The organism is Leclercia adecarboxylata, assembly GCF_035787115.1.
Taxonomy (GTDB): domain Bacteria; phylum Pseudomonadota; class Gammaproteobacteria; order Enterobacterales; family Enterobacteriaceae; genus Enterobacter; species Enterobacter adecarboxylatus_E.
This window is the reverse complement of the sequence record NZ_JALKTL010000010.1, coordinates 1-57,054: the sequence shown is the minus strand read 5'-3', so window position 1 is coordinate 57,054 and position 57,054 is coordinate 1. Positions and strand designations below refer to the sequence as shown.

Genomic DNA, 57,054 nt, shown 5'->3' with positions numbered 1-57,054 from the left:
AAAATCGTCTTCGTTGATATCCGCCCGGATACCATGAACATCGACGAGACGCTCATCGAAGCGGCTATCACAGACAAAACCCGCGCCATCGTACCGGTGCACTACGCCGGTGTAGCCTGTGAGATGGACACCATCATGGCGATTGCCAAAAAGCATAACCTGTACGTGGTGGAAGATGCCGCACAGGGCGTGATGTCCACCTACAAAGGCCGCGCGCTGGGTACCATCGGGCATATTGGCTGCTTTAGCTTCCACGAAACCAAAAACTACACCGCAGGTGGAGAAGGCGGCGCGACCTTGATTAACGATCGTGCGCTGGTGGAACGTGCAGAAATCATCCGTGAAAAGGGGACCAACCGCAGCCAGTTCTTCCGCGGGCAGGTGGATAAATACACCTGGCGCGATATCGGCTCCAGTTACCTGATGGCGGATCTTCAGGCGGCGTACCTGTGGGCGCAGCTGGAGGCGGCCGATCGCATCAACCAGCAGCGTCTGGCGCTATGGCAGACCTATCACGATGCGCTGGCCCCGCTGGCGCGCAAGGGCCGTATCGAACTGCCGACCATCCCGGCGGATTGTGTGCATAACGCGCATATGTTCTATATCAAGCTGCGGGATAACGACGATCGCAGCAAGCTTATCGCCTGGCTGAAAGAGGCCGAGATCCTGGCGGTGTTCCACTATATTCCGCTGCACTCCAGTCCGGCAGGGGAAGCCTTTGGCGAATTCGTGGGTGAAGATCGCTTTACAACGAAAGAAAGTGAGCGATTACTCCGCTTACCGCTGTTCTACAACCTCGCTGCGGTAAACCAGCGCACGGTCATTAATACCCTTCTGAGTTATTTCGGCTGATATGTCTCTGGCGAAAGCATCGGTGTGGACCGCCGCGTCCACACTCGTCAAGATCGGCGCGGGACTGCTGGTCGTCAAACTGCTGGCCGTCTCCTTTGGCCCGGCGGGCGTCGGGCAGGCGGGTAACTTCCGCCAGCTGGTCACTGTTCTGGGCGTCCTGGCCGGGGCGGGCATCTTCAACGGCGTGACCAAATACGTTGCGCAGTATCATGATGATGCGGCGCAGCTGCGCACCGTAGTCGGCACCTCCTCCGCGATGGTACTGGGTTTTTCCACGCTGCTGGCCGTCATCTTTTTACTGGCGGCCGCGCCAATTAGTCAGGGCTTATTCGGTCACACGGGCTATCAGGGCCTGGTGCGACTGGTGGCGCTGGTACAAATGGGCATCGCCTGGGCTAACCTGCTGCTGGCGCTGATGAAGGGCTTTCGCGATGCCGCAGGCAATGCGCTGGCGCTGATCGTCGGCAGCGTGACTGGGGTTATCGCCTATTACGCCTGCTACCGGCTGGGCGGCTACGAAGGCGCACTGTTGGGGCTGGCGCTAGTGCCAGCGCTGGTGGTCGTTCCGGCGGCGTTTATGCTGATGCGCAGGGGTACCATCCCGCTGGGCTATCTGAAGCCCAAATGGGATCGGCTCCTGGCGGGGCAGTTAGGAAAATTTACCCTGATGGCGCTTATCACCTCCGTCACCCTACCGGTGGCCTATGTGATGATGCGAAACCTGCTGGCGGCACATTACAGCTGGGATGAAGTGGGGATCTGGCAAGGGGTCAGCAGCATCTCGGATGCATACCTGCAGTTTATTACCGCCTCCTTCAGCGTCTATCTGCTGCCCACCCTCTCAAGGCTGACTGCCCGGCAGGAGATCACCCGCGAAATTCTTCGCTCGCTGCGTTTCGTGTTACCGGCGGTGGCTGCCGCGAGTTTTACCGTCTGGCTGCTGCGCGATCTGGCCATCTGGCTGCTGTTCTCCGATAAATTTAACGCGATGCGCGATCTGTTCGCCTGGCAGCTGGTGGGGGATGTACTGAAAGTAGGCGCTTACGTTTTTGGCTATCTGGTGATTGCCAAAGCTTCGCTGCGGCTCTATATCCTGGCGGAAATCAGCCAGTTTGCCCTGCTGACGGCATTTGCTCATTGGTTGATCCCTGCGCACGGCGCGCTGGGGGCGGCCCAGGCCTACATGGCCACCTACATTGTCTATTTTGCTGCCTGTTGCGGCGTCTTTTTACTTTGGCATAAACGCGCATGACTGCACTGATTCACGTCCTGGGATCGGATATCCCACACCATAACCAGACCGTACTGCGGTTCTTTAACGATGAACTGGCACCCGGCAGCGCGCTGGCGCGTGAATTTATGGTGGTGGGTCAGGATACCGGCCTCAGCGCCGCCTGCCCGGCACTACAGCTGTCCTTCTGGCCGGACAAAGCAACACTTGCAAAAGCGGTGATTGCCAAAGCCAAAGCCAACCGCCAGCAGCGTTTCTTTTTCCATGGGCAGTTTAATACCGGTCTGTGGCTGGCGTTGCTGAACGGCGGGATCAAACCCGCGCAGTTTAACTGGCATATCTGGGGGGCCGACCTGTATGAAGTCTCCCGGGGCTGGAAATTCCGCCTTTTCTACCCGCTGCGGCGCATGGCGCAGGGGCGGGCAGGCTGTATCTTTGCCACTCGCGGCGATCTGAATTATTTTGCCAGACAGCATCCGAACGTCCGCGGTGAGCTGCTCTATTTCCCTACCCGCATGGACCCGGCGCTAAACGGTTTAGCCAGGGACGTGAAACGCGAGGGCAAGCTGACGATTCTGGTGGGTAACTCCGGGGATCGCAGTAACGAGCATATTGCGGCGCTGAAGGCAGTGCATCAGCAGTTTGGCGATACGGTCAACGTGATTGTGCCCATGGGCTATCCTGCTAATAACGCGGCGTACATTAATGAGGTCCGTCAGAGCGGGCTGGCGCTGTTCAGCGCTGATAATTTGCAGATCCTGAGCGATAAGCTGGCGTTTGACGACTATCTGGCGTTGCTGCGCCAGTGCGACCTGGGCTATTTCATCTTTGCGCGCCAGCAGGGGATTGGCACGCTGTGTCTGCTGATTCAGGCGGGCGTACCCTGCGTGCTCAATCGCGAAAACCCGTTCTGGCAGGACATGGCTGAGCAGCATATTCCGGTGCTGTTCACGACCGACGATCTGAACGAAGAGGTGGTGCGTGAAGCGCAGCGCCAGCTTGCACAGGTGGATAAAAACGCCATCGACTTCTTCAGCCCGAACTATCTTATGCCGTGGCATCAGGCGCTGCGGATCGCCTCAGGAGAGAATGCATGAGCCAGTTGCAATTTAGCGGCCTGCTGGTCATCTGGCTTCTGAGCACGCTGTTTATCGCCACCCTGACCTGGTTTGAGTTCCGCCGGGTACGCTTTAACTTCAACGTCTTCTTCTCGCTGCTGTTTCTGCTGACCTTTTACTTCGGCTTCCCGCTGACCAGCCTGTTGGTGTTCCGTTTCGATGTGGCCGTGGTACCTCCGGAGATCCTGATGCAGGCGCTGCTGTCGGCCACCTGCTTCTATGGCGTGTACTACGTCGCCTATAAGACGCGGCTTAAACCGGCAGCCAGCACCGCGCCGCGACGGCCATTGTTTACCATGAACCGGGTCGAAACCCACCTGACCTGGGTGATGCTGATGGGGATTGCGCTTGTCACCGTCGGTATCTTCTTTATGCACAACGGCTTCTTGCTCTTTAAGCTGCACTCCTACAGCCAGATCTTCTCCAGCGAAGTTTCCGGGGTGGCGCTCAAGCGCTTCTTCTACTTCTTCATTCCGGCGATGCTGGTTGTCTATTTTCTGCGTCAGGATGCCCGGGCGTGGCTGTTTTTCCTCGTCAGTACCGTGGCCTTTGGTCTGCTGACCTACATGATTGTCGGCGGCACGCGCGCGAACATCATTATCGCTTTCGCGATCTTCCTGTTTATCGGCATCATTCGCGGCTGGATTTCGCTGTGGATGCTGGCTGCAGCAGGCGTTATGGGGATTGTTGGCATGTTCTGGCTGGCGCTGAAACGCTATGGCATGGATGTCAGCGGCGACGAGGCGTTTTATACCTTCCTGTATCTCACCCGTGACACCTTCTCACCGTGGGAAAACCTTGCCCTGCTGCTGCAAAACTACGACAAAATCGACTTCCAGGGGCTGGCGCCCATCGTGCGCGATTTTTATGTCTTTATCCCTACGTGGCTGTGGCCGGACAGGCCGGGCGTGGTCCTGAACACCGCCAACTACTTTACCTGGGAAGTGCTGAACAACCACTCGGGGCTGGCGATCTCACCGACGCTCATCGGCTCGTTGGTGGTGATGGGCGGCGGGTGGTTTATTTTGCCGGGCGCCATCGCCGTTGGTCTGATTATCAAATGGTTCGACTGGCTCTATACGCTGGGCAATCAGGAGACCAACCGCTATAAGGCGGCGATTTTGCACAGTTTCTGTTTCGGTGCCATTTTCAATATGATCGTGCTGGCGCGAGAGGGGCTGGATTCATTCGTCTCACGCGTGGTCTTTTTCATGGTGGTTTTTGGCGCCTGCCTGCTGATGGCGAAACTGCTGTACTGGCTGTTCGACAGCGCCGGGTTAGTGCACAAGCGCGAACCGGCAAATAGCAGGGCGCTTTCGCGAGTCTGAGTAAGGATAATAATGACTGACAATACCTCTGCGCCGCAGTATGACCTGCGGGGCCTGAAGCTGATCGGCTGGCGTGATATGCAGCATGCGCTGGACTATCTGTGCGCCGGGGATGGGATCAAAACCGGTACGCTGGTGGCTATCAATGCAGAAAAAATGCTTACCATTGAGGACAACGCCCAGGTGCGTGAGCTCATCGAAGCGGCTGAGTTCAAATATGCGGACGGAATAAGCGTGGTTCGCTCCGTGCGTAAGAAGTACCCGAAGGCGAATATCTCGCGCGTCGCGGGGGCCGATCTCTGGGAAGCGTTAATGGCGCGGGCAGGGACAGAGGGTACGCCGGTGTTCCTCGTCGGCGGCAAGCCAGACGTGCTGGCGCAAACCGAGCAGAAATTGCGCGCGCAGTGGCAGGTGAATATCGTCGGCAGCCAGGACGGTTATTTCAGCGCTGACGATCGGCAGGCGCTGTTTGCCCGCATTCGTGACAGCGGGGCGAAGATTATCACCGTTGCGATGGGATCGCCGCGCCAGGAGATCCTGATGCGTGACTGCCGCCAGGTGTACCCGGACGCGCTCTATATGGGGATGGGGGGGACTTACGATGTCTTTACCGGTCATGTGAAACGCGCGCCAAAAGGGTGGCAGAACCTGGGGCTGGAGTGGCTGTATCGTCTGTTATCCCAGCCCAGCCGGATCACCCGGCAGCTGCGTCTGCTGCGTTATCTCGGCTGGCACTACACCGGTCGGCTTTAATATCCCATAAGCAGCGCGATATGCTGTTCGCGCTGCGGCCTGCCGCTGAACATGCTGCTTTTCTATGCAATACATTCATTTTTTTAACGCATCGTTTGCCATTTCATAAAATTTAAGAAACCATTCCCTCCTTTATTACCTTATCAGGCTGTTTTTGCATCAACCGTAAACATAAACGGCCCATGATGCACAGCCTGCGATAGCGCATCCGTACCTATAAAAATAACCGGCTCAGGCCGGGAGAGTCGCAAGCACAACCGAGGATTTATGGCAGACAAAAAACCGGAGCTTCAGCGTGGGCTGGAAGCTCGTCATATCGAACTTATCGCCCTGGGTGGGACAATTGGCGTGGGCCTGTTTATGGGCTCCGCCAGTACCCTGAAATGGGCGGGGCCGTCGGTCCTGCTGGCCTATATCATCGCCGGGCTGTTCGTCTTCTTTATCATGCGCTCAATGGGCGAGATGTTGTTCCTTGAGCCGGTGGCCGGCTCCTTTGCCGTCTACGCGCACCGATACATGAGCCCGTTTTTTGGCTATCTCACGGCGTGGTCGTACTGGTTTATGTGGATGGCGGTCGGGATATCGGAGATCACCGCTATCGGCGTGTACGTGCAGTTCTGGTTCCCGGAGATGGCGCAATGGATACCCGCGCTTATCGCTGTGGGGCTGGTGGCGCTGGCAAACCTGGCCGCCGTGCGTCTGTACGGTGAGATCGAATTCTGGTTCGCGATGATTAAAGTGACCACCATCATCGTAATGATTGTTATCGGTATCGGGGTGATCTTCTTCGGCCTGGGTAACGGAGGACAGGCGATTGGCTTTGGCAACCTGACCGAACACGGCGGCTTCTTTGCCGGCGGCTGGAAAGGCTTCCTGACGGCGCTCTGTATCGTAGTGGCATCCTATCAGGGTGTTGAGCTTATCGGCATCACCGCCGGGGAAGCGAAAAATCCGCAGGTCACGCTGCGCAGCGCGGTGGGCAAGGTGCTGTGGCGTATCCTGATCTTCTATGTCGGCGCGATTTTCGTGATCGTCACTATCTTCCCGTGGAATGAGATTGGCAGTAACGGTAGCCCGTTCGTGCTGACCTTTGCCAAAATCGGCATTACCGCGGCGGCGGCAATTATCAACTTTGTGGTGCTGACGGCGGCGCTGTCCGGCTGTAACAGCGGCATGTACAGCTGCGGACGTATGCTTTATGCCCTGGCGAACAACCGCCAGCTGCCAGCGGCGGTGGGGAAGGTCTCCCGTGCGGGGGTGCCGGTGGTGGGCGTTGCTGTCTCGATTATCGTCCTGCTGGTGGGATCATGCCTGAATTACATTATCCCGAATCCGCAGCGTGTCTTCGTCTATGTCTACAGCGCCAGCGTTCTGCCAGGGATGGTGCCGTGGTTTGTGATCCTGATAAGCCAGCTGCGTTTTCGTCAGGCGCATAAAAAAGCGATTGCCAGCCATCCGTTCCGCTCCATTCTGTTTCCCTGGGCGAACTACGTTACGATGGCGTTCCTGATCTGCGTGCTGATCGGCATGTATTTCAATGAAGATACCCGCATGTCGCTGTATGTCGGCATGATCTTCCTGGCTGCCGTCAGCGCGGGATATAAGCTTTTTGGCCTGGGTCGACACGTTGAAAGGACAAAAACGCAGTAATATGCGGCAAAGTGCGCAAAGTCTAAGCAAACGCGCATTTATTTTAAAAAAGCACTAGACAGCAGACCGAGACCTCCGTAATATCCAGCCCCGCAACGGCGCTAAGCGCCCGTAGCTCAGCTGGATAGAGCGCTGCCCTCCGGAGGCAGAGGTCTCAGGTTCGAATCCTGTCGGGCGCACCATTCACCCGGTGCTGGAGCTGCGGTGGTCTGTTAAGTAGGCAGAACCGCGTGATAGAGTAAAGAATCAAGTAGTGGTGGCTATAGCTCAGTTGGTAGAGCCCTGGATTGTGATTCCAGTTGTCGTGGGTTCGAATCCCATTAGCCACCCCATTATTTAAAGAGTTGTGAATTGCGAAGGTGGCGGAATTGGTAGACGCGCTAGCTTCAGGTGTTAGTGTCCTTAGGATGTGGGGGTTCGAGTCCCCCCCCTCGCACCACGACTTTTAATGAATTGAACTAAAAATTCAAAAAAGCAGTATATCGGCGAGTAGCGCAGCTTGGTAGCGCAACTGGTTTGGGACCAGTGGGTCGGAGGTTCGAATCCTCTCTCGCCGACCAATTTTGAACCCCGCTTCGGCGGGGTTTTTTGTTTTCTGCAATTCCTGCCCCTGTTGCTAATTGCCGACAGCGAGATCCCGGCCTGTCGTGAATAAGTGACACTTAACTAATTGAAAAATAAAAACATATCGCTTTGTGTGTACGGGCGTCGCTTCCTGGCGACACCTTACCCGTTAAGCCGGTAAATTCTGCAGCATGTAGCCTGCCTGCCTGAGGACAATAATTTCCTTTTGTCTTAAAAAGTTGGAGATCGGACAACTTCCCTGTGCAACTTTGGCACGTTGCGTGCAATAATATACCTGTAGATGCTCATTCCACCTCTTATGTTCGCCTTAGCGCCTCATAAACTCCGGAATGATGCAGAGCCATTTACGGTGCTTATCGTCCACTGACAGATGTCGCTTCGGCCTCATCAAACACCCTGGGCACAACGTTGAGTGAAGCACCACAAGTTGTCAAACAGACCTGTTTAACGCCTGCTTTTTAGCAGGCGTTTTTTTATGCCTTATCTGCGGTATCGCATCATGATCGCCCCCACAATCAGCAGCGCACCCGTCGAGACGCTGTACAGCGCCTGCACCGGTCCCACAGCATCAGCAGCCAGGGCAGTGAGGCTGGTAAAGAAGGAAGCGCTGATAGTTTGCCACCGCCATGCTTTGCCGCTGGCAGACGAAACCTGCGCTGTCTGAAAGCTACTCATTACGCTGTATGTGCCAGCCGCAAAAACGATATTTGAGGCAAGGTGGGCGATAAACACCACGCCCAGTGCCGGCACGCCGGGCAGTAGTGGGATGGTTCCATACGAGAGAAGAAAGAGCCCAAGGCAGGCCAGCAGACGTCGGTTTTGCCTGGCGTAATGGGCCAGGCTCGCTCTTTTCAGCAGCAGCGGGCCGCACAGTTGCCCCATGCTGCGGGCAAAAAGCAGGGGCAGGGCCAGACCGGTGGCATCATCCGGTTCAATTTGCTGTGCCAGAGCAGGAAGCAGCGCCATAGCCGGGGATCCCACCGCGGCAAGTGCCGGTAGCAGTAACAGGCTGCGCTTTTGCTGCGGGACCAGCGTCTGCCAGCGTACAGCCACCGGTTTTTCGGTCTCTGCGGTGTGCTCAGGTGCCAGAGAGGGTAACGCTTTGCCTGTGAGACTCAGCATCAGCAATGAGCCAACAAACGTAAGCGCGTCGATCCCCACCAGCATCAGCGCAGGCAGATGGTGAAACAGCACAATGCCCAGCCCCGTACCGGCTAACACCTGTGAAGCAAAAATCATATTTTCCAGGCAGGTTGCTGCGGGCAGTTCGGCTTCTGACAGGCCGCGTCTGAACAGCAGGGTCAGTGCCGGCCAGCTCATACCAACCAGAAAAGCCTCGGCAGACTGCACCGCCAGTAGCGCCGTCACGCTATGAAACTGAATACCCAGCAGGGGAAACAGCAGGGCAACTAAACCCAGCGCTTCCGACAGGATCAGCAGGTGGATGGGGGAGTAGCGCAGGCAGAGCTTTTCCCCCAGGAGGCTGCCGAGAAACCCCGGGAGCGTGGCAAACAGGTATGCCATTGTCAGTAAGGATGCGGGAGCCTGCCAGTCGAGCAGCAGGCCAAAGATCATTACCTGGGTTAAGCCATTGCCCAGCGAGGTAAAGAGAAAAGCGCAGGCCAGCAGGCGCAGCCAGCGATGGCAGCGCAGCGCGTAAAAAAGCGCATACAAAAGCGTGTTCATGAAACGATCCTTTCAAAAACGATTTAATCCACGCCCTAAAAAGCGTGTACAGAAAAAATGTTCAATGAAAGTCGATCGTTACATTGGCGGAGGCGATCTCTGAAGATAGTGCAAAGAATGTAGCAAATAAAAAAGGAGGCCGTCAGGCCTCCTGTTAAATTATTGTTGCGTGGGATTATTTTGTAGCGTCAGCAGCAGGCCATCACGACGCATGGCGGCAGCCTCTTCCGGCAGATGCATCTTATCCAGCGTATCTGCCAGCCAGGCGTAATCGAACGCATCCGGGCGCTGTTTCAATGCGGCGCGGAAGGCGAGGCTGGCCTCTTTCCATTCGCCATGTCTAACCAGTGACTGACCCAGGGTGCTCCACAGCAGGGGGCGATCGCCCACGGTTTTGATCTGCTGGCGAAGCATTTTCTCGATCTGTTCCGGATTATTGGTTTTCAGACGCGGGATCACCATCACCAGCCGATCGTCATACTGGCGCTTCAGGCCATCAAGGATGATGCTCTGCGCGGTATCGTGATCGTCACACTCAATCAGATGCTCCGCCATGGCAACCTGCAGCGGCACCTGGTGACGGGTTTTGCGGCTCTGATTTTTCCACCAGGCTTTCAGGCCATCGCTGCCCTGATCGGCACGCGCCTGGTCCATCAGCCCGATCCATGCCTGACGTTGCAGGCTGTCGCGCTGTTCTTCGTCTCCCACGTTGGCTTTCGCCATCGACGGGATAATATCCAGCAGTGAGCCCCAGGCGCCGGTGCGGATGTAGGCCTGCTCTGCCAGGCGCAGCACTTCCGGATGACGCGGGGTGATCTCCAGCAGGCGATCGACGCCATGACGGGCGGCATGATTCTCGTTGCGCGCCAGCTGCAGACGCACGCGGGTGATCTCAACCGGGATCGGGTCATTTTCGGCAAGCTCAGAGGCACGTTCCAGATGCTGATTGGCGCGCGCTTCATCGCCGCGCTGCTGTGCGGCCTCCGCAGCCAGCAGATAGTTAACCACCGGCTGTTCTGCATGATCGGCGTTCTTCGACATCAGCTTTTCAACCTGTTGATAGTCGCCTTCTGCCAGCTTCAGCAGCGCCTGTTCGGTCTGCTTACGGGCACGGCGGCGCTTGCGGCCGACAAACCAGCTGCGGGTATGCGCCCCGGTGCGGAAGATGCGGCGCAGGATCCATTCGATCGCCAGAAACGCCACCATCGCCAGGATCAGAATGATCACCAGGCCGGTGACGCTGGTTTCGATATTGTAGTTATCGGTCTGGATCAGCACGTAGCCCTGATGGCCTGCCAGAATAGGGCCGAGAACGATCCCTGCCATCAGCAGTGCAAAGAGTAATAAAACTTTTAACATAATTACTCTCCTTGCGGCGCGCTGTCAGTGGCTGGGGCCGGGGCAGGAGACTGCTCCGCCGCTTCGCCCGGCTGTGCCAGCAGGTTACGCACGCGCGTCTGCATCAGCTTCTCCAGAATAGGCTGGCTCTCCAGCTTATCCGGTACGTTCATGGTGATGTTCTGTTGGCTCAGCTTATCCACATCTTCGAGGAAGGCCGTGGTGGTGGCATCGTCGGTATCGTAGTAAGCCCGTACCCAGGTGGAGACGTTATCCAGCGCCTGCTTGTAGGTCTCTTCCTGATGACGCGGCACGGCCTGCGCGGCTACCAGCAGGCGTGAACGCAGGTTTTCGCGCAGGTAGACGTCCTGATTCGGGGCTAACAGCGGCACGGCGGTCTCATCGCGGCGGCGAACGGTGATAAAGCTGTCCATAAAGTTCTGCCAGCTTTTTTGCAGGTTGATGCGCCATTCGCTGAGCGAGCTTGAAAGTTCGCTGCTGTCGGAATCCATCGGGGAGTCGTCGTCATTATTATCTGCCAGACGCAGATTATCGATCTGGTTCGACAGCTGATTTACTTTCAGGATGATGCCGTCGTAATCCACCTGCGAAACGGTCGACAGGCTGGCGATATCCGCCGTGAGTGCGCGACGCGCGGTGATGAGGCTTGGGTCGTTCATATCACCCAGGCTGGCATCAGCGCTTTTCAGCAGCGCAGCAGCGGTGGTGACATCCTGATCGCTCCATAGCTTGCGTCCGGCCAGTTTGACCAGAAAATCAGCCTGCGCCAGCAGCCAGGTTTTGGCGTCGGTACCTGAAATGGCCGCCACTTTTTGCTGCATCTCATCCAGCTGTTTGACCAGTTCATCCTGCTTTTGGGTCGCCGCTGCCAGACGGTCGGCCTGCTGTTTGATTACCCCATCCAGCTCGGCTTTTTGCGACTGCTGCGCCTTTTGTAAGGCGGTGACTTGCGTCACCAGTTCGTCGTTCGTGGTCGTCTGATTGGTAGCTTGTTTTTTCACCATGCCATACAGGCCGACGCCTGCGGCCAGCGCAATGGCGATCGCAATCGCGCTTAACGCCAGACTGGTTTTATTGCTGCCATGCTTTTTCTCTGTCGTTTCTGGCTGTGGCGTGGTGTCCACAGTCTCCCTGGTCTCTTCAACCACGGCGGAGGATTTTTCTTGTTCCGTCATTATGGCTTCCCATTATGAGAGTTATTGTAATGCGCGCAGCAGCGCATCGTTGTCGGCGTTATCAGCGATCCGAATATCTTGCCAGCCCAGTTCCCGGGCGAGGTTCGCCAGACGCTCACTGACGACCAGAAGCCGACAGCGGAGTAGCCAGTTTTCACGATACCATTGTGGGATGAGTGACCAGAGCTGCTGCAGCATCTCCCCGCTGGTCACCACCAGCGTAGTCACGCCGCGAGCCTGCCAGCGCATCGCCTCTTCCGCACCGTCATAGTGTTTATGACTACGTTGATAACATTCACAAAATGTCACTTCTGCTCCGCGCTCACGCAGCGTGTCGCCCAGCAGTTCTCGTCCACCGTTGCCGCGTAAAATCAGAGCGCGCTTCCCCACAACGGTTTGTAATTCAGGTAATTGTAGCAACACTTCGCTGGTTTCCCGATCTAACGGATAGCGAACCTGCTGACCGCTTTCGGTATGCAGCGCCAGGGCGGTGGTTCTGCCGATGGCGAAATAGCATGGCGCATCAGGCCAGCGCTGACCGTCCTGTTGCAGCCGGGCGTGGGCAAATTCCACGGCATGTTGTGACAGGACAAACAGCAGGTCGTCCTTTTGCAGCGCGCCAAGGTGGCCGGCAAGCCGGGGGAGCTCCCGACCCGGGGAAAACTCAATCAGCGGAAAGCTCCACGCCACCTGCCCGAGTGCGCGCAGACGGCTCACTAACTGATCTCCTGCGGGAGAAGGGCGGGTGACGAGAATACTCATGCCGGGGGTTCTCCATTATAGACGTCCGCGAGGATTTCACGGGCGCCGTTGTTCAACAGCTCTTCCGCCAGTGAAATACCCAGCTGTTCCGCATCCTCTGGTTTGCCGCGACGTTCGCCGCGTACCATCTGCGAACCGTCCGGCGCGCCAACCAGCGCACGCAGCCACAGTTCGCCATCTGTTAATTCAGCATAGCTGCCAATCGGCACCTGGCATCCCCCTTCGAGGCGGGTATTCATGGCGCGCTCTGCCTGAACGCGGATAGCGGTCTCGTCGTGATTGAGTGGCGCCAGCAGCGCATGGGTACGTGTATCGTCGAGGCGGCACTCAATGCCCACCGCGCCCTGACCGACCGCCGGCAGCGACTGTTCCGGCGCCAGGGCCGCCTTAATGCGCGATTCCAGACCCAGACGTTTCAGGCCAGCAACCGCCAGAATGATGGCGTCATATTCACCGTTATCCAGCTTACTCAGGCGGGTGCCAACGTTACCGCGAAGCGAGCGGATGATGAGATCCGGGCGGTACTCGGCCAGCTGGCACTGGCGGCGTAAACTTGACGTGCCAACGATGCTTCCCTGTGGCAGGGCATCCAGTGAATCGTAGTGATTTGAGACAAAGGCGTCGCGCGGATCTTCACGCTCGCAAATGGTGACCAGCCCCAGCCCTTCAGGGAAATCAACCGGGACATCCTTCATGGAGTGGACCGCGATATCGGCGCGATCTTCAAGCAGTGCCAGCTCAAGTTCTTTCACGAACAGGCCTTTCCCGCCTACTTTCGCCAGCGGTGTATCAAGAATGACATCACCGCGCGTGACCATCGGCACCAGCTCTACGCGCAAACCTGCATGGCAGGCCTCAAGGCGCTGCTTAACATAATGTGCCTGCCAGAGCGCAAGGGGGCTTTGGCGTGTGGCAATTCTTAAAACATTGTCTAACATGCTTGTTACCGTCTTAATCGTCTGCTGACCATCCTAACATTGTTGTCTCAGGACTGTCAGGTTTACGGACGTAGAAGGGGTTCAGGACAGGGCTGCGATACAGGTTGCCTGCTGCCGTATTCAGGAATTTACACGTACAGAACGGTGCTACACTTGTATGTAGCGCATCTTTCTTTACGGTCAATCGGCAAGGTGTTAAATTGATCACGTTTTAGACCATTTTTTCGTCTCAGTGACCATAAAGATAAGGGCGAAAAAGGGCGACGGCTACTTTCGAAATACTGTGAACGCATAATCCTCGGTCTGACTGAAGATTAACGCTTTCTGAACATCAGGCGATACGTCTTGTACCTCTATATTGAGACTCTGAAACAGCGACTGGATGCCATCAATCAACTGCGCGTCGATCGTGCGCTTGCTGCCATGGGACCTGCTTTTCAACAGGTTTACAGTCTACTGCCGACATTGCTGCATTTTCACCATCCGCTGATGCCGGGTTACCTTGATGGTAACGTTCCCAAAGGCATCTGCCTTTTCACGCCTGATGAAACCCAACAGCACTACCTGAAAGAGCTGGAACTCTATCGCGGTATGCCGGCGCAGGAGTCCCCGAAAGGCGAACTGCCGATCACCGGCGTCTATACCATGGGCAGCACCTCGTCGGTGGGGCAAAGCTGTTCCTCAGATCTTGATATCTGGGTTTGCCATCAATCCTGGCTTGATAATGAAGAACGTCAGCTGCTGCAGCGTAAATGCAGCCTGCTTGAGAGCTGGGCGGCATCGCTCGGCGTGGAAGTCAGCTTCTTCCTGATTGATGAAAACCGTTTCCGCCATAATGAAAGCGGCAGTCTGGGTGGTGAAGACTGCGGCTCGACCCAGCACATCTTATTGCTGGATGAGTTTTACCGTACCGCCGTGCGCCTGGCCGGAAAGCGTATCCTGTGGAGCATGGTGCCGTGTGACGAAGAAGAGCATTACGACGACTACGTCATGAAGCTCTACGCCCAGGGTGTCCTGACGCCAAACGAGTGGCTGGATCTGGGGGGCTTAAGCTCTCTGTCTGCTGAAGAGTATTTCGGCGCCAGCCTGTGGCAGCTGTATAAAAGTATCGACTCCCCGTATAAAGCGGTGTTGAAAACCCTGCTGCTCGAAGCCTACTCCTGGGAGTACCCGACGCCGCGCCTGCTGGCGAAAGACATTAAACAGCGCCTGCATGACGGCGAGATCGTCTCTTTCGGTCTTGATGCCTACTGCATGATGCTCGAGCGCGTCACCGAATACCTGAAAGCCATCGACGATCCCACCCGTCTGGATCTGGTTCGTCGATGTTTCTACCTCAAAGTGTGCGAGAAGCTCAGCCGCGAACGCGCCTGCGTCGGCTGGCGTCGTGAAGTGGTCAGTCAGCTAGTTAAAGAGTGGGGATGGGACGAAGAGCGTCTGTCGATGCTCGATAACCGCGCCAACTGGAAGATCGATCAGGTGCGTGAAGCCCACAACGAACTGCTCGACGCTATGATGCAGAGCTACCGTAACCTGATCCGTTTCGCACGCCGTAACAACCTCAGCGTGTCCGCCAGCCCGCAGGATATCGGGGTTCTGACCCGTAAACTGTACGCCGCGTTTGAAGCGCTGCCAGGGAAAGTGACGCTGGTGAACCCGCAGATTTCACCTGACCTGTCTGAACCGAACCTGACCTTTATCTATGTTCCACCGGGCCGTGCGAACCGTACCGGCTGGTATCTTTACAACCGTGCGCCAAGCATGGATTCGATCATCAGCCATCAGCCGCTGGAGTATAACCGTTACCTGAACAAGCTGGTGGCCTGGGCCTGGTTTAACGGCCTGCTGACGTCGCGTACCCGGTTGTTTATTAAGGGTAACGAGATTGTCGATCTCGCTAAATTGCAGGAAATGGTCGCCGATGTGTCGCACCACTTCCCGCTGCGTCTGCCTGCGCCGACGCCAAAAGCGCTCTACAGTCCGTGCGAAATTCGCCATCTGGCGATTATCGTCAACCTGGAATACGACCCGACGGCGGCCTTCCGCAATCAGGTAGTCCATTTCGATTTCCGTAAGCTGGATGTGTTCAGCTTTGGCGAGCAGCAAAACTGCCTGGTGGGCAGCGTCGATCTGCTGTACCGCAACTCGTGGAACGAAGTGCGTACCCTGCATTTCAACGGCGAGCAGGCGATGATCGAAGCGCTGAAAACCATCCTCGGCAAGATGCACCAGGATGCCGCCCCGCCGGACAGCGTCGAGGTGTTCTGCTACAGCCAGCATCTGCGCGGCCTGATCCGGACGCGCGTGCAGCAGCTGGTATCTGAGTGTATTGACCTGCGTCTCTCCAGCACCCGTCAGGAAACCGGGCGCTTTAAAGCGCTGCGCGTCTCCGGCCAGACCTGGGGCCTGTTCTTTGAACGTCTTAACGTCTCGGTGCAGAAGCTGGAAAACGCCATTGAGTTCTATGGCGCCATTTCACATAACAAACTGCATGGCCTGTCGGTACAGGTTGAGACCAACCACGTCAAACTGCCGCAGGTAGTGGATGGCTTTGCCAGCGAAGGGATTATTCAATTCTTCTTTGAAGAGACCGGGGACGAGGCCGGGTTTAACATCTATATCCTTGATGAAACTAACCGCGCCGAAGTGTATCACCACTGTGAAGGCAGCAAAGAGGAGCTGGTGCGCGACGTCAGCCGCTTCTACTCCTCTTCACATGACCGCTTCACCTACGGTTCAAGTTTTATCAACTTCAACCTGCCGCAGTTCTATCAGATTGTGAAGGTGGATGGCCGTGCGCAGGTGATCCCGTTCCGCACTCAGGCGATTACGCCGGTCGTACCTGACAGACAGGACGCCAGCACTCCGCTGTTGCAGCAGTATTTCTCCTGAGTCGCTGAGCCAGATGCGCGTTGCTTATCTGGCCTACGAAAGCGCTGCGGCCTGATGCCCTCACCGCGACCCTCTCCCACGGGGAGAGGGTGCAAATACCAAAAAACCTTCTCTTTAAGAGAAGGTTTTTGCGATTAACCTCGGAAGCTAACCTCTTCACCCGACTGCTGCGTTGCAGCCTGCTCCAGCAGATCCCAGAACGTTTCACCGCTGCGATCGCAAATCCAGTCGCTGCCCTTTAGATCGAAATGGTAGCCGCCCTGTTTGGTGGCGAGCCAGACCTGGTGAAGCGGTTCCTGACGGTTAATAATGATTTTGCTGCCATTTTCGAAGCTGATAGTCAGCACGCCGCCGTTGATTTCACAATCGATGTCGCTGTCGCCATCCCAGTCATCAAGGCGTTCTTCAATGGTTTGCCACAGGCTATCGGCAAGGCGATGGAATTCACTGTCATTCATGGTTGTGTTCCTGTTTTTCGTGATGGCGGCAGTATAACGCTAAATAATTCCAGTTGCAGGTTAGCGGCAAACTCTTGCTTTTGCGCCTTCTCCTGCGATGATAGAAAAAGAAAGCACGAACTTACAGGCAACCAATAATGAAAAACGTTTTTCGAACGCTTGCCGTTCTCCTCACGCTGTTCAGCCTGACCGGCTGTGGTCTGAAAGGGCCGCTCTATTTCCCGCCGGCAGATGAAACCGCGCCGCCGCCGACCAAAAAAGTCGAAAGTCCTGTTGAATCCACCATGCCGGATCGTAACGATCGTGGCGATAATAATGGTCCAAGCCAGGTAAATTACTGACACGCGCTCCGCGCAATGGAGTAAAAAATGCAGTTCTCTAAGATGCATGGCCTTGGCAATGACTTTATGGTCGTCGACGCGGTAACGCAGAACGTCTTCTTTTCTCCGGAGCTGATCCGCCGTCTGGCCGATCGGCATCTTGGGGTGGGGTTTGATCAGCTGCTGGTGGTTGAGCCGCCTTATGATCCGGATCTCGATTTTCACTACCGCATATTTAATGCCGACGGCAGCGAAGTCTCCCAGTGCGGCAACGGCGCGCGCTGTTTTGCCCGTTTTGTCCGCCTGAAAGGGCTCACCAACAAGCGCGATATTCGCGTGAGTACCGCCAACGGACGCATGGTGCTCAGCGTGACCGACGACGAGCTGGTGCGGGTCAACATGGGCGAGCCGAACTTCGAGCCGTCACAGGTGCCGTTCCGCGCCAACAAAGCGGAAAAGACCTATATCATGCGCGCGGCGGAACAGACAGTCTTGTGCGGCGTGGTCTCCATGGGGAACCCGCACTGCGTGATTCAGGTTGATGACGCTGCGACGGCGCCCGTCGAGACGCTCGGTCCGGTGCTGGAAAGCCACGAACGTTTCCCGGAACGCGCCAACATTGGATTTATGCAGGTTCTTGCTCGCGAACACATCCGTCTGCGCGTTTTTGAACGTGGCGCCGGAGAAACTCAGGCATGCGGCAGCGGTGCCTGTGCGGCCGTCGCCGTGGGCATTACGCAGGGTTTACTGGCACAAGAGGTTCGCGTGGATTTGCCAGGCGGGCGCCTTGATATCGCCTGGAAAGGCCCGGGCCAGCCGCTCTATATGACCGGCCCGGCGACACACGTTTACGACGGGTTTATCCATCTATGAAACAACCAGGAGAAGAACTGCAGGAGACGCTAACGGCAATGGACGACCGGGCGGTTGTTGATTACCTGCTGCGCCATCCTGATTTCTTTATTCGCAATGCGCGCGTCGTGGAAGAGATGCGCGTTCCGCATCCGGTCCGCGGGACGGTCTCGCTGGTTGAGTGGCATATGGCGCGCGCGCGTAACCATATCAACCATCTCGAAGAGAACATCTCGCTGCTGATGGAGCAAGCCAGCAGCAATGAAGGCCTGTTCTATCGTCTTCTGCACCTGCAGTCGCGGCTGGCATCGGCCAGCAGTCTGGATGAATTTCTTCTCCGTCTGCACCGCTGGGCGCGGGAACTGGGGCTGGCGGGAGCAACGATACGCCTGTTCCCGGATCGCTGGCGTATCGGCGCACCTTCCGGTTTTACCCATCTGGCCTTATCGCGTCAGGCGTTTGAGCCGTTGCGTATCCAGCGTATGGGACAAGAGAGCCACTATCTTGGGCAACTGAATGGCCCTGAGCTGCTGGTGGTACTGCCGGAGGCCAAAGCCATCGGCTCGGTAGCCATGTCGCTGATGGGACGCGACGGCGAGCTGGGTGTAATGCTGTTTACCAGCCGCGATCCGCATCATTACCAGCAGGGGCAAGGTACGCAGCTGCTGCAGGAGATCGCGCAGATGCTGCCCGAGCTGCTGGAGCGCTGGATCGAACGCGTATGACCGACGCTCTGCTGGCCCCTGCCGTCACACGTTTTCTGCGCTATCTGGGCGTTGAGCGGCAGCTCAGCCCGATTACCCTGTTGAACTATCAGCGTCAGCTTGATGCCATCATGCAGTTAGCCGACGAGATCGGCCTGACAAGCTGGCAGCAATGTGATGCCGCCACGGTGCGGACCTTCGCCGTGCGCAGCCGCCGTAAAGGGCTTGGCCCGGCCAGCCTTGCGCTCCGGCTCTCGGCACTGCGCAGCTTTTTCGACTGGCTCGTCAGCCAGGGCGAACTCAACGCCAACCCGGCCAAAGGGATCGCCGCGCCAAAAGCGCCGCGCCATCTGCCAAAAAATATCGATGTTGATGACGTCAACCGGCTGCTGGATATCGATCTTAACGATCCGCTGGCGGTGCGTGACCGCGCCATGCTGGAGGTGATGTACGGCGCCGGGCTGCGTCTTTCCGAGCTGGTTAATCTGGATATCAAACATCTCGATCTGGATACCGGTGAAGTGTGGGTGATGGGCAAAGGCAGCAAAGAGCGTCGCCTGCCCATTGGCCGCAACGCCGTGGTATGGATTGAACACTGGCTCGATCTGCGCGGCCTGTTTGGCACCGACGAAGACGCGCTGTTTCTCTCGAAGCTGGGCAAGCGCATCTCGGCGCGTAACGTGCAAAAACGGTTTGCCGAGTGGGGCATCAGGCAGGGGCTGAACAGCCATGTCCATCCCCATAAGCTGCGCCATTCGTTCGCCACACACATGCTGGAATCCAGCGGTGACTTACGTGGCGTTCAGGAGCTGCTGGGCCACGCCAATTTGTCCACCACACAAATCTATACCCATCTTGATTTTCAACACCTTGCCTCGGTGTACGACGCGGCGCATCCACGCGCCAAACGGGGGAAATAATGCGTTTTTATCGTCCATTAGGCCAAATCTCAGCCCTGACGTTCGACCTTGATGACACCCTTTACGACAACCGCCAGGTGATTCTGCGAACCGAGCAGGAGGCACTGGTGTTTGTACAAAACTACCATCCGGCATTAAAAACGCTGGAAAACACCGAGTTTCACCGCCTGCGCCAGGCGTTACGGCAGACCGAACCGGAAATCTATCATGACGTTACCGAATGGCGTCGTCGTGCCGTTGAGCTGGCGATGCTCAACGCGGGCCTGACCGCTGCCGAGGCGGCGCTTGGCGCAGAGGCCTCAATGACGCACTTCGCGACATGGCGCAGCCGCATCGACGTCCCGCAGGAGACCCACGACACCCTGGCTGCGCTTGCCGAAAAGTGGCCGCTGGTGGCCATCACCAACGGCAATGCCCAGCCGGAGCTGTTCGGCCTTAGCGACTACTTCCAGTTTGTGCTGCGTGCCGGCCCGCACGGACGCGCCAAGCCGTTTAATGATATGTACCACCTGACGGCGGAGAAGCTCGGCCTGCCGCTGGGGAACATTCTTCACGTGGGTGACGACCTGACCACCGATGTCGCAGGGGCGATCCGCTGCGGGATGCAGGCCTGCTGGATCAAGCCTGAAAATGCCGATCTTATGCAGACCTTCGACAGCCGTCTGCTGCCGCACCTGGAAATTTCGCGGTTGGCATCCCTCACCACGCTGATATAATCACCAGCAGTTCTGTATAAATTAACAGTGTATCCGGCGGCTTCTGGTCGCCGGAATACCTTTTTGTGGCGGTGCCCAATGGACGTTTCTTACCTGCTCGACGGCCTTAATGACAAACAGCGTGACGCGGTTGCCGCCTCGCGCACCAACATGCTGGTTCTGGCTGGGGCGGGCAGTGGTAAGACACGCGTGCTGGTGCACCGTATCGCCTGGCTGCAGAGCGTGGAAAACTGCTCGCCATACTCCATTATGGCGGTGACGTTTACTAACAAGGCGGCGGCAGAGATGCGCCACCGTATCGCCCAGCTGATGGGCACCAGCCAGGGCGGCATGTGGGTCGGGACCTTCCACGGGCTGGCGCACCGTCTGCTGCGTGCGCACCATATGGATGCCAGGCTGCCGCAGGACTTTCAGATCCTCGACAGCGAAGACCAGCTGCGCCTGCTGAAACGCCTGATTAAGGCGATGAACCTCGATGAGAAGCAGTGGCCGCCGCGTCAGGCGATGTGGTACATCAATGGCCAGAAAGATGAAGGGCTGCGTCCGCACCACATCCAGAGTTTTGGCAACCCGATTGAGCAGACCTGGCAGAAGGTTTATCAGGCCTATCAGGAAGCCTGCGATCGCGCAGGGCTGGTGGATTTTGCCGAGCTGTTGCTGCGCGCTCACGAGCTGTGGCTCAACAAGCCGCATATCCTGCAGCACTATCGCGAGCGTTTCACCAATATCCTCGTCGACGAGTTCCAGGATACCAACAACATTCAGTACGCCTGGATCCGCCTGCTGGCAGGTGATTCCAGCAAAGTGATGATCGTCGGCGACGACGACCAGTCGATCTACGGCTGGCGCGGCGCGCAGGTTGAGAACATCCAGCGCTTCCTGAAAGATTTCCCGGGCGCAGAGACCATTCGTCTGGAGCAGAACTACCGCTCCACCAGCAACATTCTGAGTGCCGCCAACGCCCTGATTGAAAATAACAACGGACGTCTGGGCAAAAAGCTGTGGACCGACGGCGTCGACGGCGAGCCAATCTCTCTCTACTGCGCCTTCAACGAACTCGACGAAGCCCGCTTCGTGGTGAACCGGATCAAAACCTGGCAGGACAACGGCGGCGCGCTGGAGCAGTGCGCGATCCTCTATCGCAGCAACGCCCAGTCGCGTGTGCTGGAAGAGGCGTTACTGCAGGTGGGGATGCCGTACCGCATTTATGGCGGCATGCGCTTCTTCGAACGTCAGGAGATTAAAGACGCGCTTTCGTATTTGCGCCTGATTGCTAACCGCAACGACGACGCGGCCTTTGAGCGTGTGGTGAATACGCCAACCCGCGGCATCGGCGATCGCACCCTCGACGTGGTACGTCAGACCTCCCGCGATCGCCAGCTGACGCTGTGGCAGGCGTGTCGTGAGCTGTTGCAGGAGCGGGCGCTCGCCGGCCGTGCCGCCAGCGCCTTACAGCGCTTCCTGGAGCTTATCGAAGCCCTGGCGCAGGAGACGGCTGACATGCCGCTGCATGTCCAGACCGACCGGGTGATTAAAGACTCCGGCCTGCGCATGATGTATGAGCAGGAGAAGGGCGAGAAAGGCCAGACGCGTATCGAGAACTTAGAGGAGCTGGTGACCGCCACGCGCCAGTTCAGCTACAACGAAGAAGACGAAGACCTGATGCCGTTGCAGGCATTTCTGTCTCATGCCGCGCTGGAAGCGGGCGAAGGACAGGCCGACACCTGGCAGGATGCGGTTCAGCTGATGACCCTTCACTCGGCCAAAGGGCTGGAGTTCCCGCAGGTGTTTATCGTGGGCATGGAAGAGGGGATGTTCCCGAGCCAGATGTCGCTGGATGAGGGCGGACGACTGGAAGAAGAACGTCGTCTGGCCTATGTCGGCGTGACCCGTGCGATGCAAAAGCTGACCCTGACCTATGCCGAAACCCGGCGTCTGTATGGCAAAGAGGTATATCACCGTCCGTCACGCTTTGTCGGCGAGCTGCCGGAGGAGTGTGTGGAGGAGGTGCGTCTGCGTGCCAGCATCAGCCGCCCGGTGAGCCATCAGCGTCTGGGAACGCCGGTCTCGGAAAGCGATAGCGGCTTTAAGCTGGGTCAGCGCGTTCGCCACGCCAAATTTGGCGAAGGCACCATTGTGAATCTGGAAGGCAGCGGCGAGCACAGCCGCCTGCAGGTGGCATTCCAGGGCCAGGGGATCAAATGGCTGGTGGCCGCTTACGCGAAGCTGGAAACCGTGTAACTTTCAGAAAAATATCACTATTTTGTAACTATCTGCTAGCCTTATATGTATAAGGCTATTTATTACCCTTCAGCGTTCCGTTGCGAGTTGACGCCGCCGTTACTGCTGGCGTAACATGCGCGCACGATTACGCTAAGAGGACATTCGCCTTGGACACACCCAGTAAATACTGGCTCAATTCCCTGTCATCCAGGAACAACTCCTAAGGCTATCTCCTCACGCTGATGGCCTTAGTGGTTGTCAGCGACAATTATTCCCGTCGCGCTGAGTCAGGCTGTTTAATGGTCTGAAACCCAATTTGTTTCTGTGTGCCCACCGAACTGTCCGATATTTTTTGCATTGGGAGTCCCGGTCATGCTGAGCGCATTTCAACTGGAAAAGAACCGACTGATTCGGCTTGAAGCTGAAGAGTCACAACCCCTCATTGATGCCGTTTGGGTGGATCTGGTCGAGCCGGATGACGACGAACGCCTGCGCGTACAATCTGAGCTCGGACAAAGCCTGGCAACCCGCCCGGAACTGGAAGACATCGAAGCGTCCGCCCGTTTCTTCGAAGACGAAGACGGTCTGCACATTCACTCCTTTTTCTTCTTTGAAGATGCAGAAGATCACGCCGGTAACTCCACCGTCGCATTCACCATCCGCGATGGCCGCCTGTTTACCCTGCGTGAGCGTGAACTGCCTGCGTTCCGTCTGTACCGTATGCGCGCCCGTAACCAGGCGATGGTGGACGGCAATGCCTATGAGCTGCTGCTCGACCTGTTTGAAACCAAAATCGAACAGCTGGCGGATGAGATTGAAAACATCTACAGCGATCTGGAAGAGCTGAGCCGGGTGATCATGGAAGGGCATCAGGGCGATGAGTACGACGAAGCGCTTTCGACGCTGGCAGAGCTGGAAGATATCGGCTGGAAAGTGCGTCTGTGTCTGATGGATACCCAGCGGGCGCTGAACTTCCTGGTGCGTAAAGCCCGTCTGCCGGGCGGCCAGCTGGAGCAGGCCCGTGAGATCCTGCGCGATATCGAATCCCTGCTGCCGCACAACGAATCCCTGTTCCAGAAGGTGAACTTCCTGATGCAGGCGGCGATGGGCTTTATCAACATCGAGCAGAACCGCATCATCAAAATCTTCTCGGTTGTATCGGTAGTGTTCCTGCCACCAACGCTTGTCGCATCCAGCTATGGGATGAACTTCGAGTTTATGCCGGAGCTGAAATGGAGCTTTGGCTATCCTGGAGCGATTGTCTTTATGGTGCTTGCGGGACTGGCGCCCTATCTCTACTTTAAGCGCCGTAACTGGCTTTGATTGTTGCGCCCGGTGGCACTCCGCTTACCGGGCCTACAATTGGGTTCCCTCTCCCTGCGGGAGAGAGCAAAAATCACATCCCTTTGCGCGTCCTGCGTTGGGTATAAATCGCGTCCGCAACAAAGACCGCCAGCGCCACCCAGATAAACCCAAACGTCACCATCTTATCCGCGCCCGGCACTTCGCCGTAGAACAGTACCGCCAGCAGGAACATCAGCGTCGGGCCGATGTACTGGAAGAAGCCCAGCGTTGAGAGGCGCAGACGCGTTGCCGCGCCGGTAAAGCACAGCAGCGGGATGGTGGTAACCACACCGGCTGCCATCAGCATCACGTTCAGCGTCCAGGGATTGCTGCCCATGTGGCTGGTGCTACTGTCGGCAATGCCGAACAGATAAATAGCGGCCACCGGCAGCAGCCAGAGGGTTTCAAACAGCATGCCGGTTTGCGCTTCTACGGCGATTTTTTTACGCACCAGGCCATAGAAGGCAAAGCTAAACGCCAGACCGAGGGCGATGACTGGCAGCGAACCAAAGGTCCACAGCTGAACCAGCACACCGCAAAAGGCCAGCAGCACCGCCAGCCACTGCATTCGACGGAAACGCTCGCCAAGGAAAAGCATCCCCAGCACGATATTCACCAGCGGATTAATGAAGTAGCCGAGGCTCGCTTCCAGCATATGCTGGTTGTTCACCGCCCAGATGAATAGCAGCCAGTTACCGCCAATCAGAACCGCAGAGAGCGCCAGCAAGAAAATTTTCTTTGGCGTTTGCAGGAGCGTTTTAACCCCCGACCACTGACGGCTTACGCTCATCAGCGCCACCATAAAGAAGAACGACCAGATCACGCGGTGAGTGAGAATTTCGTCGGCAGGGACGTAGTGAATCAGCTTGAAGTACGCGGGCGCGATACCCCAGATAAAATAAGCGGCGAGCGCGAGTAAAACGCCCTGCCGCGTTTGTTTAGCATCCATCAGGAAAATCCATTACAAAAAAGTAACGCAATTTTACCCGATTTTACTTTTTCAACCCACCATATAAGTGGCGGTTGCGCTGGCGATGTAAACCTGCTCTTCGTTATGCAGCTCCACACGGGCGACGGCAACTTTATTGCCCGCACGCAGCAGGCTGCTGCTGGCGGTGAAGCGATTGCCGCGGCCAGGGCGCAGATAATCGACGCGCAGATCGATTGTGCCCATACGCGACAGACGCTGGCGCAGCTCATCTTCGTTAATGGTGTCGTGGCGGGTCAGGGTGCTGCCGACGCAGACCAGCCCGGCGGCAACGTCGAGGGCAGAAGCGATCACCCCGCCATGCAAGATGCTTTGCGCCCAGTTGCCGACCATCATCGGCTGGTTGTTAAAGCTCAGCTGGGCAAAATCTTTCTCGTAGCGCTCCAGCTCCAGCCCCAGCGCACGGTTGAACGGCATGTGATAGACGAAAATCTCGCCGACAAGCTTCAGCGCTTCGTCAGCAGTTAGCGTGGCAGACATAGCACGTCACATCCTTATTGTTAAAAGGATGTTGATTTTATGCCTCATCAATGTGAATTTCCAGATTAGGAGCGCAGGTGAAGCGACTAATAATTAAATATGTTAAAAGGGATCAAAATAATTCTTCTTTAAAACGCTTTTGCAGGAGAGCATCACCGATGCGGACATATCTGGCCGGGCTACTGGCGGCGGGTGCGCTGCCCCTTACGGCATTTGCACAGGAAACGACAGCACAGGAGATACCTGCCGTGCGGGGCAGCATCATCGCTAACCTGCTGGAGGAGCACGATAACCCCTTCACGCTTTATCCCTATGACAGCAATTATCTGATCTACACCGCCACCAGCGACCTCAACAAAGAGGCGATCAAAACCTATGACTGGGCCGACGATTCGCAAAAGGATGAGGTGAAATTCCAGCTAAGTCTCGCCTTCCCGCTCTGGCGCGGCATTCTGGGGCCGAATTCGATTCTGGGTGGCTCGTATACCCAGAGATCCTGGTGGCAGTTATCCAACAGCGATGAATCCTCGCCGTTTCGCGAGACCAACTATGAGCCCCAGCTGTTCCTCGGGTTTGCTACCGATTACGCGCTGGCTGGCTGGACGCTGCGGGACGTGGAGTTTGGCTATAACCATCAATCTAACGGTCGCGCCGACCCCACCTCGCGCAGCTGGAACCGTCTCTATACCCGCCTGATGGCGCAGAACGGTAACTGGATGGTGGAGGTGAAACCCTGGTATGTGATGGGCAATACCGACGATAACCCGGATATCACCAAATACATGGGCTACTACCAGTTGCGGGTGGGGTATCAGCTGGGCGAGGCGGTGCTCAGTGTGAAAGGACAGTACAACTGGAACACCGGCTATGGCGGTGCAGAGATGGGCGTCAGCTACCCGCTGACGAAGCATGTTCGTCTCTATACCCAGGTTTACAGCGGCTATGGCGAATCGCTGATCGACTACAACTTCAACCAGACCCGCGTAGGTGTGGGCGTGATGCTGAACGATCTTTTCTAGCCTCCTCGAATGTTTTTGTCTTAAACGTTGAAGTTTCTCTCGCAGGCGCTGAAAATAGCGCCTGTTTTTATTTCGGGCAAATGGGGTTGATGTGGTGCAGGCGGAAGTCGTTAATCAGGAGTCGCTGGCTAAACAGGTTTTGCATGAAACCTTTGGCTATCACCAGTTCCGCCCGGGCCAGGAAACCATCATTAACACCGCCCTTGAGGGCCGTGACTGTCTGGTGGTCATGCCGACCGGCGGCGGAAAATCGCTGTGCTATCAGGTTCCCGCGCTGGTTTTGAACGGCCTGACGGTGGTGGTTTCACCGCTCATCTCGCTGATGAAAGACCAGGTCGACCAGCTGCTGGCGAACGGCGTGGCGGCGGCCTGTCTTAACTCCACCCAGACCCGCGAACAGCAGCAGGAGGTGATGGCCGGGTGCCGCACCGGGCAGGTCCGCCTGCTCTATATCGCCCCGGAGCGCCTGATGCTGGATAACTTCCTTGAGCATCTGGCCCACTGGAACCCGGTGCTGCTGGCGGTGGACGAAGCGCACTGTATCTCACAGTGGGGGCATGATTTCCGTCCGGAGTATGCTGCACTCGGTCAGCTGCGTCAGCGTTTCCCCGAGCTGCCCTTTATGGCGCTCACCGCCACCGCCGACGATACTACCCGGCTGGATATTGTCCGCCTGCTGGGGCTCAGGGATCCGCTGATTCAGGTCAGCAGCTTCGACCGCCCGAACATCCGCTACATGCTGATGGAGAAGTTTAAGCCGCTGGATCAGCTGTTGCGCTATGTGCAGGAGCAGCGCGGTAAATCCGGCATTATCTACTGCAACAGCCGGGCGAAGGTAGAAGACACCGCCGCCCGTCTGCAAAGCCGGGGCTTCAGCGCCGCGGCTTACCATGCTGGCCTGGAAAACCACATTCGCGCCGAGGTACAGGAGAAGTTCCAGCGCGACGATCTGCAGATCGTGGTGGCGACCGTTGCCTTTGGCATGGGGATCAACAAGCCGAACGTGCGCTTTGTGGTGCATTTCGACATTCCGCGCAATATCGAATCCTACTATCAGGAGACGGGCCGCGCCGGGCGTGATGGCCTGCCCGCCGAAGCGATGCTGTTCTACGATCCGGCAGACATGGCCTGGCTGCGCCGCTGCCTTGAAGAAAAACCCACCGGGGCGCTGCAGGATATCGAGCGGCATAAGCTCAACGCGATGGGCGCTTTTGCCGAAGCGCAAACCTGCCGCCGCCTGGTGCTGCTTAACTACTTTGGCGAGGGACGTCAGGCGTCGTGCGGCAACTGCGATATCTGTCTCGACCCGCCGAAGAAGTATGACGGGCTGATGGACGCGCGTAAGGCGCTTTCCACCATTGGTCGTGTCAATCAGCGCTTCGGGATGGGCTACGTGGTCGAAGTGCTTCGCGGCGCAAACAATCAGCGTATCCGCGAGATGGGGCACGACAAGCTGCCGGTCTACGGCATTGGCCGCGATCAGAGTCATGAGCACTGGGTCAGCGTGATCCGCCAGCTTATTCACCTGGGATTTGCCACCCAGAACATTGCCCAGCACTCCGCGCTGCAGCTCACCGAAGCCGCCCGGCCAGTACTGCGTGGTGAGGTCGAATTGCAGCTCGCCGTTCCGCGGGTGGTGGCGCTGAAACCGCGGGTGATGCAGAAATCGTACGGCGGTAACTACGATCGCAAGCTGTTCGCCAAGCTGCGTAAATTGCGCAAAGCCATCGCCGATGAAGAGAATATCCCGCCTTATGTGGTGTTCAACGATGCCACGCTGATTGAAATGGCCGAGCAGATGCCGCTCAGCGCCAGCGAAATGCTCAGCGTCAACGGCGTCGGGACGCGCAAACTTGAGCGCTTTGGCAAAGAGTTTATGGCGCTTATTCGTTCCCATGCCGATGGCGATGATGAGGAGTAGTCAACCCGGCAAAAAAGTGCCAGGATGATTACTCCCTGAACTATTTCCCCGCGAGTTAATTATGTTAACCCTGTTTCTGACCGTGGCGCTGGTGCATATTGTGGCGCTGATGAGCCCTGGCCCTGACTTTTTCTTCGTTTCACAAACGGCGGTGAGCCGTTCGCGCAAAGAGGCGATGATGGGCGTGCTGGGCATTACCCTTGGCGTAATGGTCTGGGCTGCCCTGGCTCTGCTGGGCCTGAACCTGATCCTCGCAAAGATGGCCTGGCTGCATAACATCATTATGGTTGGCGGCGGTCTGTATCTGTGCTGGATGGGCTATCAGATGCTGCGCGGGGCGTTCATGAAAGATAACAACGAGGCGCCAGAGCCCAAAATGGAGCTGGCCGCCGGTGGGCGTAGTTTTGTAAAAGGGCTGCTGACGAACCTTGCGAATCCCAAGGCGATTATCTATTTCGGCTCGGTATTTTCATTGTTCGTGGGTGATGACGTCGGCACCGGGGCGCGCTGGGGGATTTTCCTGCTGATCGTGCTGGAGACCTTCGCCTGGTTCACGGTGGTGGCGAGCCTGTTTGCACTACCGTCGATGCGTCGCGGCTATCAACGTCTGGCAAAGTGGATTGACGGCGTTGCCGGCGCGTTATTCGCCGGCTTCGGTATTCACCTCATCCTGTCGCGTTAAGCGTGCCTTGCTGACGCCAGCAGCGCACCTACCAGCATAAACAGCGAACCAAACACTTTATTCAGGGCCTTCACCTGGCGAGGCCCTTTAATCCAGGTCGTAATCCGCGTGGCCAGCGTCGCATAGCCAATCATCACAATAATATCGACCACGATAGTGGTTACGCCGAGCACCACGTACTGCATGATCTGGGGCTGATGCGGCACGATAAACTGTGGAAACAGGGCGGCCAGAAAGACGATGCTTTTCGGGTTGGTGAGATTTACAAACACCGCGCGTTTAAACAGCTTGCCCCGGCTTTGCGTCCGGGCGAGGGTGTTCAGATCGAGGGAGCCTGCAGCGCGCCACTGCTGGATCCCCAGCCAGATAAGATAGGCCGCCCCGGCCCATTTCAGCACCTCGAAGGCCAGCACCGAACGGGAGAACAGCGTGCCGAGCCCTACGCCGACCAGCACAATGTGAATACCCAGCCCGGTCTGCAAGCCGGCAATTGACGCCGCTGCGCCGCGATAGCCGTGGTTCATGGCAGTGGTCATGGTATTGATCGCCCCGGAACCCGGAGAAAGACTAAGGATAATGGATGTCAGCAGGTAGGCGAACCACCACTCGAAGGTCATTTGAAACTCCCGAATCGTCTATTTTTATGCCACAATACGCTAATGTTGCGTCATTTTGCTGCCTGTCACGAAAAAACGATATTCCTTGGCTTACAGGGGCGTAAACCCGATGTTTCAGCTGAATAAGGACTGGGAAACGCGAGAAAAGGCATTTGCTGCTTTCTCCATGGGACCGTTGACCGATTTCTGGCGCCAGCGCGAGGAAGATGAGTTTACGGGGGTTGGGGATATCCCGGTACGCTTCGTTCGTTTCCGTGATGAAAAAAATGACCGGGTGATTGTCGTCTGCCCTGGACGTATCGAAAGCTACATCAAATATGCCGAGCTGGCGTACGATCTGTTCCATCTGGGTTTTGATGTGTTAATAATCGACCATCGCGGGCAGGGGCTTTCCGGTCGGATGTTGCCGGATACTCATCGTGGCCACGTGGAAAACTTCAGCGATTACGTCGACGATCTGGCCGCATTCTGGCAGCAGGAAGTGCAGCCCGGCCCGTGGCGCAAGCGCTATATTCTTGCGCACTCCATGGGCGGCGCCATTTCTACGCTCTTTTTGCAGCGCTACGATCACCAGTGCGATGCCATTGCGCTTACCGCGCCGATGTATGGCATTGTGATACGTTTTCCGGACTGGATGGTGCGCCATCTTCTCGACTGGGCTGAGGGCCATCAGCGCATTCGTGAAGGCTATGCCATTGGAACAGGGCGCTGGCGGGCTTTGCCGTTTGCCATTAACGTCTTAACCCACAGCCAGCAGCGTTATCGCCGCAACCTGCGATTCTATGCCGATGAACCGCGTTTACGCGTCGGCGGGCCCACCTGGCACTGGGTTCGCGAAGGCATCCTGGCGGGTGAACAGGCGCTGGCGGGCGCCGGTCAGGACGACACCCCTATGCTGATCCTTCAGGCTGAAGAGGAGCGGGTGGTGGATAACCGTATGCACGACCGCTTTTGTGAACGGCGAGCCGCAGCCGGACACCCTTGTGAAGGGGGTAAACCGCTGGTCATAAACGGCGCGTACCATGAGATCCTTTTCGAAAAGGACGCCATGCGCTCAGTCGCACTCCACGCCATCGTCGACTTTTTCGGCAGGCATAACTGATATTCACCAGAGGTTAAATTTTTCTATGTACCAGGTTGTTGCGTCTGATTTAGATGGCACGCTGCTCTCCCCCGATCACTCTTTATCGCCCTACGCGAAAGAGACCCTGAAACTCCTCACCGCCCGTGGCGTGAACTTTGTCTTCGCTACTGGCCGCCACCACGTTGATGTGGGGCAGATCCGCGATAATCTGGAGATCAAATCCTACATGATCACCTCCAACGGCGCCCGCGTGCACGATCTGGACGGTAATCTGATCTTCACCCACAACCTCGATCGCGATATCGCCACCGATCTGTTCGGTATCATGCATAGCAACCCCGACATCATCACTAACGTCTATCGCGATGATGAATGGTTTATGAACCGTCATCGCCCGGATGAGATGCGCTTCTTCAAAGAGGCGGTCTTTAACTATTCATTGTATGAACCGGGCCTGCTGGAGCCGGAAGGCATCAGCAAAGTGTTCTTCACTACCGACAGCCACGAAGCGCTGCTGCCGCTTGAGCAGGCGATTAACGCCCGCTGGGGCGATCGCGTGAACGTGAGCTTCTCCACGCTTACCTGCCTGGAAGTGATGGCGGGCGGCGTCTCTAAAGGCCACGCCCTGGAAGCGGTCGCGCAGCGTCTGGGCTTTAATCTGAAGGACTGCATCGCCTTTGGTGACGGCATGAACGACGCCGAGATGCTGTCGATGGCGGGTAAGGGCTGCATTATGGAAAATGCTCACCAGCGCCTGAAAGATCTGCACCCGGAGCTGGAAGTGATCGGCACCAACGCTGACAACGCGGTGCCAAAATATCTGCGTAAACTGTTCCTTGAATAATCTTCACGTGGTTGTTTAACGTTCAGTTGTCAACCAAAGAGTTCGCTACAATGCCTGTCCATCTTTTCAAGAGACAAGCATTGTGGCGCTACTCATTATCACCACTATCCTGTGGGCCTTCTCATTTAGCCTGATCGGCGAATATCTTGCCGGCCATGTCGACAGCTACTTCTCGGTGCTGATGCGCGTAGGGCTGGCGGCGCTGGTTTTCCTGCCGTTCCTGCGTACACGCGGACAAACGCTGAAAACCCTTCTGCTGTATATGCTGGTGGGCGCGATGCAGCTCGGTATCATGTATCTGTTCAGCTTCCGCGCTTACGTCTACCTGTCTGTGTCGGAATTTTTGCTGTTTACCGTACTCACGCCGCTCTATATCACCCTGATCTACGATCTGCTCAGCAAACGTCGCTTGCGCTGGGGATACCTGCTGAGCGCGGCGCTGGCGGTGGTGGGCGCGGCGATCATTCGCTACGACAAAGTGAGCGATCATTTCTGGACCGGACTGATGTTCGTCCAGCTTGCTAACATCAGCTTTGCGATTGGCATGGTGGGCTATAAGCGCCTGATGGAAACCCGTCCGATGCCGCAGCACAACGCGTTTGCCTGGTTCTATATGGGGGCGGCGATCGTGGCGGTGGCGGCGTGGTTCATGTTGGGGAACCCACAAAAACTGCCGACCACGACGCTGCAGTGGAGCGTGCTGGTCTGGTTGGGCGTGGTGGCATCCGGGCTGGGCTACTTCATGTGGAACTATGGCGCCACGCAGGTGGACGCCGGAACGCTCGGGATCATGAACAACGTCCACGTCCCCGCAGGCCTGCTGGTGAACCTCGCCATCTGGCAGGAGCAACCGCACTGGCCAAGCTTCATTATTGGGGGAACGGTGATCCTGGCTTCACTGTGGGTACATCGCCGTTGGGTCGCTCCGCGCTCCGGACAAACGGCAGATGATCGCAAGCGTGATTCCGCGCTGAGCGAATAAAGGCCTCGGTAACCGGTTGACGCTGCTCGCCATCACGCACGGCAGCGTACAACCGGCTCCACAATCCCTCACCCAGGGTTTTGGTTACCACCAGACCCTGGCGCTCAAAGCTCTCCACCACCCAGTGCGGTAACGCGGCGATGCCCATTCTGGCAGCGACCATCTGAATCAACAGCAGGGTGTTGTCCACGCTTTTCAGCTGCGGGCTGATGCCAGCCGGCTGCAGGAAGTGGCGCCAGATATCCAGACGACTGCGCTGTACCGGATAGATGAGCAGCGTTTCGGTCGCCAGATCTTCCGGTGTAATACGCGTTCTGGCGGCCAGCGGATGATCCGGCGCCAGTACCAGACGCACTTCAAAATCAAACATGGGCGAATAGTGCAGCCCGCTGCGCGGCAGAATGTCCGAGGTCATCACCAGATCCAGCTCGCCCTGCTGGAGCGACGGCTGCGGGTCAAAGGTGACGCCGGATTTAAAGTCCATCTCCACCTGCGGCCAACGCTGGCGGAAGTTCTCAAGTGCGGGGGTCAGCCACTGAATGCAGCTGTGACACTCAATGGCGATGCGCAGCCGGGTTTGCTGTGGCTCATGGCAGGCCTGCAACGCGCTGGCGATTTGCGGCAATACCTGATTGGCCAGCTGTAGCAGCACCTCACCCTGAGGCGTGAAGCGCAGCGGCTGACTCTTACGGACAAACAGACGGAAGCCAAGGCGCTGTTCCAGATCGCTGAACTGGTGGGAAAGGGCGGATTGCGTCTGGTGCAGCGCCGCCGCTGCCGCCGCAAGAGAACCGCAGTTCCGCAACGCCTGGAGCGTTTTCAGGTGTTTTATTTCGATCATGAATGTCCTTCACTTCGCCATGAACAATTTGCGCTTGAGGAATATACAGTACTTGCGAAATATAGCGGTGTAAACATCTGGACGTCTAAATCCTGAAAATTCCACAAGGGGCATATCATGACAATCATCAACCATACCCTCGGTTTCCCTCGCGTTGGCCTGCGCCGCGAACTGAAAAAAGCACAAGAGAGCTACTGGGCAGGCAACACCACCCGTGAAGAGCTGCTGGCCACAGGCCGCGAGCTGCGCGCGCGTCACTGGGCGCAACAGAAACAGGCAGGCGTGGATCTGCTGCCGGTGGGCGATTTTGCCTGGTACGACCATGTTCTGACGACCAGCCTGCTGCTTGGCAACGTGCCGGCTCGTCATCAGAACAAAGATGGATCGGTGGATATCGACACCCTGTTCCGCATTGGCCGTGGCCGCGCGCCAACCGGTGAACCCGCGGCGGCAGCGGAAATGACCAAATGGTTTAACACTAACTACCACTACATGGTGCCGGAGTTCGTTAAAAGTCAGCAGTTCAGCCTGACCTGGACCCAGCTGCTGGATGAAGTGGACGAAGCGCTGGCCCTGGGCCACAAGGTGAAACCCGTCCTGCTGGGGCCGGTAACCTATCTGTGGCTGGGTAAAGTGAAGGGCGAACAGTTCGATCGCCTGAGCCTGCTGAATGACATCCTGCCGGTATACCAGCAGGTGCTGGGCGAGCTGGCACAACGCGGCGTAGAGTGGGTGCAGATCGACGAACCCGCGCTGGTGCTGGAGCTGCCGCAGGCGTGGCTGGATACCTTCAAACCGGCTTACGATGCGCTCGCAGGTCAGGTTAAGCTACTGCTCACCACCTATTTTGAAGGGGTAACGCCAAATCTCGACGCTATAACCGCGCTGCCGGTGCAGGGCCTGCATGTGGATCTGGTACATGGTAAAGATGACGTGGCGGAACTGCACGCCCGCCTGCCGTCCGACTGGCTGCTCTCTGCCGGTCTGGTGAACGGCCGTAACGTCTGGCGCGCCGATCTGACAGAAAAATATGCCCAGATTAAAGACATTGTCGGCAAACGTGACCTGTGGGTGGCCTCATCCTGCTCCCTGCTGCACAGCCCGATCGATCTGAGCGTCGAGACCCGTTTGGATGCCGAGGTGAAGAGCTGGTTTGCCTTCGCCCTGCAAAAATGCGAAGAGCTGGCCCTGCTGCGCGATGCGCTGAACAGCGGCGACACCACGGCGATTACAGAGTGGAGCGCCCCGATTCAGGCCCGTCGTCACTCGGCGCGCGTGCACAATGCGGCGGTAGAAAAACGTCTGGCCGCCATTACTGCTAAGGACAGCCAGCGTCAAAATGCCTATGAAGTACGTGCTGAAGCCCAGCGTGCGCGCTTTAAGCTGCCGGCATGGCCGACCACCACTATCGGCTCCTTCCCGCAGACTACCGAGATCCGCGGCCTGCGTCTGGACTTTAAAAAAGGTAACCTGGACGCCAGCAACTACCGCACCGGCATCGCAGAGCACATCAAACAGGCGATTGTGGAGCAGGAGCGCTTAGGACTGGACGTGCTGGTGCACGGCGAAGCCGAGCGTAACGACATGGTGGAGTACTTCGGTGAACATCTGGATGGTTTCGTCTTTACTCAGAACGGCTGGGTGCAGAGCTACGGCTCCCGCTGCGTGAAACCGCCGGTGGTGATCGGTGACGTCAGCCGTCCGGAAGCGATCACCGTCGAGTGGGCGAAGTACGCGCAGTCCCTGACCGACAAGCCGGTGAAAGGCATGCTGACCGGGCCGGTGACCATCCTCTGCTGGTCTTTCCCGCGTGAAGATGTGACCCGTGAGACCATTGCGAAGCAGATCGCGCTGGCGCTGCGTGACGAAGTGGCGGATCTGGAAGCCGCGGGCATTGGTATCATCCAGATTGACGAGCCCGCGCTGCGTGAAGGCCTGCCGCTTAAGCGCAGCGACTGGGATGCATATCTGGCGTGGGGCGTGGAAGCCTTCCGCATTAACGCGGCGGTGGCGAAGGATGATACCCAGATCCACACCCATATGTGTTACTGCGAGTTCAACGACATCATGGACGCCATCGCCGCGCTGGATGCGGACGTGATTACCATCGAAACCTCACGTTCCGATATGGAGCTGCTGGAGTCGTTTGAAGAGTTCGACTACCCGAACGAAATCGGGCCGGGCGTATACGACATCCACTCTCCGAACGTGCCGAGCGTGGAGTGGATTGAAAACCTGCTGCAGAAAGCGGCCCGGCGTATCCCGGCAGAGCGCCTGTGGGTGAACCCGGACTGCGGCCTGAAAACCCGCGGCTGGCCGGAGACCCGAAGCGCGCTGGCGAACATGGTGAAAGCCGCGCAGAACCTGCGCCAGGGTTAACCCGACCCGCGATTGCCGGGCAGCGCTGACGCTTGCCCGGCCTTCCTGAATAATTAAAACTCTCTTGCTATTACCATATAACCATTAAACCTGACTGAGCATTCATCGTCATTTATAAGGCCAGAAGCAATGAATATATCTTCCTTTTTCTCTTTGTTGATGTATGTGTATTTTGCTGTCAGGGATTGAGTGTTATTTTCATAATAACTGTCCAGGTAAGCCCCCTCGGGTATTGTCGCTTTACCCTGTGCTACAGCCATTTCATAATCGATTTTTGCTAATGATTGCGCGTACAGTTTTGATACAGGAGAAAGGTCAATAATTTTAATGGTTGTTTTGTTTCGCTGAATAGTCGACGTATCGATTTGTAAGTCTCGCGAAATGGCATTGAATAAGCTGGTCTCCATTGACGCACCGACAATAGCACATCCATTATTATGCGCGTGCGCAAGAAAAGGATACATAATTAACAGGTAGAGGGATTTTATATTAAGTATTTAATCCTCCACAACCCGTATTTTATCACTGCTTGCGGCAATGATTTTACGACTGGATATGTTCAGAATGATACAGCCATCGGAAGCCTCTCCCGGATGTAATGAACTTTCACCAGGTATCATAAAGCCACCCCGACCACACATGTCATTACCGGCATAAGGTTTTAATCTCATCGTCCATGCTTTGGTTTTAGGGTGATAGAAGGCGGGTCCTGTTGTATATGTTCCTCTTGGTAACGGGCCTTTGTTTTTTACGCATTCATTTGCCGAGTCGTTTTTAAACCCAGGTCTTCCTGCATACTGACCATCAAACTGATAAGTGCCATCCAGATAAAAAGAGTGCGAACTTACTTTATAAACCCACGTCATACTACAGCCTCCTGCTCAGCACCCCATCTGTCTGTATGACTAATATTCCCATCCAGATAGTACCATGTGATTATCTCGTAAGCTAAATAAAAAGCTTCAAGATGATTGTGCCTTTCAAAGGTGGGGTTTTTAATATCGAACATTAGCGGTTCTATTCCATTAACCCTGACATTTTCCATTGTGACACGGAAATATTCCTCTTCCTGACCTTTATGATTTATATGAAAGAATTTAAGCTCTGCTTGCTTAAATTTTTTACCAGCAGATACGCTTTGATAAAGGTAAGGTGACGAACTATCAATTTCTTTAATTAAAGCAAAGTCACCATGGATACGTTTGCCAGTGATTTTACCTGTAAGGTTATCCGTTGGCAGATCGACAGAATGCATAAACTCTATAATCTCAATGCTTCCTTCTCTTCCTCGGATATCAACGGAGCCTTTAACCTGATTTCCTGCGTAGACTGTTAACCAAAGATAGACCGGTATAGCCATCCTGTAATCTCTTGTTTGGCAATTAATATGAATGCCAGCGTACGCCTCACATACAGGAGAAAAAAGCATAACTGTATGGTTAATTTCCTAAAGCGTTTTTATTTTATGATGGCTCACAAAATCAGGGAGACGATCGATATTTAAATAGTAATCCTTTCTGTAGAATATATAAATACAGGTTTATATTGCCAGGATTAATAACCATGGATTGTACGCCCGGCAGTCTTGCCGGGCGTAAAGGTATTATTTTTTGATGTCATACCGCGCAAACCACGCCAGCATCCGCTGCCAGCCATCTTTGGCAGACTCCGCGTGATAGCTCGGACGGTAATCGGCATTAAACGCATGTCCGGCGCCCGGATAGACCACAATCTCCGCCGTTGCATTCGCCGCCCGCAGGGCATGGCGCATGGTCTCGACGGTATCCAGCGGGATGCCGGTGTCTTCGGCGCCATAGAGTCCGAGTACAGGCGCGTTCAAATCGGTGGCAATATCCACCGGATGCTTCGGTGAATTCAGGGTTTTCTCACCGACCAGCTTGCCATACCACGCCACGGCGGCCTTCAACTGCGGATTGTGGGCGGCATAGAGCCAGCTGATTCGCCCGCCCCAGCAGAAGCCGGTGGCCAGCAGACGATGGGGATCGCCGCCATTGCGCGCCGCCCAGTTAGCGACGTGATCGAGATCCGCCAGTACCTGCGCGTCCGGCACTTTGCTCACCAGGTTGCTGAACAGGGTGGGGATGTCGCTGTACTCGTTCGGATCGCCCTGGCGGAAATAGAGCTCAGGCGCCACTGCCAGATACCCTTCCAGCGCCAGGCGGCGGCAGAGATCGCGAATATGTTCATGCACGCCGAAAATTTCCTGAATCACAATGACGATCGGCAAGGGCCCTTCCACATTTTTTGGCCGGGCATGGAACGCGGGCATATTGTCGCCCTGGGTCGGAATGGAGGTCTCTCCGGCGGAAATCTTGTCGTCGGGGGTAGTGACAACGGTTGAAGCTTGTCGATCAGCAGCAGGTGCAAATCCAGTTTTTCCAGTCATGGCATTCTCCGTACCAATTAGCGCAAAGGTAAATATAGTCCGCAGGTTATCAATCCACAGTGCCCGAAACAGGCTATCTTTTGTGCAACCGTGAACGATATAACTTGTTAATGTGATGTTAGTCACTTTTTCATGGTAATTAACTGCAATCAATTTCATTCACGGTGATATCTGTCACGAAATTAAGCTGTTTGCTTCGGTAAAGTACCGTTTTGCTTCTGCTGACAAACTGACCCACAGAGGAGTTTTTTATGTCTAAGTCTGATGTTTTTCATCTCGGCCTCACCAAGAATGATTTACAAGGGGCCCAGCTCGCTATCGTCCCTGGCGATCCAGAGCGTGTGGAAAAGATCGCCGCGCTGATGGAGAAGCCGGTCAAGCTGGCATCTCATCGTGAATTCACGACCTGGCGCGCAGAGCTGGACGGAAAACCGGTGATCGTTTGTTCCACCGGTATTGGTGGGCCTTCTACCTCAATCGCCGTTGAAGAGCTGGCGCAGCTGGGCATCCGTACTTTCCTGCGTATCGGTACTACCGGTGCGATCCAGCCGCATATCAACGTTGGCGACGTGCTGGTCACCACGGCGTCTGTTCGTCTCGATGGCGCGAGCCTGCACTTTGCGCCGATGGAGTTCCCGGCGGTGGCCGATTTCGAATGCACCACCGCGCTGGTGGAAGCGGCGAAATCCGTTGGCGCAACCACCCACGTTGGCGTTACCGCCTCGTCTGATACCTTCTACCCAGGCCAGGAGCGTTATGACACCTTCTCCGGCCGCGTGGTAAGCCGTTTTAAAGGCTCGATGGAAGAGTGGCAGTCCATGGGCGTGATGAACTACGAAATGGAATCCGCCACGCTGTTGACCATGTGCGCAAGCCAGGGTCTGCGTGCCGGTATGGTCGCGGGTGTGATTGTTAACCGTACTCAGCAAGAGATCCCGAACGCAGAGACCATGAAGCAGACCGAAAGCCACGCGGTGAAAATCGTCGTAGAAGCGGCCCGCCGTCTGCTGTAATTTTGCTATTATCTCGACAAAGGCCGACCTGTTCGGCCTTTTTCTTTGCGTAGCCCTTCGCAGAAAACTCTTTTCAAACTGGACGTTTATACAGCACAATTCTATTTTGTGCGGATTACACCTGGATGCAGGGGGGCGTCGTGGATATCTCCATCCTTTTTTATGCCGTTATCGCGCTGGTCAGCATCGGCGTGGGCTGGTTGATCGCCAGCTATCAGCATGCGCAGCAAAAAGCCGATCAGCTTGCCGAGCGTGAGGAGATGGTGGCCGATTTAAGCGCGTTGAAACAACAGGCGACACAAAGCGGCCACTGGCGCGACGAGTGTGAGCTGCTCAACAACGAACTGCGTAACCTGCGGGATATCAACACCTCTCTCGAAGCCGATCTGCGCGAAGTCACCACCCGGCTGGAATCAACCCAGCTGCATGCAGAAGACAAAATCCGTCAGATGATCAACAGCGAGCAGCGCCTGAGTGAACAGTTCGAAAATCTGGCGAACCGCATCTTTGAACAGAGCAATCGACGCGTCGATGAACAAAACCGCCAGAGCCTGAACGGTCTGCTGACGCCGCTGCGCGAACAGCTGGACGGCTTTCGTCGCCAGGTGCAGGACAGCTTTGGCCAGGAGGCGCGGGAGCGGCACACGCTGGCTCATGAAATTCGCAATCTCCAGCAGCTGAATGCTCAGATGGCCCAGGAGGCCATTAACCTCACCAGGGCGTTGAAAGGCGACAATAAAACCCAGGGCAACTGGGGCGAAGTGGTACTGACGCGCGTCCTGGAGGCCTCCGGCTTGCGTGAAGGGCATGAGTATCAGACCCAGGTCAGTATTGAAACAGAGTCCCGCGCGCGAATGCAGCCCGACGTCATTGTCCGCCTGCCGCAGGAGAAAGACGTGGTCATCGACGCGAAAATGACGCTGGTGGCCTATGAACGCTACTTCAATGCGGAGGACGACTACACTCGTGAGGCAGCATTGCAGGAGCATATCGCCTCGGTGCGTAACCATATTCGCCTGCTGGGACGTAAAGATTATCAGCAGTTACCCGGCCTGCGTTCGCTTGACTATGTGCTGATGTTTATCCCGGTGGAGCCAGCCTTTTTACTGGCGCTGGACCGCCAGCCGGAGCTGATCTCCGAAGCGCTGAAAAATAACATTATGCTGGTGAGTCCAACTACGCTGCTGGTGGCGCTGCGCACCATTGCCAACCTGTGGCGATACGAGCACCAGAGCCGCAATGCCCAGCAGATCGCCGATCGCGCCAGCCGGCTGTACGACAAAATGCGTCTGTTCGTTGATGATATGTCGTCAGTTGGGCAGAGCCTCGATCGCGCGCAGGATAACTATCGTCAGGCGATGAAAAAGCTGTCGTCCGGGCGTGGAAACCTGCTGGCACAGGCCGAATCGTTCCGCAGCCTTGGTGTCGAGGTAAAACGCGAGATTAATCCGGATTTGGTTGAGCAAGCTACCGCACAGGATGAAGAGTACCGCCTGCGTGGTGATGAGGCAGTACAAAAGACAAACAACAGGTTAGCGGAAGATCATCCCGCGGCAGACCCCCTGTCGCGTTATTCCCGGGGTGGTTGAATCGTAGGGCAAATGCGCCCAATCTGTTACACTTCTCGTACATTTGACTGATAAGCAGGCTCTGAGATGGTTGAAGATTCACAAGACACAACGCACTTTGGCTTTCAGACTGTCGCTAAAGCGCAGAAAGCTGACATGGTGGCCCACGTATTCCATTCCGTGGCGGCGAAGTACGATGTAATGAATGACCTGATGTCATTCGGCATTCATCGCTTGTGGAAACGCTTCACTATTGATTGTAGCGGCGTACGTCGTGGGCAAACCGTGCTGGATCTGGCAGGCGGTACCGGCGACCTTACCGCAAAATTCTCGCGTCTGGTGGGTGAAACAGGCCGTGTAGTGCTGGCGGATATCAACGACTCAATGCTGAAGATGGGGCGTGAAAAACTGCGCAATCTCGGAGTGGTTGGCAACGTTGAATACGTTCAGGCCAACGCCGAGGCGCTGCCTTTCCCGGATAACACCTTTGACTGCATCACCATCTCGTTCGGTCTGCGTAACGTCACCGATAAAGAGAAAGCGCTGCGTTCCATGTACCGCGTACTGAAACCGGGTGGTCGCCTGCTGGTGCTGGAGTTCTCGAAACCGATTATTGAGCCGCTGAGCAAAGCCTACGATGCCTATTCGTTCCACATTCTGCCGCGCATTGGCGAAGTGGTTGCGAACGACGCTGACAGCTATCGCTATCTGGCCGAATCTATCCGCATGCACCCAAACCAGGACACCTTAAAAGCCATGATGCAGGATGCAGGCTTTGACAATGTTAATTACTTCAACATGACGGCGGGTGTTGTCGCGCTGCATCGCGGGTATAAGTTCTGAGTGGAGGTGGCGAATGCCGTTTAAGCCCTTGATCACAGCCGGTGTCGAAAACGTACTCAATACCTTCCTTTATCGCTCGCCCGCGCTGAAAACGGCACGCCAGCGATTGAACGGTAAAGTGCTTCGCGTGGTGGTAAAAGAGTTTTCGACGCCGCTGGTGCTGGTATTCAGCGAGCGCCAGCTTGACGTGCTGGGGGAGTGGGAAGGCGAGGCTGACTGCTCTGTCCTCACCCATATGAGTACGCTGCCTAAGTTGCGCGATCGCCAGCAGCTCACCGCCCTGATCCGTAGCGGTGAGCTGGAAGTCGAAGGCGATATCCAGGTGGTACAAAACTTTGTCTCGCTGGCCGACCTGGCTGAATTCGATCCGGCAGAGCTGCTGGCTCCCTGGACCGGCGACATTGCCGCCGAGGGGATTGGTAAAGTGCTGCGCGGCGGTGCCTCTTTTCTGAAAAAAGGATTTCAGCGACAGCAGCGCTATGCGGCGGAAGTGCTGACAGAAGAGTGGCGCATGGCGCCCGGGCCGCTGGAGACCGCATGGTTTGCAGAAGAAACCGCCGCGGTTGAGCGTTCGGTTGATGCCCTGACAAAACGGCTTGAAAAACTGGAGGGCAAATGACGCCTGGTGAAATTCGGCGCCTCTATTTTATTATCCGCACCTTTTTGAGCTACGGGCTCGATGAGTTGATCCCTCGAATGCGAATCACATTGCCGCTGCGCCTCTGGCGGCAAACGCTTTTCTGGATGCCTAATCGTCATAAAGACAAGCTGCTTGGCGAGCGGCTGCGACTGGCGCTCCAGGAACTGGGCCCGGTATGGATTAAGTTCGGCCAGATGCTCTCAACCCGCCGCGATCTCTTTCCGCCACAGATTGCCGATCAGCTGGCCCTGTTGCAGGATAAGGTCGCCCCGTTCGACGGTCGGCTGGCAAAACAGCAGATCGAAAAAGCGATGGGCGATATCCCGGTAGAGTCCTGGTTCGATGATTTTGACATTCAACCGCTGGCCTCCGCCTCTATTGCTCAGGTTCATACCGCACGGCTGAAAGAGAATGGCAAAGAAGTGGTCATCAAAGTGATCCGCCCGGATATTCTGCCCATCATCAAAGCCGATATGAAGCTCATCTACCGCCTGGCTCGCTGGGTGCCGCGTCTGCTGCCTGATGGTCGTCGCCTGCGTCCGATGGAAGTGGTGCGTGAATACGAAAAAACGCTAATTGATGAGCTGAACCTGCTGCGCGAATCGGCAAACGCCATTCAGCTGCGCCGCAATTTTGAAAACAGCCCGATGCTCTATGTGCCGGAGGTTTACTCAGACTATTGCAGCCAGGACATGATGGTGATGGAGCGCATCTATGGGATCCCAGTCTCAGACGTCGCGACGCTGGAAAAGCAGGGCACCAACATGAAGCTGTTAGCCGAACGTGGCGTGCAGGTCTTCTTCACCCAGGTGTTCCGCGACAGCTTCTTCCATGCCGACATGCACCCGGGCAATATCTTTGTCAGCTATGAGCATCCCGAAGATCCGCAATACATCGGCATTGACTGCGGTATTGTCGGCTCGCTGAACAAAGAAGATAAGCGCTATCTGGCCGAAAACTTTATCGCCTTCTTTAACCGCGATTACCGCAAAGTGGCAGAACTGCACGTTGACTCCGGCTGGGTGCCACCGGATACCAACGTCGAAGAGTTTGAGTTCGCCATTCGGACGGTGTGTGAGCCCATTTTCGAGAAGCCGCTGGCTGAGATCTCGTTTGGTCATGTACTGTTGAACCTGTTCAATACCGCCCGTCGCTTCAATATGGAAGTGCAGCCACAATTAGTTTTACTGCAGAAAACATTACTTTACGTTGAAGGGGTGGGGAGGCAACTCTATCCTCAGTTAGACTTATGGAAAACGGCAAAACCGTTCCTGGAGTCATGGATCAAAGACCAGGTTGGGCTGCCTGCGCTGGTTCGCTCCCTGAAAGAGAAAGCACCTTTCTGGATTGAAAAAATGCCCGAACTGCCGGAACTGGTGTACGACAGTTTGCGTCAGAGCAAAAACTTGCAACATAGTGTAGATAAAATCGCTCGCGAGCTGCAAACCAACCATGTGCGTCAGGGCCAGTCCCGGTATCTGTTTGGCATTGGCGCCACGCTGCTGTTAAGCGGCACGCTGCTGCTGATCAACCGCCCTGACTGGGAGCTCATGCCAGCCTGGCTGATGGCCGGTGGGGTGGTGGTCTGGCTGGCGGGATGGCGCAAAACGCGCTGAATTGCATCGCTATCACAGGGCCGCATAACGTATAATGCGGCCTGATTAATTTATCATCTACAACTGAGGAAGATGTATGGGTGGTATCAGTATCTGGCAATTGGTGATTATTGCCGTCATCGTCGTGCTGCTGTTCGGTACCAAAAAGCTCGGTTCTATCGGTTCCGATCTTGGTGCCTCCATCAAAGGCTTCAAGAAAGCGATTCGCGATGATGAAGAAAAGCAGGATAAATCCAGCCAGGATGCGGATTTCACTGCTAAATCCATCGCCGATAAACCAGACGACGTCAAAAAGGAAAACGCTAAACGCCACGATAACGAGCAGGTGTAATCCGTGTTTGATATTGGTTTTAGCGAACTGCTGCTGGTATTCGTGATTGGCCTTATTGTTCTGGGGCCACAGCGTTTACCGGTGGCAGTAAAAACAATTGCAGGCTGGGTACGTGCGCTGCGTTCGCTTGCGACGACGGTACAAAATGAGCTGGCGCAGGAGCTTAAGCTGCAGGAGTTTCAGGACAGCCTGAAAAAAGTAGAGAAGGCGAGCATGGATAACCTGACGCCGGAACTTAAAGCCTCGATGGACGAACTGCGCGAAGCGGCAGAATCCATGAAGCGCTCCTACAGCGTCAATGACCCGGAAAAAGCGAGTGATGAAGCCAATACCATTCGTAATCCGCTGGTTAAAGATAACGAAGCGCAGCACGAAGGCGTGACGCCTGCCACTGCAGAACACCAGGCCAGCGCGCCCGAACAGACGCCATCAGAGCCGGTGATCAAAAAACAAGAACCGACGCCAGCGCCTGCAGAGAAAAAACCTGCACCTGCCGCTGAGACGTCCTCCTCGTCGAGTGATAAATCGTAAACATGGCAGTAGATGAAACTCAACCGCTGATTACGCACCTGATCGAGCTGCGTAAGCGCCTGATGAACTGCATTATTGCGGTTTGCCTCATTTTTTTAGGCCTGGTCTATTTTGCCAACGACATCTATCAGGTGGTCTCTGCGCCGCTGATTAAGCAGATGCCGCTGGGCGCAACCATGATTGCGACCGACGTCGCATCGCCCTTCTTCACGCCGATTAAGCTGACCTTCTGGGTGTCGCTAATTGCCTCCGCACCGGTGATTCTCTACCAGGTGTGGGCTTTTATTGCACCTGCGCTGTATAAGCATGAACGTCGTCTGGTGATCCCTCTGCTGGTCTCCAGTTCGCTGCTGTTCTATATCGGTATGGCGTTTGCGTACTTCGTGGTCTTCCCGCTGGCCTTTGGTTTCCTGGCAAATACCGCGCCAGTAGGAGTACAGGTCTCCACCGATATCGCCAGTTATCTGAGCTTCGTCATGGCGCTGTTTATGGCCTTCGGCGTGGCGTTTGAGGTACCGGTTGCCATCGTGCTGCTCTGCTGGGTAGGGATCACCACACCGGAAGACTTACGTAAAAAGCGGCCATACATTCTGGTGGGCGCCTTTGTCGTTGGTATGCTGTTAACGCCGCCGGATGTCTTCTCGCAAACCCTGCTGGCGATCCCGATGTATTGCCTGTTTGAAGTTGGCGTCTTCTTCTCGCGCTTTTATATCGGCAAGCGACGTGAAGATCACGAGGAAGAGTCAGAAGAATAATACCAACCGCCCGCCAGGGCGGTTGTCATATGGGAGTCAGTATGTTTGATATCGGTCTGAACCTGACCAGCCCGCAGTTTACCCAGGATCGCGATGAAGTCGTTGCCAGGGCCTTCGCCGCAGGGGTAAATGGCTTACTGCTTACGGGCACTAACCTCCTTGAAAGTGAGCAGGCGCAGCAGCTGGCGCAAGGTTACGACCGCTGCTGGTCAACGGCGGGTGTGCATCCTCACGACAGCAGCCAGTGGACAACAGAGAGCGCAAGCAAGCTGCGGGCACTGGCCGCCTCGCCTGAGGTGGTGGCTATCGGAGAGTGTGGCCTCGACTTTAATCGCAATTTTTCTACCCCCGCGGAGCAGGAACATGCCTTTAGCGCTCAGCTTGCGCTGGCCGCGGAGCTGGATATGCCCGTGTTTATGCACTGCCGCGATGCCCACGAACGCTTTATGGCACTGCTGGAGCCCTGGCTGGATAAACTGCCCGGCGCGGTGCTGCACTGCTTTACCGGCTCCCGTCAGGAAGCGCTGGCATGTCTGGAGAGAGGTTTATATCTGGGAATAACCGGCTGGGTGTGCGATGAACGCCGTGGTCTGGAGCTGCGCGAGCTGCTGCCGGTTATTCCTGCCGATCGCCTGCTGATTGAGACCGATGCCCCTTATCTGCTGCCACGCGATCTTCGCCCTAAACCGGCCTCACGACGTAATGAGCCCGCTTACCTTGGGCATATCCTTGAACGGGTCGCGCACTGGCGCGGAGAGAATGCGCAGTGGCTGGCTGAGCAGACGGATGACAACGTACGTCGTCTGTTTGGCATCGAATTTTAAACTTTGCGGAAGCTGGTGTTTTTGACGCTCTGCTTCACTTCTTTATTCAGTAAGTTCAGCAGCAGCATGGAGCGGGCTTCGCCATCCGGCTCAGCGAAAATTGCCACCAGCCCCTCGAATGCCCCTTCGGTGATTACGACATCATCGCCGGAGAAGGGCGTATCAGGATCGGTAATGCCTTCTGGCTGTTTATAGACCGAGAGCTGATGGATAACGGAAGAGGGCACCGTGGCTGGATGGATGCCAAAGCGCACGAAGTGGCTGACGCCGCGTGTCGCATTGATGGTGGTGGTGTGGATCAGTTCGGGGTCGAATTCCACAAACAGATAGTTCGGGAACAGCGGCTCACTGACTGTTGTGCGTTTACCGCGAACCATTTTTTCCAGCGTGATCACGGGCGTCAGGCAATTCACTGCCTGGCGTTCCAGGTGTTCCTGAGCACGCTGAAGTTGTCCGCGCTTGCAATACAGTAAATACCAGGCCTGCATAATGACTCTTTTCCGCTTGTTATGCCGGCAAGCATATCAAAACCCTGGCGGGATCGCTAAGCTGATTATAATGGCAGTACGCAGAAGAAGCCGTGAATCTTCACGCTAATTTAACAAAAATACAGCATCACGCAGTCTTACGCCGTATAATGAACCGCTTACAGAGAGAGCTTGACTAACTGCATGAAATACAACGATCTACGCGACTTCCTGGAACTGCTGGAAAAGCAGGGCGAACTCAAACGTATTACCCTGCCTGTTGATCCTTATCTGGAGATGACAGAGATTGCCGACCGCACCCTCCGTGCCGGTGGGCCGGCACTCCTGTTTGAAAACCCGAAAGGCTACACCATGCCGGTGCTGTGTAACCTGTTCGGCACACCAAAACGTGTGGCGATGGGGATGGGGCAGGAGGATGTCAGCGCGTTGCGGGAAGTGGGTAAGCTGCTGGCTTTTCTGAAAGAGCCTGAGCCGCCAAAAGGTTTTCGCGATCTCTTTGATAAGCTGCCACAGTTTAAGCAGGTGTTGAACATGCCAACCAAACGCCTGCGCGGTGCACCCTGCCAGCAGAAAATTGTGGAAGGCGACGCGGTTGATCTGACGCGTATTCCGATCATGCAGTGCTGGCCAGAAGACGCCGCCCCGCTGATCACCTGGGGTCTGACCGTGACGCGCGGTCCGCACAAAGAGCGCCAGAATCTCGGGATCTATCGTCAGCAGCTCATCGGTAAAAACAAACTCATTATGCGCTGGCTGTCGCACCGCGGCGGCGCGCTTGATTTCCAGGAGTGGTGTGCGGCACATCCGGGCGAACGTTTCCCGGTCTCCGTGGCGCTGGGGGCCGATCCGGCCACCATTCTTGGCGCGGTGACGCCGGTGCCAGATACGCTCTCTGAATACGCCTTTGCCGGGTTACTGCGCGGCACCAAAACCGAAGTGGTGAAGTGCATTTCTAACGATCTGGAAGTGCCCGCCAGTGCCGAAATCGTCCTCGAAGGCTATATCGAGCCGGGGGAGATGGCTCCGGAAGGGCCGTATGGCGATCACACTGGCTATTATAATGAAATAGACAGCTTCCCGGTCTTTACCGTGACGCATATTACCCAGCGGGAAGATGCGATTTACCACTCCACTTACACCGGTCGTCCGCCAGATGAACCTGCCGTACTCGGCGTGGCGCTCAACGAAGTGTTCGTGCCTATTTTGCAAAAGCAGTTCCCGGAAATTGTTGATTTTTATCTGCCGCCAGAAGGGTGTTCCTATCGCCTGGCGGTGGTGACCATTAAGAAGCAGTACGCGGGTCACGCTAAACGGGTGATGATGGGCGTATGGTCTTTCCTGCGCCAGTTTATGTATACCAAGTTTGTGATCGTTTGCGATGATGACGTCAATGCCCGTGACTGGAATGACGTGATCTGGGCTATCACCACCCGTATGGATCCGGCGCGCGATACCGTATTAGTAGAAAACACACCAATTGATTACCTGGACTTTGCCTCGCCGGTCTCCGGTCTTGGCTCAAAAATGGGACTGGATGCCACCAATAAATGGCCCGGCGAAACCCAACGTGAATGGGGGCGACCGATCAAAAAGGATCCTGAGGTGACAGCGCGAATTGACGCGATCTGGGATGAACTGGCCATAATGAATAACGGACAAGACGCCTGAGTGCGCCCGTTATGCCCTATAGACTTCCCGACAGAGAGAGCGAATGACAACCTTAAGCTGTAAAGTGACCTCGGTAGACGCTATCACCGACACTGTATATCGCGTCCGTTTAGTACCTGAATCGGCGTTCTCCTTCCGCGCTGGCCAGTATTTAATGGTGGTGATGGATGAACGGGATAAGCGCCCTTTCTCAATGGCCTCTACGCCGGATGAGCAAGAGTTTATCGAGCTGCACATTGGGGCGTCAGAACTCAACCTGTATGCGATGGCGGTGATGGATCGCATTCTGAAAGAAAACGAGATCGAAGTTGATATTCCCCACGGGGAAGCCTGGCTGCGTGATGACGAAGAGCGTCCGCTGATCCTGATCGCGGGCGGCACTGGTTTCTCCTATGTGCGCTCCATTCTGCTGACGGCGCTGAAGCGTAACCCGGATCGGGATATTACCATCTACTGGGGTGGCCGCGAGTCGAAGCACCTCTACGATCTGTCCGAGCTGGAAGCGCTGAGCGTGACCCATCCCAACCTGCGCGTTGAGCCAGTGGTGGAGCAGCCGGAAGAGGGCTGGCGTGGCCGCAGTGGCACCGTGTTAACGGCGGTACTGCAGGATCATGGCACCCTGGTAAACCACGATATCTATATTGCCGGTCGTTTCGAAATGGCGAAAATTGCCCGGGACCTGTTCTGCAATGAACGTGGCGCGCGTGAAGATCGTCTGTTCGGCGATGCGTTTGCGTTTATTTGAGGCGAAAAAAACCCGCCCCTGACAGGCGGGAAAACGGCAACTAAACCTTTCCCCGTCATCATTCACGCTGCCTCTTTTGGCTGCCTTTGCTCACCCCGGTCACATAGTTAACTATGCTCCCGGGGATTCGCGCAGTTGCCGCCGCGAGGCAACGCGAATGATTTAGGGGAATATTCTTCGATTACACCCTCTCAAACACCGTTGCGATCCCCTGACCCAGGCCGATACACATGGTCGCCAGACCAAACTGGGCATCTTTGCGTTCCATCAGGTTAATCAACGTGGTGCTGATACGTGCCCCGGAACAGCCCAGCGGGTGACCCAGCGCAATGGCGCCGCCGTTGAGGTTAATCTTCTCGTCGATCTGATCCATCAACCCCAGATCCTTAATGCACGGCAGGATCTGCGCGGCAAAGGCTTCGTTCATTTCGAATACGTCGATGTCGCTGGTGGTGAGCCCGGCTTTTTTCAGTGCCAGCTTTGAGGCTGGCACAGGGCCGTAACCCATAATCGACGGATCGCAGCCTACCACCGCCATTGAGCGGATACGGGCGCGTGGCGTCAGGCCCAGCTCGCGAGCGCGGCTTTCACTCATCACCAGCATGGCGGAAGCGCCATCGGACAGGGCGGAAGAGCTGCCCGCCGTCACGGTGCCGGTCACCGGATCAAACGCCGGTTTTAACGTGGAGAGCGCTTCGACGGTGGTTTCCGGGCGGATCACTTCGTCGAAGTAGAACTGCTTCAGCACGCCATCGGCGTCGTGGCCGCCGGTTGGGACAATTTCATTTTTGAAGGCGCCAGACTGCGTCGCGGCCCAGGCGCGGGCGTGCGAACGGGCAGCAAAGCTGTCCTGCATTTCACGACTGATACCGTGCAGGCGGGAAAGCATTTCTGCCGTCAGCCCCATCATGCCCGCGGCCTTTGCCACGGTACGGCTCATGCCGGGATGAAAATCGACGCCGTGGCTCATCGGCACGTGACCCATGTGTTCTACGCCGCCAATCATGCACACCTGCGCATCGCCGGTCATGATCATGCGTGCCGCATCGTGCAGGGCCTGCATCGACGAACCGCACAGGCGGTTGACGGTAACAGCCGGTACTGATTGCGGGATTTCCGCCAGCAGCGCGGCGTTACGGGCGATGTTAAAACCCTGCTCCAGAGTCTGCTGCACGCAGCCCCAGTAGATATCGTCAAGCGCTGTGGCTTCCAGCGCCGGGTTGCGCGCCAGCAGGCTACGCATCAGATGCGCGGAGAGATCTTCCGCGCGCACGTTACGAAATGCGCCGCCCTTCGAACGGCCCATCGGGGTGCGAATTGCATCGACAATGACAACCTGTTCCATTGTGACTCCTTATGCCGTTTTCAGTGCGCCAACCGGACGGGCAGGCTCAACCGGGGGATAGTACGCTTCGTTATTGCGCGCTTTGGTGCGCAGCCCTTCCGGCGCGTGATACAGCGGGCCGAGATGCTCGTACTGCTGCGTCATGTCCAGATAGCGGGCGCTGCCGAGCGTATCCAGCCAGCGGAACGCGCCGCCATGGAACGGAGGGAAGCCCAGACCGTACACCAGCGCCATATCGGCTTCCGCCGGGCTGGCGATAATGCCCTCTTCGAGACAGCGCACCACTTCGTTGACCATCGGGATCATCATGCGGGCAACGATCTCTTCGTCGCTGAAATCGCGCTTCGCGTTGCTGACGTCTGCCAGCAGGCTATCCACGGTGGTGTCTTCCTCTTTCTTCGGTTTGCCCTTGCTGTCTTCTTTATAACCCCAGAAGCCGAGGCCGTTTTTCTGGCCGTAGCGATTCGCGTCGAAAAGCGCGTCAATGGCATCACGATAATCTTTCTGCATCCGCTCCGGGAAACCTGCCGCCATCACCGCCTGGGCGTGATGGGCGGTATCGATGCCGACAACGTCCAGCAGATAAGCGGGGCCCATCGGCCAGCCAAACTGTTTTTCCATCACTTTGTCAATCTTGCGGAAGTCAGCCCCATCACGCAGCAGCTGGCTGAAACCGGCAAAGTACGGGAACAGCACGCGGTTGACGAAGAAGCCCGGGCAGTCGTTAACCACAATCGGGGTTTTGCCCATTTTGCTGGCCCAGGCCACCACTTTGGCGAGGGTTTCGTCAGAGGTTTTCTCTCCGCGGATCACTTCAACCAGCGGCATACGGTGCACCGGGTTAAAGAAGTGCATGCCGCAGAAGTTTTCCGGACGCTTCAGAACGCTGGCCAGTTCGCTGATGGGGATAGTCGAGGTGTTGGACGCCAGCACGGTATCCGGGCGAACCTTGTCTTCGGTTTCTGCCAGCACCGCTTTTTTCACTTTCGGGTTTTCAACCACCGCTTCGACGACCACATCCACGCGGTCGAAACCGGTGTATTCCAGCGTAGGGTGAATAGTGGAGATGACGCCGGAGAGCTTCAGTCCATCGATCTTGCCGCGTTCCAGCTGTTTATTCAGTAGCTTGGCCGCTTCGGTCATGCCCAGGGTCAGTGATTTATCGTTGATATCTTTCATGACGACCGGCACGCCTTTCCAGGCCGACTGATAGGCAATGCCGCCGCCCATAATACCTGCGCCCAGCACCGCAGCCTGCTTTGGCGTCTCAACATTTTTGGTCAGCTGTTTCGCTTTGCCCTTTACGAACTGATCGTTAAGGAAAATACCCACCAGGGCACGGGCTTCGCTGGTATGAGCCAGGGGGACGAAACTTTGGTTTTCTAATTTCAGTGCTTCGTCACGACCCAGTTTTGCAGCGGCTTCAATGGTTTTCACCGCGGTGATGGGCGCCGGATAGTGTTTACCGGCCGTCTGCATCACCATGCCTTTAGCAATGGTGAAGCTCATGGTGGCTTCAATTTTACTTAAGTGCAGCGGCTCCAGTTTTGGCTGGCGTTTCGCTTTCCAGTCGAGATCGCCATTAATTGCCTGGCGCAGAATAGCTACAGCCCCTTCATGCAGTTTTTCAGGCTTAACGACGCCATCAACCAGTCCAAGCTTTAACGCCTGCTCGGCACCTACATCTTTACCTGCAGCGATGATCTCCAGAGCGCTATCGGCACCCAGCAGACGCGGCAGACGGACCGAGCCGCCAAAGCCCGGCATAATGCCCAGCTTCGTTTCCGGCAGGCCGATGCGCAGATCCTGGGTAGCCAGACGGTAATCGGTCGCCAGCACACATTCGCAGCCGCCGCCCAGCGCATAGCCATTGACTGCTGAAATCGTCGGGACGGGCAGATCTTCCAGGCGGTTAAAGACGCTGTTGGCGAAATGCAGCCACTGGCTCAGCTGCTCCTGGGGCACCAGGAACAGAGAGAGGAATTCGGTGATGTCTGCGCCGACGATAAATGCCGCTTTTTCGGAACGCAGCAGCAGACCTTTCAAATCGGATTGTTTTTCAAGAACGTCCAGAGCATGGCCAAGGCTGGCCACGGTTGCGGTGTCCAGCTTATTCACTGAGCCGGGGGCGTCAAATACCAGTTCGGCAATGCCACCTTCCAGCCAGTCTACGTACAGGGTGTCGCCTTTGTAGAGCATGTCAGTCTCCTGAATCCAGCAATTGGATCTGGTCATACCAGATGAATCGGAGTGTGGGTTTTGTGTTAATGAAATGCAAATTAGACATTAAATAATTGTAGGTTTGATCACGCTCGGCGAAGATCACGCAGCCTTTCTGAGGTGTGCTAAGATGCGGAGACTTGAGGTCAAAACGAAAGGAATAATGATGGACTCACTGGCCGCGCTCTACAAAAATCATATTGTTACGTTACAGGAACGTACCCGCGACGTACTGGCTCGCTTCAAGCTGGATGCGCTACTCATCCATTCTGGCGAACTGTTCAATGTCTTTCTTGACGATCATGCGTATCCCTTCAAGGTGAATCCGCAATTTAAAGCCTGGGTGCCGGTAACCCAGGTTCCCAATTGCTGGTTGCTGGTGGATGGCGTGAACAAGCCGAAACTGTGGTTCTACCTGCCGGTAGATTACTGGCACAACGTTGAACCGCTGCCGACCTCCTTCTGGACGGACGAAGTGGAAGTTATTGCCCTGCCGAAAGCGGACGGCATTGGCAGTCAGCTACCTGCGGCACGCGGCAACATTGCCTATATTGGCCCGGTGCCTGAACGCGCCCTCGCGCTGGATATCACAGCAGAAAACGTGAACCCGAAAGGCGTTATCGACTATCTGCACTATTACCGCTCTTATAAGACCGACTATGAACTGGCGTGCATGCGTGAAGCGCAAAAAACCGCAGTTAACGGCCATCGTGCGGCGCATGAAGCCTTCCTGTCCGGCATGAGCGAGTTCGATATCAATCAGGCCTACCTGACGGCGACCGGACATCGTGATACCGACGTTCCTTATAGCAATATCGTGGCGCTGAACGAGCACGCTGCGGTGCTGCACTACACCAAACTCGATCACCGCGCGCCCTCTGAAATGCGCAGTTTCCTGCTGGATGCCGGTGCGGAATATAACGGCTATGCCGCTGACCTGACCCGCACCTGGGCCGGGAACAGCGACACCGAGTTCGCTCAGCTGATCAAAGACGTGAACGATGAGCAGCTTGCCCTGATTGCCACCATGAAGGCTGGCGTGAGCTACGTGGATTACCACATCCAGTTCCATCAGCGTATTGCGAAGCTGCTGCGCAAGCATCAGATCGTCAGCGATATGAGCGAAGAGGCGATGGTGGAAAATGACCTGACCGGGCCATTCATGCCGCACGGTATCGGTCATCCGCTGGGTCTGCAGGTGCACGATACCGCTGGCTTTATGCAGGATGACACCGGTACGCATCTGGCGGCGCCGTCTAAGTATCCGTACCTGCGCTGCACGCGCATCCTGCAGCCGCGCATGGTGCTGACCATCGAGCCGGGCATCTATTTTATTGAGTCGCTGCTGGCGCCGTGGCGTGAAGGGCAGTTCAGCAAGCACTTCAACTGGCAGAAAATTGAAGCGCTGAAGCCGTTTGGCGGGATCCGTATCGAAGATAACGTGGTGATCCACGAAAACGGCACGGAAAACATGACGCGAGACCTGAAGCTGGCGTAATGGAAAGCTGGCTCATACCGGCAGCGCCGGTCACCTTTACGGAAGAGATCAAAAAAAGCCGTTTCATCACGCTGTTGGCCCATACCGATGGCGTGGAGGCGGCAAAAGCGTTTGTGGAGTCGGTACGCGAGGAACATCCTGATGCCCGCCATCACTGTGTGGCATGGGTAGCCGGGCCGCCTGACGACTCGCAAAAGCTCGGCTTCTCGGATGATGGTGAACCGGCGGGCACGGCGGGCAAACCGATGCTCTCCCAGCTTATGGGCAGCGGTGTTGGTGAAATCACCGCCGTCGTGGTGCGATACTACGGCGGCGTCTTATTGGGAACGGGCGGGCTGGTCAAGGCCTATGGTGGCGGCGTCCAGCAGGCGCTTAATCATCTGACGACTATCCGCAAAACGCCACTTACCGAATATACTTTATTGTGCGATTACGCCCAGTTATCCGGCATCGAAGCGTTGCTGAAGCAGTATCAGGGCCTGATCGTGCACAGTGATTACCAGGCGACGGTGCAATTGCGGGTGGCGCTACCCCAGGCGTCGCTTCCGGCATTCTCAGCAAAACTGGCTGATTTTAGTCGTGGTTCGTTGCAATTACGGCCGATTGAAGAATAATCCCCACCTTACTTATTGAATACCTAAGGAAGCGGCAGAGATGCATTTTCGCGCCATAACCCGAATCGTTGGATTGCTGGTCATACTCTTTTCCGGGACGATGATTCTCCCTGGCCTGGTGGCGCTTATTTATCGGGATGGTGCGGGTCGCGCCTTTACGCAGACCTTTTTTGTCGCGCTGATGATTGGCTCTCTGCTGTGGTGGCCTAACCGCCGGCAGAAAGGAGAACTTAAATCCCGGGAAGGCTTCCTTATCGTGGTGCTGTTCTGGACCGTACTGGGCAGCGTGGGGGCATTACCCTTCATCTTTTCGGAACAGCCCAACCTGACGATCACCGATGCGTTCTTTGAGTCCTTTTCGGGGCTGACCACCACCGGAGCGACCACGCTGGTGGGGCTGGATTCATTACCCCATGCCATTCTCTTTTATCGGCAGATGCTGCAGTGGTTCGGCGGTATGGGGATCATCGTTTTAGCCGTAGCTATCTTGCCGATACTGGGCGTCGGCGGGATGCAGCTCTACCGTGCCGAAATGCCGGGACCGCTGAAGGATAACAAGATGCGCCCGCGTATTGCCGAAACCGCCAAAACCTTATGGCTTATCTATGTGCTGCTGACGGTAGCCTGCGCGCTGGCACTGTGGTTCGCCGGAATGCCAGCCTTTGATGCTATCGGCCATAGCTTTGCCACTATTGCTATTGGCGGGTTCTCTACCCATGACGCCAGCGTGGGCTACTTTGACAGCCCGACGATCAACACCATTATTGCTATCTTCCTGCTCATCTCCGGTTGTAACTATGGCCTGCACTTCTCTTTATTAAGTGGCCGTAGCCTGAAGGTATACTGGCGCGACCCGGAATTTCGTATGTTTATTGGCGTGCAGTTGACGCTGGTAGCTATCTGTACCCTGGTGCTGTGGCTACACGATGTCTATGACTCAGCGGTCACTACCCTTAATCAGGCGTTCTTCCAGGTGGTGTCGATGGCGACGACGGCAGGCTTCACCACCGACAGTATTGCGCGCTGGCCGCTTTTTCTGCCCGTACTGCTGCTCTGTTCGGCCTTTATCGGCGGCTGTGCCGGTTCGACGGGCGGTGGCCTGAAGGTGATCCGTATCCTGCTGCTGTTTAAACAGGGGAACCGCGAGCTTAAACGTCTGGTGCACCCGAATGCGGTTTACAGCATCAAATTGGGTAACCGCGCGTTGCCGGAGCGTATTCTGGAGGCGGTGTGGGGCTTCTTCTCTGCTTATGCCCTGGTCTTTATCGTCAGCATGCTGGCGATTATCGCGACGGGCGTGGATGACTTCTCGGCGTTTGCCTCCGTTGTCGCCACACTGAATAACCTGGGACCCGGGCTTGGCGTGGTCGCTGATAACTTTGCCAGCATGAATCCGACCGCGAAGTGGATCCTGATTGCCAATATGCTGTTCGGACGCCTTGAGGTCTTTACGCTGTTGGTCCTCTTTACACCAACATTCTGGCGCGAATAAGGGAGCCGTTTGTGAAAACATTAATTCTATTTTCAACGCGCGACGGGCAAACGCGGGAAATTGCCGCCTTTCTGGCCTCGGAGTTAAAAGAGCAGGGTATCTATGCGGATGTCATCAATCTGAACCGCACTGAAGAGATTGCGTGGCAGGAGTATGACCGCGTGGTGATCGGTGCTTCGATTCGTTACGGCCATTTCCACCCGGCGGTGGATCGCTTTGTGAAAAAGCATACGGCAACGCTGAATAGCCTGCCGGGCGCGTTCTACTCTGTAAACCTGGTGGCGCGCAAAGCGGAAAAGCGCACGCCGCAGACTAATAGCTATACGCGTAAGTTTTTACTGAACTCACCCTGGAAGCCAGCTGCCTGTGCCGTCTTTGCGGGTGCGCTGCGCTATCCGCGTTATCGCTGGTACGATCGCTTTATGATCCGTCTTATTATGAAGATGACCGGCGGCGAAACAGATACCCGTAAAGAAGTGGTTTATACCGACTGGTCGCAAGTGGCCAGCTTCGCCCGGGAAATTGCGCAATTAACCCGCAATTCGCGGCTTTAATAAACGCAAAGCTCGAAAAGTAAGCGAACGGAAAATTTTTTAAGATTTATGCTTGTCAGCGGCGAAGAACTCCCTATAATGCGCCACCACTGACACGGAACAACGGCAAACAAGCCGCCGGGTCAGCGGGGTTCGGTAAGAACCTCACGGAGAAAAGCGAAAATAATCGCTTGACTCTGAGGCGGGAAAGCGTAATATG

General features: G+C 56.1%; 54 protein-coding genes and 4 tRNA genes (1 of these 58 only partly in view). 41 read left to right on the top strand and 17 right to left on the bottom strand.

What is annotated here, in order from left to right; translation table 11 throughout:
• From rffA to MXM41_RS21595, 10 genes are all read left to right on the top strand, one after another.
• A protein-coding gene (rffA, locus tag MXM41_RS21640; protein ID WP_325934332.1) for a dTDP-4-amino-4,6-dideoxygalactose transaminase crosses the window boundary here: on the top strand, positions 1-852 show its 3' portion. 279 nt of this gene lie to the left of the window's left edge; the window shows 852 of its 1,131 coding nt (coding positions 280-1,131); its start codon lies beyond the left edge, outside the window; the stop codon is at positions 850-852.
• A 1-nt stretch (position 853) separates the two neighbouring features.
• Positions 854-2,104, top strand: a complete 1,251-nt coding sequence (gene wzxE, locus MXM41_RS21635) for a lipid III flippase WzxE (protein ID WP_325934330.1) — start codon at positions 854-856, stop codon at positions 2,102-2,104.
• Entirely contained in the window at positions 2,101-3,180 is a 1,080-nt protein-coding gene (locus MXM41_RS21630; protein ID WP_325934329.1) for a TDP-N-acetylfucosamine:lipid II N-acetylfucosaminyltransferase, read from the top strand. The genes wzxE and MXM41_RS21630 overlap by 4 nt, the downstream gene beginning before the upstream one ends.
• Positions 3,177-4,529, top strand: coding sequence for an ECA oligosaccharide polymerase (gene wzyE, locus MXM41_RS21625; RefSeq protein ID WP_325934328.1), 1,353 nt, complete (start codon positions 3,177-3,179; stop codon positions 4,527-4,529). The genes MXM41_RS21630 and wzyE overlap by 4 nt, the downstream gene beginning before the upstream one ends.
• A 12-nt stretch (positions 4,530-4,541) precedes the next feature.
• Positions 4,542-5,282, top strand: a complete 741-nt coding sequence (wecG, locus tag MXM41_RS21620) for a lipopolysaccharide N-acetylmannosaminouronosyltransferase (RefSeq protein WP_325934327.1) — start codon at positions 4,542-4,544, stop codon at positions 5,280-5,282.
• 267 nt (positions 5,283-5,549) lie between these two features.
• Positions 5,550-6,932, top strand: a complete 1,383-nt coding sequence (thrP, locus tag MXM41_RS21615) for a bifunctional threonine/serine APC transporter ThrP (RefSeq protein WP_325934326.1) — start codon at positions 5,550-5,552, stop codon at positions 6,930-6,932.
• 105 nt (positions 6,933-7,037) lie between these two features.
• Positions 7,038-7,114 (top strand) — tRNA-Arg (locus MXM41_RS21610).
• Positions 7,115-7,188: 74 nt separating this feature from the next.
• A tRNA-His gene (locus tag MXM41_RS21605) sits at positions 7,189-7,264 on the top strand.
• Positions 7,265-7,285: 21 nt separating this feature from the next.
• A tRNA-Leu gene (locus MXM41_RS21600) sits at positions 7,286-7,371 on the top strand.
• Between the two features lie 44 nt (positions 7,372-7,415).
• Positions 7,416-7,492, top strand: a tRNA-Pro gene (locus tag MXM41_RS21595).
• Between the two features lie 505 nt (positions 7,493-7,997).
• Here MXM41_RS21595 and MXM41_RS21590 read toward each other — a convergent pair.
• The 5 genes from MXM41_RS21590 to hemC all read right to left on the bottom strand — a co-directional run bounded on the left by MXM41_RS21590 (position 7,998) and on the right by hemC (position 13,437).
• On the bottom strand, positions 7,998-9,203 hold the full coding sequence (locus MXM41_RS21590; protein ID WP_325934325.1) for an MFS transporter: 1,206 nt from the start codon (positions 9,201-9,203) through the stop codon (positions 7,998-8,000).
• Between the two features lie 159 nt (positions 9,204-9,362).
• Positions 9,363-10,562, bottom strand: coding sequence for a protoheme IX biogenesis protein HemY (gene hemY, locus MXM41_RS21585; RefSeq protein ID WP_325934323.1), 1,200 nt, complete (start codon positions 10,560-10,562; stop codon positions 9,363-9,365).
• Between the two features lie 2 nt (positions 10,563-10,564).
• Positions 10,565-11,737, bottom strand: a complete 1,173-nt coding sequence (hemX, locus tag MXM41_RS21580) for a uroporphyrinogen-III C-methyltransferase (RefSeq protein WP_325934322.1) — start codon at positions 11,735-11,737, stop codon at positions 10,565-10,567.
• Positions 11,738-11,758: 21 nt separating this feature from the next.
• Entirely contained in the window at positions 11,759-12,499 is a 741-nt protein-coding gene (hemD, locus tag MXM41_RS21575) for a uroporphyrinogen-III synthase (protein WP_325934321.1), read from the bottom strand.
• The gene (gene hemC / locus MXM41_RS21570) at positions 12,496-13,437 is read right to left on the bottom strand and encodes a hydroxymethylbilane synthase (RefSeq protein WP_325934318.1); all 942 of its coding nucleotides are present in this window, start codon (positions 13,435-13,437) and stop codon (positions 12,496-12,498) included. Before hemC ends, hemD begins: the two co-directional genes overlap by 4 nt.
• A gap of 345 nt (positions 13,438-13,782) precedes the next feature.
• On the opposite strand from hemC, the gene cyaA reads away from it, so the two are divergent.
• Complete coding sequence (gene cyaA, locus MXM41_RS21565) at positions 13,783-16,329, top strand: class I adenylate cyclase (protein ID WP_325934316.1); 2,547 nt, start codon at positions 13,783-13,785, stop codon at positions 16,327-16,329.
• A 134-nt stretch (positions 16,330-16,463) separates the two neighbouring features.
• On the opposite strand, the gene cyaY is transcribed toward cyaA, so the two are convergent.
• On the bottom strand, positions 16,464-16,787 hold the full coding sequence (gene cyaY, locus MXM41_RS21560; RefSeq protein ID WP_325934315.1) for an iron donor protein CyaY: 324 nt from the start codon (positions 16,785-16,787) through the stop codon (positions 16,464-16,466).
• A 137-nt stretch (positions 16,788-16,924) separates the two neighbouring features.
• Between cyaY and lptM the strand changes: the two genes are divergently transcribed.
• From lptM to corA, 8 genes are all read left to right on the top strand, one after another.
• On the top strand, positions 16,925-17,128 hold the full coding sequence (lptM, locus tag MXM41_RS21555) for an LPS translocon maturation chaperone LptM (protein WP_325934314.1): 204 nt from the start codon (positions 16,925-16,927) through the stop codon (positions 17,126-17,128).
• Positions 17,129-17,155: 27 nt separating this feature from the next.
• Positions 17,156-17,980, top strand: coding sequence for a diaminopimelate epimerase (dapF, locus tag MXM41_RS21550; protein WP_325934311.1), 825 nt, complete (start codon positions 17,156-17,158; stop codon positions 17,978-17,980).
• Complete coding sequence (locus MXM41_RS21545; protein WP_325934309.1) at positions 17,977-18,684, top strand: DUF484 domain-containing protein; 708 nt, start codon at positions 17,977-17,979, stop codon at positions 18,682-18,684. Before dapF ends, MXM41_RS21545 begins: the two co-directional genes overlap by 4 nt.
• Positions 18,681-19,583: a tyrosine recombinase XerC gene (xerC, locus tag MXM41_RS21540; protein WP_325934307.1), complete on the top strand. Its 903-nt coding sequence runs from the start codon at positions 18,681-18,683 to the stop codon at positions 19,581-19,583. The genes MXM41_RS21545 and xerC overlap by 4 nt, the downstream gene beginning before the upstream one ends.
• Complete coding sequence (gene yigB / locus MXM41_RS21535) at positions 19,583-20,299, top strand: 5-amino-6-(5-phospho-D-ribitylamino)uracil phosphatase YigB (RefSeq protein ID WP_325934306.1); 717 nt, start codon at positions 19,583-19,585, stop codon at positions 20,297-20,299. Before xerC ends, yigB begins: the two co-directional genes overlap by 1 nt.
• Before the next feature lie 78 nt (positions 20,300-20,377).
• On the top strand, positions 20,378-22,540 hold the full coding sequence (gene uvrD / locus MXM41_RS21530; protein ID WP_325934305.1) for a DNA helicase II: 2,163 nt from the start codon (positions 20,378-20,380) through the stop codon (positions 22,538-22,540).
• A gap of 80 nt (positions 22,541-22,620) precedes the next feature.
• Positions 22,621-22,746, top strand: coding sequence for a YsgD/CorL family protein (ysgD, locus tag MXM41_RS22900; RefSeq protein WP_418936805.1), 126 nt, complete (start codon positions 22,621-22,623; stop codon positions 22,744-22,746).
• Between the two features lie 148 nt (positions 22,747-22,894).
• Positions 22,895-23,845, top strand: coding sequence for a magnesium/cobalt transporter CorA (corA, locus tag MXM41_RS21525; protein WP_039031208.1), 951 nt, complete (start codon positions 22,895-22,897; stop codon positions 23,843-23,845).
• Between the two features lie 73 nt (positions 23,846-23,918).
• On the opposite strand, the gene rarD is transcribed toward corA, so the two are convergent.
• Positions 23,919-24,815 (bottom strand): EamA family transporter RarD, encoded by an 897-nt coding sequence (rarD, locus tag MXM41_RS21520; RefSeq protein ID WP_325934304.1) that lies wholly within the window; start codon positions 24,813-24,815, stop codon positions 23,919-23,921.
• 51 nt (positions 24,816-24,866) lie between these two features.
• Positions 24,867-25,334 (bottom strand): acyl-CoA thioesterase YigI, encoded by a 468-nt coding sequence (gene yigI, locus MXM41_RS21515; RefSeq protein ID WP_325934303.1) that lies wholly within the window; start codon positions 25,332-25,334, stop codon positions 24,867-24,869.
• A 158-nt stretch (positions 25,335-25,492) separates the two neighbouring features.
• On the opposite strand from yigI, the gene pldA reads away from it, so the two are divergent.
• The 3 genes from pldA (at position 25,493) to rhtC (ending at position 28,956) form a co-directional block, all read left to right on the top strand.
• A complete protein-coding gene (gene pldA / locus MXM41_RS21510; protein ID WP_325934301.1) occupies positions 25,493-26,353 on the top strand; it encodes a phospholipase A in 861 nt (286 codons plus the stop codon).
• A gap of 91 nt (positions 26,354-26,444) precedes the next feature.
• Entirely contained in the window at positions 26,445-28,274 is a 1,830-nt protein-coding gene (gene recQ, locus MXM41_RS21505) for an ATP-dependent DNA helicase RecQ (RefSeq protein WP_325934299.1), read from the top strand.
• A 61-nt stretch (positions 28,275-28,335) separates the two neighbouring features.
• The gene (gene rhtC, locus MXM41_RS21500; protein ID WP_325934298.1) at positions 28,336-28,956 is read left to right on the top strand and encodes a threonine export protein RhtC; all 621 of its coding nucleotides are present in this window, start codon (positions 28,336-28,338) and stop codon (positions 28,954-28,956) included.
• On the opposite strand, the gene rhtB is transcribed toward rhtC, so the two are convergent.
• Entirely contained in the window at positions 28,953-29,573 is a 621-nt protein-coding gene (gene rhtB, locus MXM41_RS21495) for a homoserine/homoserine lactone efflux protein (protein ID WP_325934297.1), read from the bottom strand. The two genes, rhtC and rhtB, sit on opposite strands and share 4 nt — an antisense overlap.
• Positions 29,574-29,682: 109 nt before the next feature.
• On the opposite strand from rhtB, the gene pldB reads away from it, so the two are divergent.
• The 3 genes from pldB (at position 29,683) to MXM41_RS21480 (ending at position 32,483) form a co-directional block, all read left to right on the top strand.
• Entirely contained in the window at positions 29,683-30,675 is a 993-nt protein-coding gene (gene pldB, locus MXM41_RS21490) for a lysophospholipase L2 (RefSeq protein WP_325934296.1), read from the top strand.
• 25 nt (positions 30,676-30,700) lie between these two features.
• Positions 30,701-31,501 (top strand): sugar/pyridoxal phosphate phosphatase YigL, encoded by an 801-nt coding sequence (gene yigL, locus MXM41_RS21485; RefSeq protein WP_325934295.1) that lies wholly within the window; start codon positions 30,701-30,703, stop codon positions 31,499-31,501.
• 82 nt (positions 31,502-31,583) lie between these two features.
• Positions 31,584-32,483 carry a carboxylate/amino acid/amine transporter gene (locus MXM41_RS21480; protein ID WP_220434988.1) on the top strand — a complete coding sequence of 300 codons (900 nt, stop codon included), beginning with the start codon at positions 31,584-31,586 and terminating at the stop codon, positions 32,481-32,483.
• On the opposite strand, the gene metR is transcribed toward MXM41_RS21480, so the two are convergent.
• Entirely contained in the window at positions 32,371-33,324 is a 954-nt protein-coding gene (gene metR / locus MXM41_RS21475; protein ID WP_325934292.1) for an HTH-type transcriptional regulator MetR, read from the bottom strand. The genes MXM41_RS21480 and metR overlap by 113 nt on opposite strands.
• Positions 33,325-33,441: 117 nt before the next feature.
• Here metR and metE point away from each other — a divergent pair, with 117 nt between their 5' ends.
• Positions 33,442-35,703: a 5-methyltetrahydropteroyltriglutamate--homocysteine S-methyltransferase gene (gene metE / locus MXM41_RS21470; RefSeq protein WP_325934290.1), complete on the top strand. Its 2,262-nt coding sequence runs from the start codon at positions 33,442-33,444 to the stop codon at positions 35,701-35,703.
• A 53-nt stretch (positions 35,704-35,756) separates the two neighbouring features.
• Here metE and MXM41_RS21465 read toward each other — a convergent pair whose 3' ends face one another.
• The 4 genes from MXM41_RS21465 to MXM41_RS21450 form a co-directional block, all read right to left on the bottom strand.
• Positions 35,757-36,167: a Shiga toxin A subunit gene (locus tag MXM41_RS21465; protein WP_418936804.1), complete on the bottom strand. Its 411-nt coding sequence runs from the start codon at positions 36,165-36,167 to the stop codon at positions 35,757-35,759.
• A 33-nt stretch (positions 36,168-36,200) separates the two neighbouring features.
• Complete coding sequence (locus MXM41_RS21460) at positions 36,201-36,569, bottom strand: tlde1 domain-containing protein (RefSeq protein WP_325934286.1); 369 nt, start codon at positions 36,567-36,569, stop codon at positions 36,201-36,203.
• On the bottom strand, positions 36,566-37,063 hold the full coding sequence (locus MXM41_RS21455; RefSeq protein WP_325934285.1) for an Hcp family type VI secretion system effector: 498 nt from the start codon (positions 37,061-37,063) through the stop codon (positions 36,566-36,568). Before MXM41_RS21455 ends, MXM41_RS21460 begins: the two co-directional genes overlap by 4 nt.
• Positions 37,064-37,306: 243 nt before the next feature.
• Complete coding sequence (locus MXM41_RS21450) at positions 37,307-38,110, bottom strand: dienelactone hydrolase family protein (RefSeq protein ID WP_325934284.1); 804 nt, start codon at positions 38,108-38,110, stop codon at positions 37,307-37,309.
• A 251-nt stretch (positions 38,111-38,361) separates the two neighbouring features.
• On the opposite strand from MXM41_RS21450, the gene udp reads away from it, so the two are divergent.
• The 9 genes from udp (at position 38,362) to tatD (ending at position 46,231) form a co-directional block, all read left to right on the top strand.
• Entirely contained in the window at positions 38,362-39,123 is a 762-nt protein-coding gene (udp, locus tag MXM41_RS21445; RefSeq protein ID WP_325934283.1) for a uridine phosphorylase, read from the top strand.
• A 140-nt stretch (positions 39,124-39,263) separates the two neighbouring features.
• On the top strand, positions 39,264-40,712 hold the full coding sequence (gene rmuC / locus MXM41_RS21440; RefSeq protein WP_325934282.1) for a DNA recombination protein RmuC: 1,449 nt from the start codon (positions 39,264-39,266) through the stop codon (positions 40,710-40,712).
• A 66-nt stretch (positions 40,713-40,778) separates the two neighbouring features.
• A complete protein-coding gene (gene ubiE / locus MXM41_RS21435; RefSeq protein ID WP_325934281.1) occupies positions 40,779-41,534 on the top strand; it encodes a bifunctional demethylmenaquinone methyltransferase/2-methoxy-6-polyprenyl-1,4-benzoquinol methylase UbiE in 756 nt (251 codons plus the stop codon).
• A 13-nt stretch (positions 41,535-41,547) separates the two neighbouring features.
• Positions 41,548-42,153, top strand: a complete 606-nt coding sequence (ubiJ, locus tag MXM41_RS21430) for a ubiquinone biosynthesis protein UbiJ (RefSeq protein WP_325934280.1) — start codon at positions 41,548-41,550, stop codon at positions 42,151-42,153.
• Positions 42,150-43,790 (top strand): ubiquinone biosynthesis regulatory protein kinase UbiB, encoded by a 1,641-nt coding sequence (gene ubiB, locus MXM41_RS21425; RefSeq protein ID WP_325934279.1) that lies wholly within the window; start codon positions 42,150-42,152, stop codon positions 43,788-43,790. Before ubiJ ends, ubiB begins: the two co-directional genes overlap by 4 nt.
• A 76-nt stretch (positions 43,791-43,866) precedes the next feature.
• Entirely contained in the window at positions 43,867-44,121 is a 255-nt protein-coding gene (gene tatA / locus MXM41_RS21420; RefSeq protein WP_325934278.1) for a Sec-independent protein translocase subunit TatA, read from the top strand.
• A gap of 3 nt (positions 44,122-44,124) precedes the next feature.
• Positions 44,125-44,652: a Sec-independent protein translocase protein TatB gene (gene tatB, locus MXM41_RS21415; RefSeq protein ID WP_325934277.1), complete on the top strand. Its 528-nt coding sequence runs from the start codon at positions 44,125-44,127 to the stop codon at positions 44,650-44,652.
• A gap of 2 nt (positions 44,653-44,654) precedes the next feature.
• A complete protein-coding gene (tatC, locus tag MXM41_RS21410) occupies positions 44,655-45,407 on the top strand; it encodes a Sec-independent protein translocase subunit TatC (protein ID WP_325934275.1) in 753 nt (250 codons plus the stop codon).
• Positions 45,408-45,448: 41 nt separating this feature from the next.
• Complete coding sequence (gene tatD, locus MXM41_RS21405) at positions 45,449-46,231, top strand: 3'-5' ssDNA/RNA exonuclease TatD (RefSeq protein ID WP_325934274.1); 783 nt, start codon at positions 45,449-45,451, stop codon at positions 46,229-46,231.
• On the opposite strand, the gene rfaH is transcribed toward tatD, so the two are convergent.
• On the bottom strand, positions 46,228-46,719 hold the full coding sequence (gene rfaH / locus MXM41_RS21400) for a transcription/translation regulatory transformer protein RfaH (RefSeq protein ID WP_325934272.1): 492 nt from the start codon (positions 46,717-46,719) through the stop codon (positions 46,228-46,230). The two genes, tatD and rfaH, sit on opposite strands and share 4 nt — an antisense overlap.
• 183 nt (positions 46,720-46,902) lie before the next feature.
• Here rfaH and ubiD point away from each other — a divergent pair, with 183 nt between their 5' ends.
• Together ubiD and fre are read left to right on the top strand one after the other, a co-directional pair.
• Entirely contained in the window at positions 46,903-48,387 is a 1,485-nt protein-coding gene (gene ubiD / locus MXM41_RS21395; RefSeq protein ID WP_325934271.1) for a 4-hydroxy-3-polyprenylbenzoate decarboxylase, read from the top strand.
• 43 nt (positions 48,388-48,430) lie between these two features.
• On the top strand, positions 48,431-49,132 hold the full coding sequence (gene fre, locus MXM41_RS21390; RefSeq protein WP_325934270.1) for an NAD(P)H-flavin reductase: 702 nt from the start codon (positions 48,431-48,433) through the stop codon (positions 49,130-49,132).
• A gap of 181 nt (positions 49,133-49,313) precedes the next feature.
• On the opposite strand, the gene fadA is transcribed toward fre, so the two are convergent.
• Both fadA and fadB read right to left on the bottom strand, forming a co-directional pair.
• Entirely contained in the window at positions 49,314-50,477 is a 1,164-nt protein-coding gene (gene fadA, locus MXM41_RS21385; RefSeq protein WP_325934268.1) for an acetyl-CoA C-acyltransferase FadA, read from the bottom strand.
• Positions 50,478-50,486: 9 nt separating this feature from the next.
• Entirely contained in the window at positions 50,487-52,676 is a 2,190-nt protein-coding gene (gene fadB, locus MXM41_RS21380) for a fatty acid oxidation complex subunit alpha FadB (protein ID WP_325934265.1), read from the bottom strand.
• Between the two features lie 187 nt (positions 52,677-52,863).
• On the opposite strand from fadB, the gene pepQ reads away from it, so the two are divergent.
• From pepQ to hemG, 4 genes are read left to right on the top strand one after another with little or no spacing between them, the layout of a single operon-like run.
• The gene (gene pepQ, locus MXM41_RS21375) at positions 52,864-54,195 is read left to right on the top strand and encodes a Xaa-Pro dipeptidase (RefSeq protein ID WP_325934358.1); all 1,332 of its coding nucleotides are present in this window, start codon (positions 52,864-52,866) and stop codon (positions 54,193-54,195) included.
• Positions 54,195-54,809 (top strand): IMPACT family protein, encoded by a 615-nt coding sequence (locus MXM41_RS21370; RefSeq protein WP_325934263.1) that lies wholly within the window; start codon positions 54,195-54,197, stop codon positions 54,807-54,809. Before pepQ ends, MXM41_RS21370 begins: the two co-directional genes overlap by 1 nt.
• A gap of 40 nt (positions 54,810-54,849) precedes the next feature.
• A complete protein-coding gene (trkH, locus tag MXM41_RS21365; protein ID WP_325934262.1) occupies positions 54,850-56,301 on the top strand; it encodes a Trk system potassium transporter TrkH in 1,452 nt (483 codons plus the stop codon).
• A gap of 11 nt (positions 56,302-56,312) precedes the next feature.
• Complete coding sequence (gene hemG / locus MXM41_RS21360) at positions 56,313-56,855, top strand: menaquinone-dependent protoporphyrinogen IX dehydrogenase (protein WP_325934260.1); 543 nt, start codon at positions 56,313-56,315, stop codon at positions 56,853-56,855.
• Positions 56,856-57,054 lie beyond the last annotated feature (199 nt).

Bases quoted from the DNA above. Each gene is read 5' to 3' on its own strand.
- wzxE (WP_325934330.1), top strand. From the start codon at position 854: ATGTCTCTGGCGAAAGCATCGGTGTGGACCGCCGCGTCCACACTCGTC.
- MXM41_RS21630 (WP_325934329.1), top strand. From the start codon at position 2,101: ATGACTGCACTGATTCACGTCCTGGGATCGGATATCCCACACCATAAC.
- wzyE (WP_325934328.1), top strand. From the start codon at position 3,177: ATGAGCCAGTTGCAATTTAGCGGCCTGCTGGTCATCTGGCTTCTGAGC.
- wecG (WP_325934327.1), top strand. From the start codon at position 4,542: ATGACTGACAATACCTCTGCGCCGCAGTATGACCTGCGGGGCCTGAAG.
- thrP (WP_325934326.1), top strand. From the start codon at position 5,550: ATGGCAGACAAAAAACCGGAGCTTCAGCGTGGGCTGGAAGCTCGTCAT.
- MXM41_RS21590 (WP_325934325.1), bottom strand. From the start codon at position 9,203: ATGAACACGCTTTTGTATGCGCTTTTTTACGCGCTGCGCTGCCATCGC.
- hemY (WP_325934323.1), bottom strand. From the start codon at position 10,562: ATGTTAAAAGTTTTATTACTCTTTGCACTGCTGATGGCAGGGATCGTT.
- hemX (WP_325934322.1), bottom strand. From the start codon at position 11,737: ATGACGGAACAAGAAAAATCCTCCGCCGTGGTTGAAGAGACCAGGGAG.
- hemD (WP_325934321.1), bottom strand. From the start codon at position 12,499: ATGAGTATTCTCGTCACCCGCCCTTCTCCCGCAGGAGATCAGTTAGTG.
- hemC (WP_325934318.1), bottom strand. From the start codon at position 13,437: ATGTTAGACAATGTTTTAAGAATTGCCACACGCCAAAGCCCCCTTGCG.
- cyaY (WP_325934315.1), bottom strand. From the start codon at position 16,787: ATGAATGACAGTGAATTCCATCGCCTTGCCGATAGCCTGTGGCAAACC.
- lptM (WP_325934314.1), top strand. From the start codon at position 16,925: ATGAAAAACGTTTTTCGAACGCTTGCCGTTCTCCTCACGCTGTTCAGC.
- dapF (WP_325934311.1), top strand. From the start codon at position 17,156: ATGCAGTTCTCTAAGATGCATGGCCTTGGCAATGACTTTATGGTCGTC.
- MXM41_RS21545 (WP_325934309.1), top strand. From the start codon at position 17,977: ATGAAACAACCAGGAGAAGAACTGCAGGAGACGCTAACGGCAATGGAC.
- xerC (WP_325934307.1), top strand. From the start codon at position 18,681: ATGACCGACGCTCTGCTGGCCCCTGCCGTCACACGTTTTCTGCGCTAT.
- yigB (WP_325934306.1), top strand. From the start codon at position 19,583: ATGCGTTTTTATCGTCCATTAGGCCAAATCTCAGCCCTGACGTTCGAC.
- uvrD (WP_325934305.1), top strand. From the start codon at position 20,378: ATGGACGTTTCTTACCTGCTCGACGGCCTTAATGACAAACAGCGTGAC.
- corA (WP_039031208.1), top strand. From the start codon at position 22,895: ATGCTGAGCGCATTTCAACTGGAAAAGAACCGACTGATTCGGCTTGAA.
- rarD (WP_325934304.1), bottom strand. From the start codon at position 24,815: ATGGATGCTAAACAAACGCGGCAGGGCGTTTTACTCGCGCTCGCCGCT.
- yigI (WP_325934303.1), bottom strand. From the start codon at position 25,334: ATGTCTGCCACGCTAACTGCTGACGAAGCGCTGAAGCTTGTCGGCGAG.
- pldA (WP_325934301.1), top strand. From the start codon at position 25,493: ATGCGGACATATCTGGCCGGGCTACTGGCGGCGGGTGCGCTGCCCCTT.
- rhtC (WP_325934298.1), top strand. From the start codon at position 28,336: ATGTTAACCCTGTTTCTGACCGTGGCGCTGGTGCATATTGTGGCGCTG.
- rhtB (WP_325934297.1), bottom strand. From the start codon at position 29,573: ATGACCTTCGAGTGGTGGTTCGCCTACCTGCTGACATCCATTATCCTT.
- pldB (WP_325934296.1), top strand. From the start codon at position 29,683: ATGTTTCAGCTGAATAAGGACTGGGAAACGCGAGAAAAGGCATTTGCT.
- yigL (WP_325934295.1), top strand. From the start codon at position 30,701: ATGTACCAGGTTGTTGCGTCTGATTTAGATGGCACGCTGCTCTCCCCC.
- metR (WP_325934292.1), bottom strand. From the start codon at position 33,324: ATGATCGAAATAAAACACCTGAAAACGCTCCAGGCGTTGCGGAACTGC.
- metE (WP_325934290.1), top strand. From the start codon at position 33,442: ATGACAATCATCAACCATACCCTCGGTTTCCCTCGCGTTGGCCTGCGC.
- MXM41_RS21465 (WP_418936804.1), bottom strand. From the start codon at position 36,167: ATGTATCCTTTTCTTGCGCACGCGCATAATAATGGATGTGCTATTGTC.
- MXM41_RS21460 (WP_325934286.1), bottom strand. From the start codon at position 36,569: ATGACGTGGGTTTATAAAGTAAGTTCGCACTCTTTTTATCTGGATGGC.
- MXM41_RS21455 (WP_325934285.1), bottom strand. From the start codon at position 37,063: ATGGCTATACCGGTCTATCTTTGGTTAACAGTCTACGCAGGAAATCAG.
- MXM41_RS21450 (WP_325934284.1), bottom strand. From the start codon at position 38,110: ATGACTGGAAAAACTGGATTTGCACCTGCTGCTGATCGACAAGCTTCA.
- udp (WP_325934283.1), top strand. From the start codon at position 38,362: ATGTCTAAGTCTGATGTTTTTCATCTCGGCCTCACCAAGAATGATTTA.
- ubiE (WP_325934281.1), top strand. From the start codon at position 40,779: ATGGTTGAAGATTCACAAGACACAACGCACTTTGGCTTTCAGACTGTC.
- ubiJ (WP_325934280.1), top strand. From the start codon at position 41,548: ATGCCGTTTAAGCCCTTGATCACAGCCGGTGTCGAAAACGTACTCAAT.
- ubiB (WP_325934279.1), top strand. From the start codon at position 42,150: ATGACGCCTGGTGAAATTCGGCGCCTCTATTTTATTATCCGCACCTTT.
- tatA (WP_325934278.1), top strand. From the start codon at position 43,867: ATGGGTGGTATCAGTATCTGGCAATTGGTGATTATTGCCGTCATCGTC.
- tatC (WP_325934275.1), top strand. From the start codon at position 44,655: ATGGCAGTAGATGAAACTCAACCGCTGATTACGCACCTGATCGAGCTG.
- tatD (WP_325934274.1), top strand. From the start codon at position 45,449: ATGTTTGATATCGGTCTGAACCTGACCAGCCCGCAGTTTACCCAGGAT.
- rfaH (WP_325934272.1), bottom strand. From the start codon at position 46,719: ATGCAGGCCTGGTATTTACTGTATTGCAAGCGCGGACAACTTCAGCGT.
- ubiD (WP_325934271.1), top strand. From the start codon at position 46,903: ATGAAATACAACGATCTACGCGACTTCCTGGAACTGCTGGAAAAGCAG.
- fre (WP_325934270.1), top strand. From the start codon at position 48,431: ATGACAACCTTAAGCTGTAAAGTGACCTCGGTAGACGCTATCACCGAC.
- fadA (WP_325934268.1), bottom strand. From the start codon at position 50,477: ATGGAACAGGTTGTCATTGTCGATGCAATTCGCACCCCGATGGGCCGT.
- fadB (WP_325934265.1), bottom strand. From the start codon at position 52,676: ATGCTCTACAAAGGCGACACCCTGTACGTAGACTGGCTGGAAGGTGGC.
- pepQ (WP_325934358.1), top strand. From the start codon at position 52,864: ATGGACTCACTGGCCGCGCTCTACAAAAATCATATTGTTACGTTACAG.
- MXM41_RS21370 (WP_325934263.1), top strand. From the start codon at position 54,195: ATGGAAAGCTGGCTCATACCGGCAGCGCCGGTCACCTTTACGGAAGAG.
- trkH (WP_325934262.1), top strand. From the start codon at position 54,850: ATGCATTTTCGCGCCATAACCCGAATCGTTGGATTGCTGGTCATACTC.